This window comes from Clostridium sp. AM54-37XD (assembly GCF_003478225.1).
In the GTDB taxonomy this organism is placed as follows: Bacteria; Bacillota; Clostridia; order Lachnospirales; family Lachnospiraceae; genus Coprococcus; species Coprococcus ammoniilyticus.
Genome location: NZ_QUEV01000016.1, coordinates 1 through 46,984 on the forward strand (window position 1 = coordinate 1; position 46,984 = coordinate 46,984).

Annotated in this window: 39 protein-coding genes and 7 tRNA genes; 12 read left to right on the top strand and 34 right to left on the bottom strand. The window is 41.9% G+C overall.

Annotation, left to right across the window (positions count from 1 at the left end):
* The first annotated feature begins 366 nt into the window (after nt 1-366).
* The gene (gene rpsT, locus DXA07_RS12145; protein ID WP_021944824.1) at nt 367-630 is read left to right on the top strand and encodes a 30S ribosomal protein S20; all 264 of its coding nucleotides are present in this window, start codon (nt 367-369) and stop codon (nt 628-630) included.
* 179 nt (nt 631-809) lie between these two features.
* Here rpsT and holA read toward each other — a convergent pair whose 3' ends face one another.
* The 3 genes from holA to DXA07_RS12160 form a co-directional block, all read right to left on the bottom strand.
* Complete coding sequence (gene holA / locus DXA07_RS12150; RefSeq protein WP_117785130.1) at nt 810-1,823, bottom strand: DNA polymerase III subunit delta; 1,014 nt, start codon at nt 1,821-1,823, stop codon at nt 810-812.
* A gap of 68 nt (nt 1,824-1,891) precedes the next feature.
* Complete coding sequence (locus DXA07_RS12155; RefSeq protein WP_117808810.1) at nt 1,892-2,554, bottom strand: DUF6198 family protein; 663 nt, start codon at nt 2,552-2,554, stop codon at nt 1,892-1,894.
* Nucleotides 2,555-2,714: 160 nt separating this feature from the next.
* Nucleotides 2,715-3,098 carry a VOC family protein gene (locus tag DXA07_RS12160; RefSeq protein ID WP_118484777.1) on the bottom strand — a complete coding sequence of 128 codons (384 nt, stop codon included), beginning with the start codon at nt 3,096-3,098 and terminating at the stop codon, nt 2,715-2,717.
* Between the two features lie 386 nt (nt 3,099-3,484).
* Here DXA07_RS12160 and mgtE point away from each other — a divergent pair, with 386 nt between their 5' ends.
* Complete coding sequence (gene mgtE, locus DXA07_RS12165) at nt 3,485-4,876, top strand: magnesium transporter (RefSeq protein WP_117808809.1); 1,392 nt, start codon at nt 3,485-3,487, stop codon at nt 4,874-4,876.
* Nucleotides 4,877-4,929: 53 nt separating this feature from the next.
* Here the strand turns inward: mgtE and DXA07_RS12170 are convergent, their stop codons facing one another.
* The 14 genes from DXA07_RS12170 to DXA07_RS12235 all read right to left on the bottom strand — a co-directional run bounded on the left by DXA07_RS12170 (nt 4,930) and on the right by DXA07_RS12235 (nt 20,819).
* A complete protein-coding gene (locus tag DXA07_RS12170; RefSeq protein ID WP_242996209.1) occupies nt 4,930-5,547 on the bottom strand; it encodes a helix-turn-helix domain-containing protein in 618 nt (205 codons plus the stop codon).
* A gap of 220 nt (nt 5,548-5,767) precedes the next feature.
* Nucleotides 5,768-6,544, bottom strand: coding sequence for a hypothetical protein (locus tag DXA07_RS12175; RefSeq protein WP_117808807.1), 777 nt, complete (start codon nt 6,542-6,544; stop codon nt 5,768-5,770).
* 442 nt (nt 6,545-6,986) lie between these two features.
* Nucleotides 6,987-9,542, bottom strand: a complete 2,556-nt coding sequence (locus DXA07_RS12180) for a ComEC/Rec2 family competence protein (RefSeq protein ID WP_242996211.1) — start codon at nt 9,540-9,542, stop codon at nt 6,987-6,989.
* A gap of 122 nt (nt 9,543-9,664) precedes the next feature.
* A complete protein-coding gene (locus DXA07_RS12185; protein WP_118484779.1) occupies nt 9,665-10,153 on the bottom strand; it encodes a GerMN domain-containing protein in 489 nt (162 codons plus the stop codon).
* Between the two features lie 26 nt (nt 10,154-10,179).
* Complete coding sequence (locus DXA07_RS12190; protein WP_118484781.1) at nt 10,180-10,605, bottom strand: hypothetical protein; 426 nt, start codon at nt 10,603-10,605, stop codon at nt 10,180-10,182.
* Between the two features lie 11 nt (nt 10,606-10,616).
* The gene (locus tag DXA07_RS12195; RefSeq protein ID WP_118484783.1) at nt 10,617-12,077 is read right to left on the bottom strand and encodes an ATP-binding protein; all 1,461 of its coding nucleotides are present in this window, start codon (nt 12,075-12,077) and stop codon (nt 10,617-10,619) included.
* Nucleotides 12,078-12,126: 49 nt separating this feature from the next.
* Nucleotides 12,127-12,813, bottom strand: coding sequence for a response regulator transcription factor (locus DXA07_RS12200; RefSeq protein ID WP_117808803.1), 687 nt, complete (start codon nt 12,811-12,813; stop codon nt 12,127-12,129).
* 34 nt (nt 12,814-12,847) lie between these two features.
* Complete coding sequence (locus tag DXA07_RS12205; RefSeq protein WP_118484785.1) at nt 12,848-13,510, bottom strand: helix-hairpin-helix domain-containing protein; 663 nt, start codon at nt 13,508-13,510, stop codon at nt 12,848-12,850.
* 182 nt (nt 13,511-13,692) lie between these two features.
* Nucleotides 13,693-14,583 carry an acetylglutamate kinase gene (gene argB, locus DXA07_RS12210; protein WP_117808801.1) on the bottom strand — a complete coding sequence of 297 codons (891 nt, stop codon included), beginning with the start codon at nt 14,581-14,583 and terminating at the stop codon, nt 13,693-13,695.
* 13 nt (nt 14,584-14,596) lie between these two features.
* Nucleotides 14,597-15,823, bottom strand: coding sequence for a bifunctional glutamate N-acetyltransferase/amino-acid acetyltransferase ArgJ (gene argJ, locus DXA07_RS12215; RefSeq protein WP_118484787.1), 1,227 nt, complete (start codon nt 15,821-15,823; stop codon nt 14,597-14,599).
* Between the two features lie 55 nt (nt 15,824-15,878).
* A complete protein-coding gene (gene argC, locus DXA07_RS12220) occupies nt 15,879-16,919 on the bottom strand; it encodes an N-acetyl-gamma-glutamyl-phosphate reductase (RefSeq protein ID WP_008401314.1) in 1,041 nt (346 codons plus the stop codon).
* A gap of 399 nt (nt 16,920-17,318) precedes the next feature.
* The gene (locus tag DXA07_RS12225; RefSeq protein WP_118484789.1) at nt 17,319-18,860 is read right to left on the bottom strand and encodes a sodium:solute symporter family protein; all 1,542 of its coding nucleotides are present in this window, start codon (nt 18,858-18,860) and stop codon (nt 17,319-17,321) included.
* A 375-nt stretch (nt 18,861-19,235) separates the two neighbouring features.
* Nucleotides 19,236-19,748, bottom strand: a complete 513-nt coding sequence (locus DXA07_RS12230) for a shikimate kinase (protein WP_021943667.1) — start codon at nt 19,746-19,748, stop codon at nt 19,236-19,238.
* Nucleotides 19,749-19,874: 126 nt separating this feature from the next.
* Nucleotides 19,875-20,819 (bottom strand): AEC family transporter, encoded by a 945-nt coding sequence (locus tag DXA07_RS12235; protein WP_118484791.1) that lies wholly within the window; start codon nt 20,817-20,819, stop codon nt 19,875-19,877.
* Nucleotides 20,820-21,171: 352 nt separating this feature from the next.
* Between DXA07_RS12235 and DXA07_RS12240 the strand changes: the two genes are divergently transcribed.
* The 7 genes from DXA07_RS12240 to DXA07_RS12270 all read left to right on the top strand — a co-directional run bounded on the left by DXA07_RS12240 (nt 21,172) and on the right by DXA07_RS12270 (nt 21,961).
* Nucleotides 21,172-21,246, top strand: a tRNA-Pro gene (locus DXA07_RS12240).
* Nucleotides 21,247-21,284: 38 nt separating this feature from the next.
* Nucleotides 21,285-21,355 (top strand) — tRNA-Gly (locus DXA07_RS12245).
* A gap of 38 nt (nt 21,356-21,393) precedes the next feature.
* Nucleotides 21,394-21,467, top strand: a tRNA-Arg gene (locus tag DXA07_RS12250).
* 58 nt (nt 21,468-21,525) lie between these two features.
* A tRNA-His gene (locus tag DXA07_RS12255) sits at nt 21,526-21,599 on the top strand.
* Between the two features lie 31 nt (nt 21,600-21,630).
* Nucleotides 21,631-21,702 (top strand) — tRNA-Gln (locus DXA07_RS12260).
* 19 nt (nt 21,703-21,721) lie between these two features.
* Nucleotides 21,722-21,794, top strand: a tRNA-Lys gene (locus tag DXA07_RS12265).
* Between the two features lie 85 nt (nt 21,795-21,879).
* A tRNA-Leu gene (locus DXA07_RS12270) sits at nt 21,880-21,961 on the top strand.
* 54 nt (nt 21,962-22,015) lie between these two features.
* Here the strand turns inward: DXA07_RS12270 and DXA07_RS12275 are convergent.
* The 14 genes from DXA07_RS12275 to DXA07_RS12340 all read right to left on the bottom strand — a co-directional run bounded on the left by DXA07_RS12275 (nt 22,016) and on the right by DXA07_RS12340 (nt 39,353).
* Nucleotides 22,016-24,004: a TIM-barrel domain-containing protein gene (locus tag DXA07_RS12275; RefSeq protein ID WP_117823344.1), complete on the bottom strand. Its 1,989-nt coding sequence runs from the start codon at nt 24,002-24,004 to the stop codon at nt 22,016-22,018.
* Nucleotides 24,005-24,155: 151 nt separating this feature from the next.
* Nucleotides 24,156-24,704 carry a transcription repressor NadR gene (locus DXA07_RS12280; protein ID WP_044945249.1) on the bottom strand — a complete coding sequence of 183 codons (549 nt, stop codon included), beginning with the start codon at nt 24,702-24,704 and terminating at the stop codon, nt 24,156-24,158.
* A gap of 98 nt (nt 24,705-24,802) precedes the next feature.
* Nucleotides 24,803-25,657, bottom strand: a complete 855-nt coding sequence (gene nadC, locus DXA07_RS12285; RefSeq protein ID WP_021943998.1) for a carboxylating nicotinate-nucleotide diphosphorylase — start codon at nt 25,655-25,657, stop codon at nt 24,803-24,805.
* 22 nt (nt 25,658-25,679) lie between these two features.
* The gene (locus DXA07_RS12290) at nt 25,680-26,981 is read right to left on the bottom strand and encodes an L-aspartate oxidase (protein WP_118484793.1); all 1,302 of its coding nucleotides are present in this window, start codon (nt 26,979-26,981) and stop codon (nt 25,680-25,682) included.
* A 345-nt stretch (nt 26,982-27,326) separates the two neighbouring features.
* Complete coding sequence (locus tag DXA07_RS12295) at nt 27,327-27,623, bottom strand: hypothetical protein (RefSeq protein ID WP_021943996.1); 297 nt, start codon at nt 27,621-27,623, stop codon at nt 27,327-27,329.
* 96 nt (nt 27,624-27,719) lie between these two features.
* Nucleotides 27,720-30,065, bottom strand: a complete 2,346-nt coding sequence (locus DXA07_RS12300) for a UvrD-helicase domain-containing protein (RefSeq protein WP_117808794.1) — start codon at nt 30,063-30,065, stop codon at nt 27,720-27,722.
* Nucleotides 30,066-30,080: 15 nt separating this feature from the next.
* On the bottom strand, nt 30,081-31,067 hold the full coding sequence (locus DXA07_RS12305; protein ID WP_117785144.1) for an SPFH domain-containing protein: 987 nt from the start codon (nt 31,065-31,067) through the stop codon (nt 30,081-30,083).
* 10 nt (nt 31,068-31,077) lie between these two features.
* Nucleotides 31,078-31,758, bottom strand: coding sequence for a PspA/IM30 family protein (locus tag DXA07_RS12310; RefSeq protein WP_118484795.1), 681 nt, complete (start codon nt 31,756-31,758; stop codon nt 31,078-31,080).
* Between the two features lie 146 nt (nt 31,759-31,904).
* A complete protein-coding gene (locus DXA07_RS12315) occupies nt 31,905-32,867 on the bottom strand; it encodes a hypothetical protein (protein WP_118484797.1) in 963 nt (320 codons plus the stop codon).
* A 40-nt stretch (nt 32,868-32,907) separates the two neighbouring features.
* Nucleotides 32,908-33,588: a gamma-glutamyl-gamma-aminobutyrate hydrolase family protein gene (locus DXA07_RS12320; RefSeq protein WP_117808791.1), complete on the bottom strand. Its 681-nt coding sequence runs from the start codon at nt 33,586-33,588 to the stop codon at nt 32,908-32,910.
* A gap of 4 nt (nt 33,589-33,592) precedes the next feature.
* Complete coding sequence (locus DXA07_RS12325; protein ID WP_118484799.1) at nt 33,593-36,001, bottom strand: PEP-utilizing enzyme; 2,409 nt, start codon at nt 35,999-36,001, stop codon at nt 33,593-33,595.
* Nucleotides 36,002-36,179: 178 nt separating this feature from the next.
* The gene (locus DXA07_RS12330; protein ID WP_008401292.1) at nt 36,180-36,722 is read right to left on the bottom strand and encodes a nitroreductase family protein; all 543 of its coding nucleotides are present in this window, start codon (nt 36,720-36,722) and stop codon (nt 36,180-36,182) included.
* A 107-nt stretch (nt 36,723-36,829) separates the two neighbouring features.
* The gene (locus DXA07_RS12335) at nt 36,830-37,915 is read right to left on the bottom strand and encodes an N-acetylmuramoyl-L-alanine amidase (protein ID WP_118484801.1); all 1,086 of its coding nucleotides are present in this window, start codon (nt 37,913-37,915) and stop codon (nt 36,830-36,832) included.
* A gap of 58 nt (nt 37,916-37,973) precedes the next feature.
* Nucleotides 37,974-39,353 carry a M18 family aminopeptidase gene (locus DXA07_RS12340; RefSeq protein ID WP_118484803.1) on the bottom strand — a complete coding sequence of 460 codons (1,380 nt, stop codon included), beginning with the start codon at nt 39,351-39,353 and terminating at the stop codon, nt 37,974-37,976.
* Nucleotides 39,354-39,487: 134 nt separating this feature from the next.
* On the opposite strand from DXA07_RS12340, the gene DXA07_RS12345 reads away from it, so the two are divergent.
* A complete protein-coding gene (locus tag DXA07_RS12345; protein WP_117808787.1) occupies nt 39,488-40,582 on the top strand; it encodes a prephenate dehydrogenase in 1,095 nt (364 codons plus the stop codon).
* A gap of 51 nt (nt 40,583-40,633) precedes the next feature.
* Complete coding sequence (aroA, locus tag DXA07_RS12350; RefSeq protein ID WP_118484805.1) at nt 40,634-41,905, top strand: 3-phosphoshikimate 1-carboxyvinyltransferase; 1,272 nt, start codon at nt 40,634-40,636, stop codon at nt 41,903-41,905.
* 732 nt (nt 41,906-42,637) lie between these two features.
* Here aroA and queA read toward each other — a convergent pair.
* The 3 genes from queA to DXA07_RS12365 all read right to left on the bottom strand — a co-directional run bounded on the left by queA (nt 42,638) and on the right by DXA07_RS12365 (nt 45,998).
* Nucleotides 42,638-43,663: a tRNA preQ1(34) S-adenosylmethionine ribosyltransferase-isomerase QueA gene (gene queA, locus DXA07_RS12355; protein ID WP_117823326.1), complete on the bottom strand. Its 1,026-nt coding sequence runs from the start codon at nt 43,661-43,663 to the stop codon at nt 42,638-42,640.
* A gap of 210 nt (nt 43,664-43,873) precedes the next feature.
* Entirely contained in the window at nt 43,874-44,866 is a 993-nt protein-coding gene (locus tag DXA07_RS12360) for a hypothetical protein (protein WP_118484806.1), read from the bottom strand.
* Nucleotides 44,867-44,981: 115 nt separating this feature from the next.
* Nucleotides 44,982-45,998, bottom strand: coding sequence for a leucine-rich repeat domain-containing protein (locus tag DXA07_RS12365; RefSeq protein WP_118484808.1), 1,017 nt, complete (start codon nt 45,996-45,998; stop codon nt 44,982-44,984).
* 347 nt (nt 45,999-46,345) lie between these two features.
* On the opposite strand from DXA07_RS12365, the gene DXA07_RS12370 reads away from it, so the two are divergent.
* Nucleotides 46,346-46,984 (top strand): PD-(D/E)XK nuclease family transposase (locus DXA07_RS12370; RefSeq protein WP_182429593.1); only part of this gene is annotated, 639 nt, incomplete at its 3' end.

The window sequence follows — 46,984 nt, forward strand, 5'->3', positions numbered from 1 at the left end:
ATTTGATTAAGGATAGACGATACCGCATATCTTGTGTTATAGTAGCCATAGCAGAGAACTCCTTTTTTGTTTTTTTGTTGTGGTGACTAAAATATAACACAAAAGAAGCTTCTCTGCTTTTTTTATATTCAGTTGTAACACATGTATTGTAATCCTACAACAAGTAATAGAAATAGGATAGAAATAAAATTGATGGGAATAAGATCAGATCTTATTTTTCAGAAATGGAAATATTTTCACTTCGCCCCTTGACAAATAAATTTCTCTATACTAATATTGATGAGTATGTTTACATTGAATTGTCCGTGTCCGGTTTTAATGTAAAAACCTTATTATAATCTATAATTCAAATGGAGGTAGAGAATTTTGGCTAACATCAAATCTGCAAAGAAAAGAATTGAAGTAATTGACAAGAAGACTTTAAGAAACAAGATGATCAAGTCTAAGGTTAAGACAGTTATCAAAAAGGTAGAAGCTGCTATCGCTGCTGGTGACAAAGAAGCTGCTCAGGCAAATCTTCTGGTTGCTATCTCAGAGATTAACAAGGCTGCTTCAAAGGGCGTTTACCACAAGAACAATGCTTCTCGTAAAGTATCACGTCTTACAGCCGCTGTCAACAAGATGGCTTAATCTGACTCATATATATTTTTATAATTGATTACATATGTAAGGCTGCACATATATAATCAAAACCGTCAAAAAAACAGAACCTATTGAGGTTCTGTTTTTTTGTGTAATAATTCCGGCATCCAAATCGCAATACCTACGGTATGTTTTGACTCACTGCATTCCTGCGCGTCACATACCATCTACCGACTCAATGATATTAACAACACTTCCACTGCCACTACATCCGATGCCTGACTCGTCTTTAATTTATAGTCAGTATCCTGACAGGCTTCCATGATCTTCTTCAGTTCCTGTTCTGAATAATTCCGGCACTGTTCCGCATATTTCTTCACCGACCATGACGGAATGCCTAGCACCGATGCCGTATCTGCATAATTTTTATTCTCGGCAAGACACATCTTTGTTTTTAATAACAGATCATACTGTCTGGCGATCAAAAACAAAATCCGCATCGCAGGCTCCCTGTTTTCAAGCAGCTCATGATACAGGTGAAGTGCACGATCCTGCTGCTTTCTGGATATGGCATCGATCATCTCAAATATATGTCCCTCCGAATTGCCAACACAGAGAGCTTCCACATCGGATACCGTTACATCCTCCCTGTCTACCGTATAGCTTATCAGCTTATCAATCTCATTCTTGATCGAATTCATATCTGATCCGGTATGCTCGATCAGGGAACGGATCGCATCATCGGTTATCCGTTTTCCTTCTCCCTTGAACATTCCTTTAACCCATACAGCAAGCGTCTTCTCATTTGGTGTTTCAAAGCACAGAGCTTCTCCCAGCTTATCAACGGTTTTATATAATTTATTTCTCTTATCAACTTCTGACTCAACAAACAGGATCAGCGAAGTATCCGGCAGCTCTTTGATCCGCTCCGCAAATTCCTCACAGCTCTTTTTAAACAATCCGGTTCCTTCTGCCAGCACCACACGCCGGTCAGCGAAGAATGGCATTGTCTCACAGAAGCCTATGATCTCCATCGGGTCGATCTTCTCTCCTGCAAACTTTGCAAAGTTCATATTGTCCTCACGGTCTGTTACCGCCGAAAGCAATTTGTCTCTGTACTGGTTCACAAGATATGTTTCATCTCCGTATAACAGATATACCGGAGCATAGCTTTCATTCTTTATATGCTCGTTGATAACCGCCATTGCATCCTTACCGCTCTGTTTTTTTCCTGCTGCCATAGCTATGTCTCCTTTCTTTCCTGTTCCAGTCCATTATGCCAAATACCGATTTGATTTTCAACACCTGTCTATGATATTCTTCCGTAATACAGATGGTCACGCCATGTTCCAAATGCTTTTGTTACCAGTCCCAGTGCAAAGCCTACCAGAACCGCTGCCATGACTGTTCCGATTCCCACACTGCCAACACTATGTATTGCGATCAAACATGTAACTAACGATATGATAACCATACTGCAGTCAAATCCGATCTTAACCTTTGGAAATGCAATACCGGTGATCGCTGATACTGCCTGCATCGCTCCCTCTCCTGCAAGCGGCATAATATTTGCCGGCAGATAGAAGAAGATTCCGACAGCGATCAGAACAACACTGATCAGCATCATTCCCAGTCGTATCAACATATTATCGGTAGATGGCAGCAACGCCACAAGTGAATTACATAAAGTTGTAAATTTTCCAAATATAATTCCAACTACAATCTGACACAGATTGATCCATTTAAAATTTTTCCGTAATAACAGGATCTGCAGCAAAACCAGCACAACATGAAACAGGATAGTTGCGTTTCCCATCTCCATACCAAATACACAGGTAATCGTATATGGGATCGAGCTTACCGGCGATACCCCAAGGTTTGATTTTACCGATACGGCTATTCCTGCCGTCATGATAAATAAGCCTCCCAGATATGCCACCAGCCGGATTCCCAATCGATCTTTCCACTTCATTTTCTCTCACCTTTCTCTTTCTGACTTTAAACCACAAAAAAAATCTGGTATCATACATCTACCAGACTTTTATCTACTGATCTATTGTAAGAAATGGCACTGGCGAAGTCAAGCGGCTTTGCGTATAGTTTGTGAGATATTACCAAATCCAGACCGAAATTCAGACCGTGATTTCGATCTGATTATCCTCGATACATAGAACACAGCTCTCATAATATCCATCACCTGTCACCCGTGGTCCGCTGACAACTTTATATCCGTCCTCCTGAAGTCTCCTGGTAAGCTCATCTACTTTCTCTCTGCTTCCAACCGAAAACGCGATATGAATATACCCTGTTCGTGCCAGCTCTTTTCTCACATTGGATACTCGTGGTTTCTGCATGATCTCCAGTCTTGCTCCATCGTCAAAGCTTAAGAAATACGACTGAAGCTCCGTTTTCGGATTATAATACCGCTCGCCCGCGTTTGCCCCAAAATATTTTATAAAAAAATCTTTTGTCTTTTCCAAATCTTCTACATACATTGCCACATGTTCTATCTGCATATCTGATATTCTCCTGTTTTCTATGTACTTAAAAAATATAACCGAAATATAAAATTTATCCAATCCGGATTATCCGGGTTGTCAATTCAACTCTTTTCTGTTATAGTAGCAAAGATTTTTGAGAATATCAAATACAAAAATCTAAAATTCAATTTTCAAATGGAGGTGAATTTTCATGGATAGTTGCGATCGTATTGGACGAAGTAAAATATGCGATGTTAGGATAAGGAAGCATAAATGGATGTGGCTGTCTATGAAGCTCCGATAACCCCATCTTATATTGTTGTGTGCCTTTTCATACATCGCATCAGACGATCCTGACCATCCGGTCTTCACACTGAGACGATGTATTTTTATGTCTGAAAACAGGCAGGAAGGAGGTCACAATGACAAAAATCACAGTATTTAAAAAAGATTATGTAACAGAACTCGTAAAAATCATTCGTAATGCAAAGAACGCACAGGTATTGCAGAAGCATTTGGCAAACTATCACGACAAAGATGTCGCAGAAGCAATCACACGGCTAAACGAAACAGAACGAATCCGCCTGTACACTATGATCGGCACCCCACGGCTTGCAGAAATTTTCTCCTATCTGGATGATGCCAAGCCATATCTGGATGAACTGTCACTCGATAAAGCCGCAAGAGTCATATCTGATATGGATGCAGATGATGCTCTGGATATTCTGGATGAATTCTCTGACGAACAACAGCAGGAAATGGTTGCCCGGCTGGACGACGACTCCCGGAGAGATGTAAAGAAACTGCTTTCTTATGAGGATGACGAGATCGGAAGCTGTATGACGAACAATTATATCTGTATTCCTGACACGCTGTCTATCCGTGAAGCTATGAGCGCACTGGTTCGGCAGGCAGGAGAACATGATAATATCTCGACGATCTATACCACCGACCGGGCTGGTCAGTTTTCCGGTGCTATCGATCTGAAAGATCTGATCATCGCACGAGAAAATGACCATTTGTCAAATATTATCAGCCACTCCTATCCATCTGTCTATGAGCATGTGAAGATTGCTGACTGTATCGAAGATCTTACCGATTATGAAGAAGATTCCATCCCTGTTTTATCCGAAAATGGAACCATCGCCGGTATCCTGACTGCAAATGACATCGTAGAACTGGTTGATAATGCCATGGGTGATGACTATGCCAAACTCGCCGGTCTTACATCTGAAGAAGATCTGAACGAGCCTACCTTTACCAGCATGAAAAAACGTCTGCCATGGCTCATCATCCTTCTGTTCCTTGGCATGGCGGTATCCTCTGTGGTCGGAATGTTTGAATCCGTTGTTGCGGTACTTCCAATCGTAATATGCTTCCAGTCCCTTGTCCTTGATATGGCTGGAAATGTCGGCACACAGTCCCTCGCTGTTACGATCCGTGTACTTATGGACGAAGACCTGAGTACTAAAAAGAAGCTTTCCCTTCTTATCAAAGAAATGAAGATCGGCTTCTTAAATGGTGCAAGCCTTGGAATCATGGCACTCCTGTTTTTAGGAATCTATATCCACTATTTTAAGAAATATATATGGGCATCTGCATTCCTGATCTCTGGCTGTGTCGGCATCTCGCTGATCGTTGCAATGGTGATCTCAAGCTTTGTCGGAACTATCATTCCTATGTTCTTCCACAAGATCCATATTGATCCTGCGGTTGCTTCCGGTCCACTCATTACAACGGTCAATGATCTGGTTGCCGTGATCACCTACTACGGACTGGCAATGGTATTTTTGATCAATATTTTTCATATTTAGGTTTTGAATCTTCATCGTTCCGGCAAAAGACAGGTTGTTTTCTATAACAGAAATCACTTCTCTTTTGCCAGAACTTTTTTACACCAGGTTTTTGTTCCACATTTTGGACATTTCAAATATCTTGTTGAAATCATATGCATTCCCATTGTATATGCACCAAAGGTCGGAACAAACAGCTCATTGCAATGACGGCATTTGTAATAACCGATGGTGCGCTCACCTTCCATCGCAACCATAAGTCCACAACCAAATATAACACATGCGATCACTATCAGTAATATCTTAACCAGTACTGCGATCACCTCTGTATACACTGCAACAACCATGATCAATGTAATAAATGATATCGTTGCAATTAAACCCGTTATAATTGTAGGAATTAATTTCTTCTTGTTTTCTTCTCTTTCTTTAATCATATTCACCATATTTTCCTCCGCTTTCTTTTGATATTCTTCCTCAGACACTCTTGCACCGGACAACAGTTCATTTACCGTAATGTCCAGTTCCTTACATAAAGGTAATAACAGAGACACTTCCGGGAATCCCTTTCCACATTCCCATTTAGAAACTGTTTTATCACTGATATTCAGTTTTTCTGCAAGCTGCTTCTGTGTACAACCTTTTCTTTTTCTTTCTGCTGCAATAAACCTGCCTATACTGATCTGATCCATATCTGCCTCCTTTCTGACCAGATTATTACATACCTGCATCCGGCATCATACCCATAAAGCGTAGAAAATGGTGAATTTCTGCGGATTCTACGCACTGTAGAGTGTAGTTTGCCGTTTCTTTATACTAATTATATCATGTGCTTCGCACATTCTATGCATTCCGCAAAATCAGCATCCTTGCGAGCAAATAATTTTGCGTTCATTATATCAAATGTGTCATTTATCCGAAATAATATTCTGCCACTTGCTCTATTCTTTCCATTCCGATAGGACAAGCACTGGTTTCATATGTCATAATTAAATTAATAGATGGTATTATTCCATTATCACAATATGTTTTTATTTTCCTGCAGGCATGACTCGCATATTCTGGATTGTCCATCATACCGAAATGTTCCCAATAATAATACTCTCCTGTTTTTGGATGTCGAATCGTAAAATCCGGATACATTACTATCCCATCCAGCACCAACTGATTTTCATATCGAAATGGTATTCTTTCCCGAAATAAAACATTATCGATCATTGCTTCTGATTTAGAACGAAGATACTTGCCCTGCGTCCCTTTTATATTCAAATTCTCCGGATATTTCTTATTTGTTTCATATTCTTCTGTCATCCATGCTTCTAAATTTTCTGAATGCGGTCCAAATGCCTTTCCCAGCAATTCAATGTAACCATCATTTTCCAATAACATATCAGATGCATTATTTTCCTTTTGCACTTTTCTTATATATGCATTACATGCTTCAAGCTCGCACATTAAATCCTGTTTTCTTAACATATAATACTTTTTCATAGCAAGTTTTTCAGCCAAGAGTCTCTCTTTCTTTGGCAGATATATCGGCTTTCCTGCACTCTTCAAATACCACTTATATCCTTTTCCATTTTTGGCACATATTAATTCTTCTTTCGGAAATGTTTTCTCTAATATCTCTATCTTCTGTATTTCTTTTTTCAATTTGACGATTCTCTTTATTATTATATCTTTAATCATACGCATTCTCCTCGTTTCTTTTATGTTCTTTTTCTGCAATATTTTTATTGGTATAATTTCCATTTTTATTTGTTAATACCCCCTGAAAACACTTCTCCCATGGTATCAGGCTATTTCCCCACTTTGCATACCCTTCTGCTCATCCTGTTTGTGGTATATTGTCTAATTTTCTTTATCCATACCCTTGTTCAATCCGCTGTAGCGGGTATTATATTAGCTTGCTTTCTTCCATACCCCTTGCACCGCCATTAGCCTTGGTATAACAGTCCATTTTCTTGAATAATACCCAAAATTCTTCTTTCATCGATGGTATTATCCAAATCTTTTCTCTCATATACCCATTATTTCATTTGGGGCTTGGTATCAATCCTTAATTTTATCCTCCGTACCCTGAAATCTTCATGAACCGTTCCAGATGTGCGTTTGGTATCAATGCTTAATTTTATCCTCCGTACCCATGAAGCATAATTTTCCCTGCCCGTATCTGCAAAATTACAGCGCCACTGCTGTCAGTACGGTAAACCTCTGCACCGGCAGCCTGCAGTCTCTCCAGCGTTTCTTTATGTGGGTGACCATACCGGTTCTTTTTTCCACAACTGATCACCGCATACTGCGGCTTTATATCTTGAAGAAACGGCTCCGAGGTTGCATATCTGGAGCCATGATGCCCTGTTTTTAAAACATCAACCGCACCCAATCTTCCAGTCTCTGTCATCTGCTGTTCTGCTTTTTCCCCTGCATCGCCTGTAAACAGAAGATGAAAGGAATCGATACTTGCCTGCAGCACAAGAGAGGCTTCATTTGCATCTGCGTGAACATCCGATTCTCCCGGATATATGCATGCGATCCGAAATATCCCGGAAGCTCCGGCTTCCGGTTCAGAAAATATGCTACCCGCATCCATATATAAAACCTCAGTTCCATGCTGTTCTGCCTGATTGATCAGTTCCAGTAGCCCCTCCCGGTCGCCATATTCCGCCACAACAAGATTCCGGATCCGAATCCCGGTATGCTCCAGCTCATATAATTCCTGAAGCCCGGATATATGATCTTTATCCCCATGTGTTATAAAAACATAATCCAGTTCTGCCATCCCATAATACCGAAGAGCAGGAAGCAAAACATATTCTCCTACCTTCTTATTATCCGATGAACCACAATCGATCATAATATTCGTTCCCTGTTCCGTCCGGATCAGTATACCATCCCCCTGCCCGACATCCAGAAAAGCAACCGTAAATGGACGGTCGAGCACGCTTCCTGCATATATACAGAATATCAGCACGACAAAAATCTCTGCGATCCCATACCGGATTTTTCTGTGTTTCCGTTCCTTTATCGTCTGCTGATCACACTTTTCTTCCACTGCCTGATTTCTACGGACCTGCCATTTTGACTTTTTTACGATTTTTCGAGTCTGTTTGCCTTCCGTTCTGTTTCCTCTATCTGCTCTCATCCTGGTCATAAAATATAAGGATATTAGTAACGCAATATAATAACCCACCACCAGCTTCACCGGAATATGTCCGATATTGATACAGGCTCCGGGAAGCTGTTCCATCCCCTGACACAACATTTCATATAACCACAAAATCCCCTTCACCGGAATCGTAAGCCATCCGGCCGCCTGAAGTGACATGCAGCCACAGATAACCGTTCCGATCCCACCGGTCAGGACGACCGATACACATGGCACAACGATCAGATTTAATAAAATACCATACAATGGAAACTGGTAATAATAGTAGACGATCACCGGCAAGGTCGCCAGAAAGGTTGCCATGCTGACAGTAAGCGACTGCCGGATTTTCTCCCCTGCACCAAATATGTGTTGTAACACCGTCCCTGCACCAAGCTTATTGATTAGGTCGGCACTTCCCCTTTTGCTAAATACCCGTTGTAACACCGGCACGATCACAGCTATCCCGATTATCGCTGCAAATGAAAGCTGAAATCCGGCATCTAATACAACATAAGGATTTATCACCGACATCCATACCCCGGCAATTCCTGTTGAGGTCAGAAGATCCACCGAACGCCCAATGGCTTTCCCAAATAACAGGAGCCCCATCATAATGATTGCCCGCATCGTTGATCCTGCAAGTCCGGTCATCTGTCCATACAGAATAACCAGAATACTGCATCCAATTCCCGCACTCCAGTAGGAAACTCCCCATTTTCGCATACGCCGATACAAGGTCATACCAATGATCGCAATATGTAATGCCGATATTGCAAGAATATGTGCAATACCATTCAACTGATACATCCGTTTCACATCACCGTCCATCCCCTGCCGTTCACCCAGAAGCATCGCCCGAATCACAGATGCATCCTCCTCGCCGTATAAGTTACCAATTACATCTGATATCCGTTTTCGGAGCTTCCGAAGCCCCGCCCGTATATGCGAGTACTGTTTTCCTGTTTTCTGCAGCTCTGCATCTGAAAGTATAAGAAAGATCCCCTGGCTCCTGTAGTATCGATATGCATCAAAGGCTCCCGGATTTCCCGCATGCTCCGGCTGTTCAAATCTGCCGGCAAATACTGCCTCCTGTCCCGGATACAAGGTTATACCTTTCTCCACATACACAAGCAGCTTCATATTTTCATGAAACCCAGTCCATTCTTCACCGGACATTCCTCTTGCATCCACGATCTTAATAAAGACCTGCTGCCTGTTTTCCGTTTCCTTTATCTCGTATATCGTTCCGGAAATTGTTCCGGAACAACCGTTCAGCCGGGAAGCATATTGTTCCTGCTCATGCAATATGTTGATATTCATATACCCCATTCCGGCAAACAGCACATATATGAGAATTCCGACAGTTACTCTTACTGTTCGTTTTACATCCACACTCTGCTTTGTCTGTCTTCGCCTGTCCGACATCCGTATTTTTTCATCCCAGCCGGACTCTTCTTTCTGTTTTTGCTGTTTTTGCCTTTTTCCCTGTTTTTGCCCTTTTTCTCCCGTAAACAGAAAAAAGGCTGCAACTATCATTGCAGCCAAAGTAAACCACCTGCTGCCAGCAATCGCCTCCGCCTCTCCAAGCATAAATGCACATGCGGCCCAAAATAGTGGTCTTTTTATTTTCTTTTCCTCCGCTATCTGTCAGTACCTGTCTAATTACACATTGAATAATTCGCTGTGTATGTCTCTGAGAAATCCAAATTCTCTCCATATACTAGATCCTGACTGCCTTCTACCTCAAATACAACACCATCCACATCTGACAGCTCTGTCAGAGAATCAACCAGCGAATAAATGATCACTTTGTCATCATAATCACCGACATGATCCAAAAAGGTCTTGCTGAAATTAACATAACACACCCGATCCAACACATAGATATCAAGAATATCTACATCTTTATCGATCGGACTCTTCCATTCCTGGGAATTCCGAAGTGCTTCCATGATCTGTTCCTCCGGTGCTTTGTAAGACAACGCATCAATCTCCGTCGTCTGCTTATCCAGCCGTTTTCCGGTATTATCCGGCGTATAGATCGTCACAGAATAAGAAGCCTCCATAAAATTATCACCGATCGTTGAAAATGATTCCGCATTGTAAACACTTGTATCTACCTTCTTCTCTCCAATCAGATCCGACAATTCAAATGAAACCCCTGAAATACCATTTACCTGACACAGGTTTTTGTAAATGCCATTTTACACAACAGGATCTGATAATTCTCTGCGGTATCATAATCCAGATTGAACATGATCGTTACCAGTCCTTTTCCATCATAAGAATATCGCTGATAGGTCATTCCATCTGCAACCGGAATCTTATAAAGCTGCTCGTCTTCTGTTGATATCAACAGATTCATCAGCTTATCTATCACATTTTCCGTTGATTCCAACTGATCGATCTTCGTATCATAGACAGAAAACTCTGTCCATTTCTGATTCATATAATATACGGAATATGTCTGCATCCCGGCATCCGTACCGGTATCTGTTCTCTGACTCTCCGCATGTCCACTTTTCCCACATCCGGTCATAGACAGCAGCGCCACAACTAACAGCATCCCGCTTATAATATGCATGATCCGTTTCTCCATCTTCTGCTCCTTTATTTCACATAGTTCATCGGAACACGTACTGTAAATGTAGTTCCCTTTCCAGGCTCACTGTACACATTTATAATACCCTTATGCATAACGATAATATTCTTTGAGATTGCAAGTCCAAGACCGGTCCCTCCGGTATCCCTGCTTCTCGCCTTATCTACTCTGTAGAAACGTTCGAATATATGCTCTACACAATCCTCCGGAATACCAACACCGGAATCGGCAACCTTAATATACAGATTCTTATGATCGGCATTCAGGGATACGCGGATCCATCCGCCATCCACATTATATTTGATTCCATTTTCGATCAGATTGGAGATTGCCAGCGTAAACTTCACCTTATCAATATCAGCTTCCACTTCCCGGAAGCTTTCAAATGTGATCTCAATGCTTCTCTTTTCTGCCAGAGGCGTCAACCGTTTCAGAATAACCTCCATCAGCTCATTGATATCCACCCGCTCGATATTCAGGCTGTCTGATCCCTTATCTGTCTTGACCAGCGTCAGCAGATCACTGATGATCTGCGCTTCACGGTCAATCTCTAAAACAATATCGTTCATGAATTCCCGGTACATCTCAACCGGAACATTATCCTGCATCAAGATCGATTCTGATAAAACCTTCATTGAAGTAATCGGTGTTTTCAGCTCATGTGATACATTTGATACAAATTCCTGCCGGGATTCCTCCAACAACTGCGATTTGGCAAATATCCCATTCATATTGTCAACAACGCTCCCAGCTTCTCGCCATAAACCATCCGATGAAATCTGTCCCAGAAATCCATCCTTCATATTTACAAGTTGACTCTTGATCTTTCTGGTATCACGAACCGCCATATAAGAAATGAAAAATGCTGTCAGCACCCCGATCACCATAAAAATACAGATCAAGATATTGGCACGGTATGACAAATATCCTCTTTCGTTTTTCATGCTTTCCAGACTGACTGCGATCACAGCTACATCATCAATATAACCTTCCCGGTTCACCACAGGAAACATATACTCAATGTAGGACTGTTCCCGTACCAGCCGTTCGTCTCTGTCTCCCTTCATGATCTCATAGATATCATTATTCATGATATAGGTATCCTTCAACAGACGAAAGCTGTCATAGGCTACCCTGTAATCAGTATCTACGATCATAACTCTGGCAGACAGGCTGTACGCCAGAGTGTTCATACCATGAAAAGTCTTGCTTGTACCTTCTGTTTCCGAATTAATATCATTGATCAGATATTCCAGATTTTTTGCGTTTTCCTGCAACAGTGTTTCACAATCACTATATCTCTGATTCCACATCAACTGTAGCAGAACCGTTTTCATACTGATTGAGATCAGATAAAAACCTGCCATGATCATTACAAAGATAACAACCTGAAGACTGATCCTCCGCCTACTGTTTTTCCAGATATTTTTATTCTTATTTTCTACATTTTCATCTTTACTTTTTTCCATTCCAAAAAAATCCAGTAAGATAGGAATGCTTTACGCATTCCCTGTCTCATCATCCTTTAAAATAGTAGCCAACGCCCCATTTTGTATGAATATACACCGGCTCACCCGGATTCTCCTCAATCTTCTCACGAAGTCTTCTTACATGAACATCCACAGTTCTGGCATCTCCCGGATATGTACTGCCCCAGATCGTATCTAACAGTTCATTTCTGGAATAAACCTTATTCGGATGCGCCATCAGAAGCTCCAGCAAATCGAATTCTTTTGCTGTCAGATTCAGTTCCTTTCCATGAACAAATACACGGCGGCTATCCAATTCTACTTTCATGCCATTGATTTCTAAAATATTTACCGGTTTTACAGGCTCTGCCTTTTTTCCGCTTCTTCTTAAGATAGCTTTGATCCTTGCCTTTACCTCCAGTATGTTAAATGGTTTGGTGATATAATCATCTGCACCATATTCAAGACCCATGATCTTATCCATATCCTCACCCTTGGCCGTCAGCATAATGATCGGAACATTGGAAAATTCACGCACCATCTGGCATACTTCAATTCCGGTATAAACCGGGATCATGATGTCTAACAGAACGATATCATAATCATTGTTTTTGATCTTCTCAAACGCCTCTCCGCCATCATATGCCACGTCTACTTCCATATCATCCTGTTCCAGACTGAATTTCAGACCTTTCACGATCAGTTTCTCATCATCTACGACCAATACCTTTTTCATACCAGATTTCCACCTTTCCTTTGTTTCTATATCTCTACCGACCCACGCAAATATCGTTTTTTATCTTCTGAAATAAATTCTCTCCGATACCATTCACATTCATAATATCTTCTGTTTTTTCAAATGCACCCTGTGTCTCTCTGTAAGTTATGATATTCTCCGCCTTTGCTTCACCAATCCCGGACAATGACATCAGTTCCTCTTTCCCGGCAGTATTGATATTCACTACTCCCGCTTCCATTGTCTGTCCGTTCGTTTCTGTTTCCGGATCCTGCCAGCGTTCCGGCTGCTCCTGCACCTCTTCCTCTGTCGGAAAATAAATCCTCTGTCCATCCTCGATAAAGTCTGCAAGATTTACCACCTGCTCCGCAGCATTCTCTGCAAATCCGCCTGCTGCAAGAAGTGCATCATTGATCCTTGCACCTATCGGGAGTTCATATACCCCTTCTTGTTTTACTGCCCCACAGACAAATACACAGACTCCTGTGTCTTTTATGGCTTCTGTGTCTTCCTGATCTCTTTCTGTAACAGTACCTGCCACGGCGTCTTCGGCATATGCCGTATCATTCTGTGAACCGGTATTCTGCTCTGTCGTCTCAAGTATCATGCCATTTTTCCGGCATCCGACCAGAGTAATCCCGGACAACAACATCCATCCGGCAAGTCCTGCATATAACAGTTTTTTCTTTATTATCATACCTGCATACCTCCTTGATATGCCGGTACACTCATGCACACCCCCATTTTAACGAACTTCGATTCCTTTTACAATAGCAAAATAGAAAAAGACCAGTCATGCGGCATCCGATTTTTCTCGTTATCGGTGCACAGCTCCGGTCTTTTTCTGTTTTACTTTTAACTTTTCATTGAATGTGCTTCTTAGAATAATGGCTCTTTTAAGATTGCAGTACCAATACCCTTCTGAGTAAAGAACTCAAGAAGCAGGCAATGCTTCAGGCGGCCATCCAAAATATGGACTCTTGATACACCATTTTCCATGGCTGTGATACAGTTATTAAGCTTTGGAAGCATACCACCGCCGACAACACCTTTCTCAATGATATCCTTTGCCTCGTGGATGTCCATTTCTGAGATCAGGGTAGACTTATCTGTCGGATCGATAAATACACCTTCAATATCTGTTAAGAATACCAGCTTTTCCGCCTTTAATGCTGTTGCAACAGCACATGCAGCATCATCAGCATTAATATTATAATCCTCATATTCTTCACTGACACCGATAGGAGCGATAACAGGTATAAAATCCTGATCGACCAGTGCATCGATCACCTCTGTATCAACCTTTGTGATCTCGCCTACATAACCGATATCTTTTCCGCCCGGCAGACGCTTCTTAACGGTGAACAGTCCACCATCCTTTCCACTGATACCCACAGCCTTTAAACCAACCTTCTGCATCATGCTGACAAGACTCTTATTTACCTTGGATAATACCATCTCAGCAAGCTCCATTGTCTCACCGTCTGTTACACGAAGTCCATTGATAAATTCAGGCTCTTTTCCAATCTTCTCTACCCATTTGCTGATCTCCTTACCGCCACCATGCACGATAACCGGTTTCAGTCCAACCAGCTTTAATAATGCAACATCTTCGATCACATTGTATTTCAGATTCTCATCCAACATAGCACTTCCGCCATATTTTACAACAATTGTTTTCCCCTGAAATTTCTTAATATAAGGCAAAGCCTCGATCAGTGTCTGTGCTTTTGATATTACCTGATCTACTGTATAATCTCCCTTTACCATCTTATTTACTTCCTCACTTTCTATACTCTGCATTTATCTTGATATATTCATATGTAAGGTCACAGCCCCACGCAGAAGCTGTCTCTGTACCTGCATGCATATCCGCATAAAAACATACCTGATCCGGCGACAGGATCTCCGTCGCTCTTTCTTCATCATAATCGGTACAAACCCCATTTTCAACTATTTTTAAGGAACCGGCTTCGCTGGATATTATGATATCTACCTTATATGGATCAAATGCGATCCCGCTCTGTCCCATCGCGCACACCAGACGTCCCCAGTTCGCATCCGAGCCGTATACGGCGCATTTTACAAGGTTTGAGGTCACCACGGATTTTGCAAGCTTTCTTGCGCCCTCCTTGGATTCCGCCCCTGCTACCTGTACCTGAAACATCCTCGTCGTTCCCTCTCCATCCGCCGCGATCAGCTTCACGAAGTAGGTGTTGATATATCGAAGCGCCTCCACAAATGCCGGATAATCCGCATCCGTTTCAAGCAGCTCATCATTTCCTGCCATGCCATTTGCAAATATCATAACGGTGTCATTCGTTGAAGTATCCCCATCGACAGATAACATATTATAAGTGTCTATGACATCATTTCTCAGTGTTTTCTGCAATAACTCCTGACTGATATTCAGATCCGTTGTCAGGAATCCAAGCACCGTTCCAAGATTCGGATTGATCATACCGGAACCTTTGCACATACCTCCGACGGTAATTGTCTTCCCTTTGATCTGCAGCTTTACCGCGATCTCTTTCTTATATACATCAGTCGTCATAATGGCTTCCGCTGCATGACTTCCACTTTCCAAATCATCGGAAAGCATCCCTGAAAGTTCGCGGATTCCATGCGCGATCGTCTCCATCGGAAGCCTTATACCTATTACTCCGGTCGAAGCAACCGCAACCTGATCAGCCGGTACCTGAAGTTCTGCTGCCGCAAGCTCTGCCATATGCACCACATCAACATCTCCTGCTTCTCCGGTACATGCATTTGCCACTCCACTGTTTACAACCAGTGCCTGACATAATCCTTTATTGTCACATAATGCTTTGTCCCACATAACAGGTGCCGCCTTGACTACATTCTGTGTAAATACTCCAGCTGTCCTCGCCGGACACTTGCTGACAAGCAATGCCATGTCTTTTTTCTTTTTATTTTTTCTTACTCCGGCGTGCATACCTGCTGCCAGAAATCCGATTGGAGCTGTCACTCCGCCGGAAATGATCTCCATACCGATCACCGCCTTATATCATCTGTTCTTCCACGATATCCGATGCTGTTACTCTTTATGGGAATACCGGAGCCATCAGCAGTCCTTCTTCTTCCGGAAGTCCAAACATAATATTCATATTCTGAACTGCCTGACCGGCTGCTCCCTTTACCAGATTATCAAGTGCTCCCATTGCAATGATACGTCCGGTTCTTTCATCAATCTTAAAGTTGACATCTACATAATTGCTGCCCTCTACCCAACGTGTCTCCGGACATACATCCTTGTCAAGAACACGGACAAATCTCTCGTTTGCATAATATTTGTCATATGCAGCACGAACAGTATCGTAATCTACCTTTTCTTTTAATGAAGCATAGGCCGTAACCAGAATACCACGATTCATCGGAACCAGATGTGGTGTGAAATTGATCATGATCGGACTGCCGTATGCATATCCAAGCTGTTCTTCGATCTCCGGTGTATGGCGATGAGTCGTTACTCCATATGCCTTAATGCTTTCATTTACCTCACAGAACAGGTTCGGGATCTTTGCTCCTCGTCCTGCTCCTGATGTACCGGACTTAGCATCTACAATGATCGTATTCGGATCGATCAGCTTCTCTTTTACCAGCGGATATAAGGAAAGAATGGAGCAGGTTGTATAACAGCCCGGATTTGCCAGAAGTCTGCATCCCTTTACCTTATCTCTGTTGATCTCACACAGACCATATACGGCCTCGTCGATAAATTCCGGACTCTTATGCTCGATCTTGTACCACTTCTCGTAAGTAGCAACATCCTTAATTCTGAAATCCGCACTCAGATCAATGATCTTAACCTTTGATAAGATATCCTCATTTACAAGAGAAGAACATAAGCCCTGTGGAGTTGCCGTGAAAATAACATCTACCTTCTCAGCCAGCTCATCCATATTCTCGCCCAGACAGGTTGCATCCACGATCTGAAACATATTTCCAAATACTTCGTAATATTTCTTATCTATAAAACTTCTGGAACCATACCAGACAATTTCCACATCCTTATGTCCAAGAAGAATTCTTACTATTTCCTGACCGGCATATCCGGTTGAACCAATAATTCCTGCTTTTATCATATCTTACTCCAATCTGCTGCAAACGGTCATTTTCCGTTACAGCCATCGTCCTATTTGTATTTCTACACATTCATTTATCTTACTCTCTGCATTTTCTTCCGTCAACCGCTTTCATAGGAAAATACAGTTCGTATAATCTTCCATGATTATACAGTTATTATGCATAATATTCAAGCATTAATTAATAAATATGCAAAAATATTTTTTATTTTTATATCCCAGCATCGCATTCTTAATTTGATCATACATGTTTTATATATTTTCCAAATTATTATATTATGCAGAAAATGTTATATTTAAAGCAGCATTATTGCATTTCTCATAAAAATCAAAGCCAGCAGAACAGGATATCTTCCTTCTGCCGGCTTTATGCATGTTATGTATATTTTGTGTATAATATTAATCCAGTGCTTCTTTCTGAGGTACGGTTACTGTCGCTTCATAGCAGGAGAAGATCTCCTCTACGCGCTCCTGATCCGGTTTCTTTGTGATCAGACTGACGATCGGAACAAGGATCAATCCACCGATCATCGCTGCTGCACCACAGTTTACAGGTGACTGTAATGCCTGTGGAAAACTAAATAACTGCCATGTATTACTGATAAAGTTCAGTGTCATGATGCCTACGCCCCAGATAAAACTAACAAGGCAGGCTGCCACTGTCGTGCGTTTCCAGTACAGACCATATAAAAACGGAGCCAGACAGGCACCTGCGATCGCACCCCATGAAATACCCATAAGCTGTGCGATAAATGCCACCTTGCTGGAATACTGAATGACTGCAATGACCGCCGATAATGCGATAAATACTACCAGCATGATCCGCATTGTAAGGACCTGCTTCTTCTCTGACATTTTCGGTGCGATCGATGCTTTGATAAAGTCGATCGTAAGTGTGGAGCTTGAGGTCAGAACCAATGAAGATAAGGTAGACATCGAAGCAGATAATACAAGGATAACCACCAGTCCCATCAATACTTCCGGAAGATTCTCAAGCAGGTGTGGAATGATCGCATCAAATCCTTCTGTTGCTACATCCGTCTCGGTCAGACGTCCAAAACCACCAAGGAAATAACATCCTCCGGCTACGATCGTTGCAAATAAAGTAGATACGATCGTTCCAGTCTTGATTGATTTCTCATCTTTGATCGCATAAAATTTTTGGATCATCTGAGGAAGGCCCCATGTTCCAAGTGAGGTTAATATGACAACACATACCAGATTGAAGATATCCGGTCCAAGGAAGGATGCAAATACACCCGGTGTATCCGAAACCGCCGGATCATTTACACGAGCCAGCTTGTCTAACGCACCTGTAAGTCCGCCTCTCTCGTTTAATACTGCATAGATAACTGCTACTATACCAACCAGCATGATCAGTCCCTGAATAAAGTCATTGATCGCTGTCGCCATATACCCGCCAACAATTACATAGATACCGGTAAGAACTGCCATAGCAACAACACAGATCTTGTAATCAATGTCGAACGCCATTCCAAACAATCTGGAAAGACCGTTATACAATGAAGCCGTATATGGGATCAAGAATATGAATATGATCCAGGAAGAAATGATCTTCATGGATTTGCTGTTATATCTTCTCTCAAAGAATTCCGGCATTGTTCTGGAATCCAGCTTCTGCGTGATCAGTCTGGTTCTTCTGCCAAGCACTACCCATGCAAGCAGAGACCCAAGGATTGCATTTCCAATTCCGATCCATGTGGATGCAATTCCGTATTTCCATCCAAACTGTCCTGCATATCCAATAAAAATAACTGCCGAAAAGTAGGACGTACCATATGCAAATGCTGTAAGCCATGGGCCTACGCTTCTTCCTCCCAGTACAAATCCGTTCACATCTGTGGCCTGTTTTCTTGCATAAAATCCTACACCGATCATTATGCCAAAGAATACAACAAGCATAATCACTTTAATAACCATGTCGACCTCCCGTCACTTCTCATTTTTGTATTCGCAGAATTTTACAGTCAACTTTCCACCAACAATAGCGCATCTTATAATTTCTGATTTTCGAATTCTGACATAATCCGGCTAATTTTGCTTTATTGCGTTGAAGTCAAGTGACTTTAAAGTTCTACGTTTTAAACCACAAAATAGATTATATTGGATACATCCATTTTCGTCAATATAAAAAACGACTTCCTTGCAGATATTTTTTCAGCTTTCGCCAAATATTTCATTCTGCTGTTCAGAAGTCGTTTTTCCAATCTGTTTTTAGCACTTCATAAACCCGCTGCATAGATCCAAATTCATATCATTACTTTGGATCTATGCTGTTTGAGCTCGATCTTCACATTAATGTGTCTTCTCATATGCCAACACTTTTTCTGCAATCGTATCCATGAGTTCTTCTACGGAAAGTCCCTCGGCTTTTACCGTGATCTGTGCATATTTTTCATACAATAAGATTCTCTCGTTATAAAGATCCTTTAAAGTCTGACCATCCTTCAACACTACGCCACGCCGTTTTACATTTTCCAGTCTGGAAGCGATCACTCCATATGGGAGCTCGATATATACTACAATATCATTTTTTACATAATGCTGCATGGCTTCATCACAGTATACGACACTTCCTCCGGTTGCAATAACCGTATTCTTTAAGTCAATTTCTTTGTTTACATCATTTTCTATCTGAAGGAACCCATCATCTCCATATTCTGCGATCAGCTCACGAAGCAGCTTACCATGCTTCTTCTGGATCAACACATCTGCATCTACAAAATCAAATCCAAGAACCTTGGCAAGTACCACACCGATCGTACTCTTTCCACAACCAGGCATTCCGATCAAAACTATATTTTTCATCTTCTTTCTCCATTCTCTGTATTTTAATTTTCTATATTATCCTAATCTTTTCATTTGTTCTCTGTATTCATTACTTCTAATTTAATCCCATTTCTGTTTATTCAAGGATTTTTATTATTACTTGTGTCATATACATCCCATAACGCGAAGGACATATACCCATACCGTTATCGTGACCGATGAAAACAGGGTTGTCAGCACGATCGTATTTGATGACAGGACTTCATCATTATTCATATTCTTAGCCATGATATAACAGGTTACCGTGGACGGTGAGCCTGTCATGATCAGGATTGCTGCCAATTCACTCGGTGCAAACCCAAGCTTAACCGCAATCGGCATATAGATCAAAGGAAATACGACTAGCTTCATAAGAGCTGCTGTAACCGCAGGCTTCATTTTCTCCAGTGCTGCTTTTGTATTAAAACCTGCTCCTATGGCGATCAATGCGATCGGAGTCGCCGTCTGTGCGATATAATTGATCGTCTTCATCGGTATCGCAGGAATCGGAATATTCAATAATGAAAACGGAACTCCGAGCACGATGCCGATTATGATCGGATTCTTTAAAATATTAATGCATGCCGTTTTGATTCCGTCTGCACCATGGATATTATCTCTGCCCCCAAAGGTCAGCATAATAACGGACAGGATATTGAACAATGGTACCGCCGCAACGATCATAAGCGGAGCCATCCCTGAGCTTCCACAGATATTTTCTACAAAGGCAATTCCAAGCACCGCCGCGCTTCCTCTTGCCGATGCCTGCGCAAACGCTCCGACCATCGTCTTATCCCGGCAATATATCTTTGCAAAGCACCATGCACATGCAAACATAATAAAAGTTCCGAAGAAACAAAACGCCACAAATTTCATATTTACGTCTTTTAATACCGAGGTTGTTGCGATATCCCGAAACAAAAGCACCGGAAGGGATACCTTAAACACATATTTATTTGCTATATTTGCAAATTCATCATTGATCAGCCCAATCCGTTTCAGAAACCACCCCAACAGAATCACCAGAAAGATCGGCACTGTCGCATTTATACTAAATAAAAAATCACTCATTCCATTCTCTCTTTTCTTAATTAAACTGTCGCAGCCCTTACTATAGCACAGCTTGTTACCCGATTCAATTTTTATCCGATTTTTTTAAAAGATCTATATGCAACAGATACATACCTGCCAGATCTCGAAAACTTTAAATTAATGCTAAAATGTATGAGATTATCATCAGTCCATATATAATATTCAAAAAAATAAATACTGGAAAGTGGCTTAAAACCTAAGGAAATCCGCTTTGCCAAAAAAAAATGCAAAAAAAAATAAAATTTATTGTTGACATCAAAGGGGTGTTTATGTATAATATGTCTTGCGTCAGAGATATGACGAACATAAAAAAACGACAAACACTTTGTTCCGGGGTGTGGCTCAGCTTGGCTAGAGCGCTTGATTTGGGATCAAGAGGTCGCAGGTTCGAATCCTGTCACCCCGACTTAGATAATCATAAATCTAACACTGTTAAGCAATCATGCGGGTGTAGTTCAATGGTAGAACACTAGCCTTCCAAGCTAGATACGTGGGTTCGATTCCCATCACCCGCTCTTTATTTTCGCTAATATTTATAGCGGGAATTTAAAATGTGTCCGTAGCTCAGCTGGATAGAGCAACGGCCTTCTAAGCCGTGGGTCGGGGGTTCGAATCCCTTCGGGCACATTTATTTGTTTCATTCTGTGGCACTACTGCTGTTCCATATGGATGTTTCACTTATATGGTGGGTATGGCGCAGTTGGCTAGCGCGCCAGATTGTGGCTCTGGAGGCCGAGGGTTCGAGTCCCTCTATCCACCCTTTTCTTTATCGCATATTAAGCGATGCTTTTGGGTTATCGCCAAGCGGTAAGGCACAGGACTTTGACTCCTGCATTCGCTGGTTCGAATCCAGCTAGCCCAGTCAAAAACTTAATTTATATGGGCCATTAGCTCAGGCGGTAGAGCACTTGACTTTTAATCAAGTTGTCCGGGGTTCGAGTCCCCGATGGCTCATTAAAATTTCAGATATAATTTTATATCTGATTTTTTTATATCTACTCTTCTATTCTTTTATTCTATTATATATAGAAGAAACTCTGCGGATATGGCGGAATTGGCAGACGCGCTAGATTTAGGTTCTAGTGTCAACAGACGTGCAGGTTCAACTCCTGTTATCCGCATCAAAAAAGGCAATCATAATCGATTGCCTTTTTCTTTTATCTGATATTCTGTTACTAATTATTCAAAATTACACAGGACATCTCCATATTATACTCTCTTGTAAATCCATCATCATCATACAACTGATAACTGCTTCCCGCATACCCAAGTAACTGTAGCTTCTTCGTATCAATATCCGCAACGCACTCGGCAAAGTCAGCAAGAGGAATGCATTTTCCTTTCCGAATAAATAAAATCACTTCATTCAACGGCACTTCTACAAAATGATGTCCTTTTTTCATCTCGGTCTGTTCAATATCACCCTCAGCCTTGAAACGGACAAGCATCATATCCTCCGGCAGATAAACATATCTTCCGATTGCATTCTGTGTATATACCGGTGCGATCATGATCTCATTACCAAGCATAAGCTGGTCTTCTACATTTACCGCCATACGATCTTCCGGATATTCAAATGCAAGCGGTTTGAACATCATTTCATCATTTAAAGCAGCCTTCATATATTCACTGTAAATATATGGAAGCAACCGATAACGAACACCTATGATATGTCTGAAATCTTCAATCTGCTCAAACTGATAGCACTCCTGCTCTCTTGTGCCAAGGCATGCATGATTACGCATCAGCGGTGTAAATACACCAAGCGCGAGCCATCTGAGCAAAAGATCTCTGGTCGTATTACAGCCAAATCCACCCAGATCTGCCCCTGTATATAAGAAACCACACATATTTAATGATGGAAGCATTTTCAGATTTAACAGGATATGGGACCACCAGGATTTATTATCTCCGGTCCAGATACCGCCATAACGATGCATTCCGATATAAGATGATCTGGAAAACAACAGGCATCTTTTCTCCGGACAGATCTCTCGAAGTGCTTCACCTGCTGCCCGTGTCATATTATAACCGAAAAGGTTATGTACCTGATCATGACGCACCATCTTTCCATTCACATTATGATACATCGAAGCATAGTCTTTGGCATTATTAGCCAGATCTACTACCATATCCCGGATTCCCCAGACATCATCCACGGATTCATCTTTATCAATAAATTCCCGCATTGCCTCTTTCACATCACAAACGCCTTCCGGTGTATAAAAAATTGCCGGTTCATTCATATCATTCCAGAAGCCTTCAATTCCTGCATCTGTAAGAAGCTTATATTTTCCGCCAAACCATTTTCTTGCTTCCGGATTCAATACATCCGGAAAATGTGTGTATCCCGGCCATACAGCTGCAACAAAATCACTTCCGTCCTCTCTTTTACAGAAATAATTGTTTGCTACGCCTTCTTCATACACATCATATCCTTCTTCAATCTTCACTCCCGCATCAATAATCGGGATCAAGCGTATATTTTCTTTTTTCAACTCTTCTACATATTCAGAAAAATCACCAAATGCTTCATTTATCGTAAAGTCTTTATAATGATCCATATAATCGATATCCATGTATACCATATCGATCGGTATATGATTTTCTCTGTATTTCTTCACAACATAAGCAAAATCTTCCGGTGTCTTATAACCCCAACGGCTCTGTCCAAAACCGAAAGCAAACTTTGGAGCAATATAACTTTTTCCTATCATTTGTCTGAATTGTTTTACAATATCATATATACTTTCGCCTGTGATCACATAAAGATCCAAATCTGCTTTATCGCAGAAAATATGAAGTTCATCCATCTTAGTATATCCGATATCAAATACCAGCGAAGACGGATAATCTATGTACAATCCAAATGTTCTCTCGCCGGATATAATAACAAAATTATGAGATGCATATAAAGAATAAACATCCTCATGATGATTCGGAATATCTGTATTATTGCTTATATATTTATATCCTCTTTTGTTGATTCCACGATTTGCTTCACCAAGTCCATATACTGCATCCTCTGCTTTCATATCATAAAGAAATGAAAAGCCATCATCCAGATTTACTGTTCCAACTTCAGGCATACCTTCCGATGCCTCAAATGACGCAACAACCGATTCTGTAAAAAACGGATTACCATATGTGTATTTTTTTATCATTCTCATTTCCTCTTTTTCTTTTTATTTGGTATATAATTTATTATACCTGATAATGTTATTATATTATCTTTCCATTCGTTTTTCTTACATTATTTTTATAAATTTGTTGCACAATATTGACTTATTAATTTCTTCCCCTCGTCATCCTATGTCATTCACTTTTTTCCCAAAAATCAACCGGTTCGAAATCCAGCAGTTTCGCAAGAAAACCACATTCCTCCAGATCCTTCTGAATATTATCCAGGATATCTTCTGAATCTGCCTGTACCGTGTGATAATGGTAATTGTCGGTTATCTTAAGAAGCGGCGATGATTTTCCACTGCTCAAGGTCTTTACATATTCATAAATATCTTTTCTGGTTTTTATGTTCATCGGAGCTTTTACAACTCCATAAATCTTATGATATACAAATACATCCAGAATCCTGCCGCCATTATCTACGATGATCTGTAATTCTTTCTCTATCTCTTCCGCAGTATGACGCACCTTGAATATTCGTTCACATTTTCCCGGCTTTAATAACACATATCCCCGGTTTGTTGAAACAATATTATTGTCAGCCGCACGAAGCAGGGCAATATCCTGTACGATCACCTGCCTACTCACACTGAGCCTCTTTGCCATCTCCGCCCCCGCAATCGGCTCTTTACTCTTCGCAAGCATCGACAACAGTTTTTCCCGTCTTTCAACTCCTGTCATGTTCTTCCTCCCAATCTTATCATCCATTAGCCCATTCTATTTCTCATGTAAACCTTCCCTGCACCCAAAGGCACCAGAAATTTTGTTACAATATTCAGTTAGATTCTATGAAGATTTTTCAGAGAAATATCCATGATCGGAGCGGAATGTGTCAGTGCTCCACTTGATATATAATCAACACCAAGGTTCTTCAAGCGCTCGATATTTTCTGCTGTTACATTACCTGATACCTCGATCTCTGCCTTGCCATCAATGATGCCGATCGCTTCTTTTAACATTTCATCTGACATATTATCCAGCATGATAATATCCGCTCCGGCTTCAACAGCCTCCTTTACCATATCCAGATTCTCAACCTCGACTTCGATCTTTCTGACAAACGGTGCATATTCCTTTGCCATACGGATTGCCTCTTTCACTCCGCCTGCTGCGCCTATATGGTTATCCTTCAGAAGGACTCCGTCCGAAAGATTATATCTGTGATTATGCCCACCGCCGACACGAACTGCATATTTTTCAAAAATACGATTATTCGGGGTTGTCTTTCTGGTATCAAGCAACTGGATCTTGCTTCCTGCAAGAAGTCCTGCAACCTTATATGTGTACGTAGCAATACCGCTCATCCTCTGCAGATAATTCAGTGCTGTCCGTTCTCCCGATAACAATACACGGATATCCCCGGTTACAACTCCCATCAACTGTCCTGCCTTTACCTCATCGCCATCCTTGCAGTAGAGTTCTGTCACGGTTGTATCATCTAATAATTCAAATACTCTCTTAAACACCTGTAAACCACAGATGATTCCATCCTGCTTGCAGATTAACTCTACCTTTCCCATGCATGCCTCCGGCATAACGGAATTTGTTGATACATCCTCACTTGTAATATCTTCTTTTAATGCTCCAAGAATAAATGGATCTACATTTAATTTTAAAGTAATCTGATCGTACATAATATCCTCCTGAATGATTTTTCTATGCTTCCTGTCTGTGCAGGTCTTCTTCGTTTTCCCTTGCAATCTCAGCCTTAAGCAGTGCTTTATATTCTGTTGCCAGCTTCTTCTTGTCTGTATAATCGTCTTCTCTGTAAGAGATTTCTTCTATCTTTGTCCGGTCGAACTGCTCAGTCATTTCCTTTGCGGCCCGCTTGGCAAATACCAAGCTCTCAAGAAGCGAATTACTTGCCAGTCGATTCTTGCCATGAACTCCGTTACATGCAGTCTCTCCGATCGCATACAACTGATCCATCGATGTCTTACTGAACAAATCCACCTTGATACCGCCCATGAAATAATGCTGTGCCGGCACAACCGGTATGCATTCTGTATACACATCATATCCCATTTCTTTGCAATGCTCAACGATATTCGGGAAATGTTCTTCTAATTCTTTTCTATCAATCACAGTCATATCTTCCCAGACATAATCTGTCCCGTCCTTCTCCATCTGTTTGCGAATCTCGATTGTCAGCAGATCCCTCGGAAGAAGTTCATTTACAAACCGCTCATGATTCTTGTTATAGAGCAGCGCCCCCTCGCCACGAACCGATTCCGAGATCAGAAAACTCCTGTCTTCCGGCTCTTTGCTATATAAGGTTGTCGGATGAATCTGGACATAGTTCACATGCTCTGTCTCAATCCCATGCTTTAATGCGATCGCAACGGCATCTCCGGTCAGGTGTCTGAAATTAGTCGAATGTCTGTAAATACCACCAATTCCCCCACAAGCAAGCATGGTATAGTTTGCCATGATCGGGAAAATCTTATTCTCCGCATCCCTTGCCACCACACCGTAACAGCAATTATCCTTACACAGGATATCCACCATGGTTACATGTTCGTAGATCGTCACATTCGAAAGCTTCTCTACATTGCGGAGCAGGGTACTTGTGATCTCTTTTCCTGTTACATCCTCATGAAAAATGATACGATGATGGCTATGTGCTCCTTCCTTTGTATAGCTAAGACTGCCATCCGGCTCCCGATGGAAATCCGCTCCATACTTTACAAGATCATTTACAACATCGACCGATGAACGTATCATAACTTCTACACTCTTTGGATTATTCTCATAATGTCCCGCCTTCATGGTGTCTTCAAAATAACTGTCATAGTCATCTTCTGATTTCAACATACACATGCCACCCTGTGCCAGGAAGGAATCACTGTGTTCTACGATATCCTTTGTTATGATCGTTATCTGTTTATCACTGGGGAGATTCAATGCAGCATATAAACCTGCGCATCCACTTCCCACAATTAAAATATCTGTCTTCATATTGTTTCTCCAACTATATTTATTCGTTTTTCTTCTTGTATAAAAAAGCGTTGCCTTAGTATACCACGTTCTGTTGTACATGACAATATAGTATTTTACACCACTTTACAGGTGTCTTGTCAGTTATAAAACAAAAATAAGAAGTAAGATTTGGCATCGAAGCACATGTACCTTTATTCCGCAAGACGCTTCCGCTCTATTTCTCCCTTTTCCACAAAATTTCCACTAACTATAAATGAATACTTTTCATATATCTTTTTAGATAAAAATAACCGAATTAGCTCTTTATAATTCAAAAAACTAATCCGGTTATTTTACTCACTTTGATTCAGCTCAAATTTTTGATTATTCAGCGTCTGCTACAGGCTCTGCTGCCGGTGCTTCTGCTGTCTCGGCAGGCTGCTCTGCCGGTGCTTCTTCCTCGTCATCATCGTCATCATCGAAGAAGTCGTCATCAAAATCATCATCAAAATCATCATCAAAATCATCAAGAAAATCAGGTGTCAGGTATGAATATACTGCATATGCAATACCTGCGATCGCTGCTACTGCACCGATGATCGCAAGGATCACAAATACAACACCTTTTGCCTTTTCTTCTGTTGGTTCGCTTTTTACTAAGATTACATCATTATTTTTCATTATAAACTACCACCCTTTCATTTAGTTTCTGTATGCCGTCATTATAGCATACTCTTTTTTCTATTTCTATATTATCTTGGAATTATTATAATTTCTTTATTCTTCCAGACGCTTTAATTTTGCAAAGGAAGCAAACATTTTTCTTGTACCGCCACGATCGAAATCTACCGTCACCTCATAATCTCTGCCGCCCTTTACAAGCTGCGTTACAGTTCCATTTCCAAATTTCATATGACGCACCCGATCACCTTCTCCATAGTCGAGAACCAGTTCCCGGTTCACGGTAAATTCTTTGCCAAATGATGGTTTGGTCGATGGTGTTATACTGATCGGCTCTTTCTTTGCCTTACTGTAGCTGCTGTATGGATTCGATGAAGAATATCCGGAACCTGTTTGCGACGATTTTCCATGATATGAGCCTTTTCCATATCCTGACTGTCCGCTGCTACCATACCTATTTCCGGTATATCCGGTGTCTGCAAACTGCCGTTCTTCCATCCGTTTTACATGCCTTGTAATATCACCGGAATCCTGGAACAGCAGCGGCGGAATCTCTTTAATAAATCTGGAGATGTCATTGCAGTTTCTACTTCCATGCAGCATACGGTTTCTTGCACAGGACAGATATAGCTTCTTCATCGCTCTTGTAATTCCTACATAGCAAAGTCTGCGTTCTTCTTCCAGCGCATCTTCATCATCCGAATTGATCGCCATCGCACTTGGGAAGATTCGCTCTTCCATGCCACATAAGAATACATATGGGAACTCCAGTCCCTTTGAACCATGGATCGTCATTAATTTAACCATATTATCATCATCGGACATTTTATCGGTCTCCGAAACCAGCGCGATATCCTCCAGAAAATCTGCCAATGTCGCTTCCTCATAATCGGTTTCAAACTGAACCACACGGTTTCTTAACTCATCGATATTCTCAAGTCTCGCCATCGATTCATCCGTGTGCTCCGCTATCAGTTCATCTTCATATCCGGTATCCTCCAGAATGCGGTCAAATAATGTACTGAGTGGTTCCTGCTCCTCTATTATCCCCCGAAATCCATCGATCAATTCCACAAAGCTGGAAATTTTTGCAACCGAACGCTGTAATCCCGGAACTTGCTCTATGATCTGCATGGCTTCCATCAGTGTCATATCATTTGCTGCGGCAAATGCGGCCACCTTATCAACGGTAGCATCACCGATTCCACGCTTTGGTACATTGATGATTCGTCTGAGATAGGTATCGTCTGTAGAGTTATTTACAACCTTCAGATATGCCATTATATCTTTAATTTCTTTTCGTTCATAGAAATTCTGACCACCGTAGACCCGATGTGGTATTCCTCGCATAACCAGCTTCTCACCAAGGATACGAGACTGTGCATTCGTACGATATAGTAAAGCAATGTCTTTATACTGTGCACCATTTGCTGTCAGACGGATGATCTCATTTACGACACGATCCGCCTCCATGTATTCATCCTCACTCTGATTAAATACAAGCTTCTCGCCATCTCCCTGATCTGTCCAGAGGGCTTTATCCTTTCTTCCTTCGTTATGCTTGATCACCGCATTTGCAGCCGCCAGAATATTTCCACAGGAACGATAATTCTGTTCCAGCTTCACGACCTTCGCATCCGGATATTCCTTTTCAAAATTCAAAATATTCGTAATATTGGCACCACGGAATTTGTAGATTGACTGGTCATCATCACCAACGACACAAAGGTTTCTGTATTTGGAAGCAAGCTGCTTCACCATCAGAAACTGTATGTGGTTTGTATCCTGATACTCATCCACCATAATATAACGAAATCTGTCCTGATATAATTCCAGTACATCCGGATTATGTTCAAAAAGCTCAACCACCTTGTAGATCAGATCATCAAAATCAAATGCATTGAATTTACGGAGTCGCTTCATATACTCGGAATATACGGTTGCCGTCTGTGTCTTCACAAAATCTGTCGCATTCATCTTCGCATACTGATCCGGTGAAATATACCGTTCCTTTGCATTTGATATCTCTGCCAGGAACATCTTCTCCGGATACTTCTTCGGATCGATCTTCAATTCCTTCAGAATATTCTTGACCGCAGATTTCTGGTCATCCGAATCATAGATATTAAAATTTGTTGCATAACCGAGCCTGTCTGAAAACCGTCGCAGAATCCGTACACATAACGAATGAAAGGTGCTGACCCATACTCGTTCAGCACCCTCTCCAACAATGTTATTTACTCTGTCTCTCATTTCGGCTGCGGCTTTATTTGTAAATGTTATCGCAAGGATATTATATGGATTCACTCCGATCTCATCCATCAGATACGCTACCCGGTGGGTGATTACTCTGGTCTTTCCTGATCCGGCACCTGCCAATATCAGAAGCGGTCCATCGACATGTCTGCATGCCAGATCCTGCATGTCATTTAATCCAGCCATCGCTTTTGTACTCCTTTATATCAGCTTTGTTCCGCAGTTACCACAGAACTTTGCTCCATTTGTAGGGGTTCCGCAGTTCGGACAGAACTTAGGAGCCGTACCATTTCCGGTTGGAGCTGCCTGCTGATTCATCTGTCCGTTCATGTTGTTCTGCAGATTACCGGTCATCTGATTTGCCATCATCATACCCATCTGCATTCCCATCATACCGCTGGCAACATCTGCCATATTGGTTCCACCTTTTCCGTTGGAATTTGCAAGTGCATCTACCATCTTCACCTGCTGGAACCGTCCCATGTCACCAAGCATCGTATACTCAGCAGCCTGATCTGCACGTTTTGATATATTCTCAGGATATGTAAATTCGCTGATTCTGAAATCTGTCATGGTCAGACCGATCTTGATCAGTTCCATATCCAGATCTTCTAAAATACCCTTTGCAATATCCGTTGCATTTGCCATCAGATTGAATACGTCACCGCCGACCTTTGTGATCCATTTGATCAACAGTCCATCTAAGATTCCCTTAATACGGTCTCTGACATCATCCACTGTAAAGATTGCCTTTACCCCGGCGATTCTCTCGATCAACACATTGTAATCATCAATCTTAAATGAAAACTTACCATTTGACCGTACAGGAAGTCCGCCCGGAAGTCCCGGTGCCTGTAAACGGATTGGGGAACTGGTTCCCCAGTTACAGGTAAACTCTTTCGTATTGATGAACAGAACCTCTGCACGAAGTCCTGAGTTGAAACCAAACTTAAATCCCTTTAATGTAGAAAGGAATGGAATGATATCCGAATCAATCGTATAACTTCCTGATTCTGTGAAGATACCTTCTACCGCACCGTTATACAGGAAAATCGCATCCTGTCCCGGTTTAATGATAAGTCTGGAATCTTTCTTTATCTCTCGATTTGTCCATTTCCAGAAGAGCAGGTCATCTCTGTATTCTTCCCACTCAACTACATTGGCAAACTGATTTGAAAATAATCCCATCTGTTTCCTCCTATGAAAGTCCCATCTTTGCCTTTAATGCTGCAAGTTCGTCTGAAACTGCTGATGATGGTTCTGCATCGTATTTGCTCATCAGATCATCTGTCTCATCCTTGCCGCTGGCATTTAATTCTGCCATTGCATTTGCCTTGTCAAGCATCGCATCAGCCTTTGCTTCCATTCTGTCAAATGCTGAGATCGTTCCGGCTGTATCCGTTACGTTTCCCATCATCTTATTCATCTTCTCCTGCGTCTTTGCAACCTGAACCTTCGCCTTGATGGCGTCCTTTCTGTTGTTCAGATCCATGATATCCTTTGTCAGCTTATCATGCATCTCTTTCATCTTTGCTGCATTTCCGGCTGCCATATCATATGACTGCTGTAAAGACGTTCTCTTGGATGCTAACTGGTTCTTCTTCTCTAAGAACTTCATGGCATCTGCTTCATTTCCTGCAAGGAGTGCCTTCTCTGCATAGCTCTGCATCTTTGCGATATCTGCATCACAGTCATCGAGTGCACGTTTGCATCTGGTCTCATCTGCCATAACGGTTGCTGTCTCTGATTTTACGTTTCTAAGATCTTCCTGTAAGTCTCTGAGATACTGGTCGATCATCTTCTCCGGATCCTCTGCCTTATCAAGCATAGCGTTGATGTTTGCTGACATAATGTCTTTAAATCTTTTTAAAATCCCCATAAATAATTACCTCCTGTATATATTTACACTTTATGGTTTCTTGTTTTTCGAGCTCACAAACCCATAATATCATAACAGGCGTACGCTCCGCAACGCCTGAATCATGAATTAAATGTAAAGTATCACGCTTCTGTTCTTAGGTGGCTTTAAAGTTCATCGTCAAGGCTCTTATGGATGTTTCCACCGATCCGGAACTCCGGAATCTTCTTAGAAGATCCTTCTGCTGCCTTTCCTGCAACCCCTGCATCCGTAATTGATTCCTCTAACGGCACAGGTGTCCGATCCTCAAATAATGACTTTTTCTTTTCTTCCTTTAATTCATCCGCAATCTCAAATGCTGAATCCACAACCTCATCATGCAAAATATCATCATGAAGCTTCACCGGCTGTCTGGATGGTTTTACCTTGATCGGGTCTTCCTTCTTATCCTCGAAATCAAATTCCCACTGAACCATCTCATTTTCTTCTGCCTGCTTCTTCGCCTTCTGTTCTTCTTCTTCAAACCGATTCTTCTCATAGTACAGTTCATTTGCAAGGAGCTGGCTGATCTCTAAAATATCAGCATACCGTTCCTGCTTCTTCATATCCAGAAGTCCATCCATCAGCTCGCGTTTATTCTGCTCAATGACATCGGATTTCTGTCTGAGCGAATCCAATACACGGTCAGTTTCTTCACTAATCATATTATATGCCTGACGTACCGATTCATTGATCTCCATAAGCATCTCATTCGTATAAATGATCGATGCCGCATAGATCTCATTTGCTGTCCGAAGTGCCATCTTATCTTTCTTGTTCAGATCCTTTACCTGCCTCTGGACATAGAGTGGATTCGGCTTGCTCATACGGATCCGGCTTGCAGATTCTTCTGCCTCCACGATGATATCCTCAGCTTCTTTATTCGCATCCTTTATGATCTTGCCACGCTTATCCGTGATCTCATGATACGCTTTTAATTCTATATCTATCGTCTTTTTCAGATCTTCTATCATTTCCAGCATTTCTTCTTTATTTACAAGAACCTTTCCTGCTGCAAATGGAACATTCTGTCCGTCCTCAATCAATACCTGCATCTTATCAAGCAGTTGTTTTGCTTTTCCTTTTTCCATGTCTATTACTTCCTCCAACTATGGCTTTATAGGATTTTATTTACAGATCCGGTTTCTTATCATCTCTTGGAATACCTAAGAAATCCTGGATCAGATGTCTGCTGAAAAGCCTTCCTTCTTCACTTTCAAAATACCGCTCCGGGTGCCACTGAAACGCAAGAATACTCATGGTTGGTGACACAAATGCCTCAACCGATCCATTTTCTTCATCTACAACCAACGGATAAAACATTGTTGAAAGGTTTTCCAGATATACACAATCACTGTGAAAATTATTTATCTTTATATATCGATCCGATTTACAGATTTTTGCCATATGGTCAACACCTCGCGGTCTTGGCACTACAAACGGTGCAGAATATGAGATCTTTCCTCCAAAAAGAGCATTCAGATGCTGCATACCTCTGCATACCCCGATGATCGGTATCTCATTCTCCACACAGTACATAATGAGCCGTTCCTCCATCGCATCCCGATGCGGCTGCAGCTCTGCCTTATGCGGTTCTACATAATATTTCGGGTGAAGCGTACCGCCACCCGTTACGATCAGTACGTCAATCGGATCTTCAAATAAGGCTTCAAAATCTCTGGTGAAATTCGACACCGGATGAAGTCTTATTCCCATGCTTTCATAAAATTCCGTATAGGCAGCTTCCAGAACATCCGTGGATTTTCCATACATATTCTGACCTTCGCGTTGTGTTATCAGTGCGTGAAGCATACGCCTATTCCTCCTTCAGTATCTTTCCATTTTTACAATCAAGTGTCAGTTTGTCAAGTCCTGTTACATAATTATAAATAACGTCGCCACATCCAATAGCCGCCGGAATATTGAATTCCGCACATCGAATCGCCATATGGGATGCAACACCACCATACTTCGTAATAAAGCCCCGGATTCCTTTTGCAAAGATCCAGTCATAGCCGGGGTCTGCTTTCGGGATCACTACGATCTTATCTGCAACATCAACCGCTCCGGCATCATCACGCTTCGATTCCTCATCCTCCAATACGACAACTGCTCCGGTCACGATCTCCGAGGTAATAAAATTCGGTCTAGCCTCTACCATCTCGATATATTCCAACTGTTGCTTATTGCAGATCACATCCGGCAGGATCAGGTCAGAAGCATCTGTATATGCTTTCCGGTTCTCTGTGATCACCTGTTCCCATATCCTTCGGATCTCCGTTTCTGGTTTATGATACACTGCAATTATATCATCTACTGTGAGATATGCCATATCTTCTTTTGAAAAATTCAACATTTCTCCAATATTGATCAGAATATCGATTGCCAAGCTTAAGGATTTTGTAAATTCAAATTTAAAATATTCCCGTTCTTCCATGGAATCCTTTAAGAATTCCACAAATTTCTTTGCATCAACATCAAAGCCGATATCGGAAAGTGCCTGTTCTACCTTCTCCGGATCAAGCGGTGTATGCTTTAACCGTTCAATCCTCTGTCTCTGCTTCTTTGCTGTCTCACTTGCCTTGGAGCTGTCAAAATCCTGTTCCGCATACGTCTCACAGGTGATATCGTAAGTGCCGGAACGAAGATGCCCGTATTTCTCATCAAAGGCTGCCCTGGTAATCCGTCCTTCTGCAAAATCCTGAAAATCCGAATCGTACTCCGATGCTACTGTGTAGATTGACATCATAAAGTCATCAATCTCACGGCTCGTAAAATATCCCTTTGCACTAAGCGACCTGCAAAGAGCCTTTGAGATAAATGCAAGTCTTGCCTGTCTTGCAAATTTCGGTGTTCCGTACTGTTTGATACTCTCGATCAATTCTATAAAATAACGGATGGAAGTATTCACATCTTTTGCTGCCATCAGCCAGTTATTCCTGATATTCTCCCGATGCACCTTCAGCCCATTTAATGAACGGATATCCTGCATCCGATTCTGCCTGAAATTACAGATTACATGATCCGTCAGACGAAACAGACTGCCCGACAGATCCTGAATCTCTCCCTTCGTAAATCCATACTCTAATAATTCCTGTAACCGATCCTCCGTTGTAAAATCATAATTGGAAAATACTACCTCAAATTCAATCTTATCATGTGCTGTTATATCCGATAAAATCTTCCGGTCGTAAAATGCCAAAAGTTTTTTCACCATGTCCTCATCTAAATCCGCAGGCATCAGACACAGAAATGACTTCCGCAAGGATATATATGGTTTATTTCCGACCCTGTACATCAGATCACCGTCCACCACACGATATCCTATAGTGGTAAGTCCTTGATTCCACGCAGCCTTCGTTATGATCTCTCTGTAAAGGGAGAAATCAAGCGGATGCGGATTTACCCCTATGATCTCTGCCGGATTCCAGAATGCCATATCGGATAAGATTGCCTGTTTCTCATACAACAGATCACTGAGTTTTTGATACTGCTGTTTTGTCTCGTTTATCAATTCTCCAAATATACGATCATTCTTTGCTCTGTCTTCTTTGTAGTCAGATGGATTTTCCAGCTTCTTAATACAGGCCGCAAGCGGACGCACCTGAAAGATCGTAACTATCAGATCTGCTCCAACTGCAAATTCCACATCGAGTGGATACTCCGGAAAGATGTCTTCTAATTCCCTCATGGCTGTGACCAGAACACCCCAGTGCTCCGGGAGAGATGAACTCTCTGCTGTCCTTGCAATATAGATCGTCTTTCCTCCGCTTCCACTGGTTACCGCATCGGTCGAATCTTCATCATATGAGATTGCATAATACAGTCTTCCTGATTTGATCTCTCTGGAGAAGATAACTCCGCTGCTGATGATAGATTTCGTCTGCGTCTGGATCAACACCTGTTCATTCCTGATATCTGGCAGATCTTTTTTATAGGAATCAAATACTGTCTCAACCGCATGACATACAGCATCGCGATCATCAGCATCGACATCCAATATACTGTCATAATGACCCGCATTTGATGTCTCGGAGGAATCTTCATTGGAACAGGAGCTTCGAACAACAATCGTCTGTCCCTTAAACTGTGATTGAATATCGGCAAGGATCTGTTTCCGGTTCTCACCATACATTTTCCCGGTTACGATCATAAGGTCTTCTATTCTCGATTTTGTTATTCTGTTTTTCAAATAATCTAATGTATCTGCTTTTGTCAAAACCATGAAAAAATCACCTTCTACAACAAAACTGCACCTTAGCAGACCATATCATCTATACTAAAGTGCAGTATATTTTTTCTCTTTCGAGACACTATTCGTTTTGTTGGCTATTCCGACAGACTTTTGTTTCTTCCAAATCTATCTTCTGTCAGTATTCATTATATAATGAATAAAATAGCTCTTACTGGATCGTTAATAGATCATCAACTGATTTTCTTGGCGGCATCTCCGGTGCAAATACCGGATATCCCATTGCGATAACAGTGGCAACTGTCTGTCCTTCCGGCACACCTACGATCTCTCCAACTTTCTTATCATCAAATACTCCAAGGATAACCGTTCCGATTCCCTTCTCATGTGCTGCAAGACAGAATGTCTGGGCTGCGATACCGGCATCGAACATCTCCCATCCGGCACCTTTGCTTGTACTGAAGCTTCCATCTCTCTCATATCCACAAATACCGTTCTTCTGTGTCACAACCATCAACTGATGTGCTCTGGAAACTGTCTTCTCATTTAATGCAAATCCCATCACGCCTTCTTCTGCGATCTTCTTGATCTTCTCCGGATCAGAAACACTGATGTAACGGATCGTCTGTGTATTCTTCCAGGATGGTGAATAGGATGCGAGTTCTACCAACTCACGGATCACTTCATCCGGAATGATATCCTCTTTGAATTTTCTTACCGACCTTCTTGTCTTAATACATTCTAATGCTTCCATGTTATATCCTCCTGTATTTTTATAAATATCTTTTGTATCTTCTTACATATATCGCAAGTATAACTCACTCAATGTATTCGATAAATCATCTCATTATCTGTTACAGATCACTTACCTGCAAAATATGCATCTATACCATCTGCAATTCCCTTTGCAAGCAGGTTCTGATAATCTGATGTTACAAGTTTCTGGTCTTCTTCTGAATTCGTCATATAACCAATCTCAACGATCGTAACCGGAACCTTACACCAGTTAATTCCACTCATGGAATCTGTCTCCCAGACACCCTCGCTGTTTGCCCCTGTTGCTGCTGCCATTCCGCTTAATACATCGGCAGACAACCGTTTACAGGAATCATAGATATCTGCATTGTATGGATTGTCCTTTGTCTGGCATACCGTCATGACACCACTTGCATTTGTATCTGTGGAACCATTGGCATGGATCCTTATAAATGCATCTGCATTGTCACTATTTGCAAGTTCGGCTCTTGCCGCATTACTGATATCGACATCATTGGATGTACGGATCATCTTCACAGTATAGCCTCTTGCCTCTAATGCACTCTGAAGCTTTAACGCTACCTCAAGATTCAGTTCATATTCCTCTGTACCGGTTGTAACACCTGTATTACCGGCTGAAACTTTTGCTTTCTTATCTTCCGCACCGGGACCTACCGGCTCTGTATCCGTATTCGGCGTTGCCTGATGACCTGCATCAATACAGATCAGCTTGCCTTCGCCAACATTGCTTGTCTCCTGTGTTGATTCTTCTGTGCTGCTGTCATCACCACTGGATGCTGCTCCTTCTGCCTTAACAAATTCCGAATAAACATAATAGGTTTCACCTGTAATGGATACCTTGCTCCATTCATCGTTATACCCGATCCGGTCAAGTTCTACACCATCTGCAAGCTGCATTGCAGGATCTCCATCCGTGGATGGTGCTGTTCTGACATTTACATAATCAGTCGTTGTCACCTTGTCATTTACGATCGTAAATCCTTCTTCATCCACCTGTGCTTCCGTCGTCGCTTCTGTTGTATCCTCTGTGGATGCTACATCTTCAGAAGCTTCTGTTGAACTCTCGGTGGTCGTCTTTTTTCCTGCATCCTTTTTCCCACAGGCTGCAAGTACAAATACTGAAAGAATGATCATCATACATACAAGTAGTGTTCTGTAAACCTTCTTCATAAGTAACCTCCGTCCATATTTCTATATACTTACTGTTTATTATCGCATAAATACAGCTCTATTTCAACCAAAAAGCGACAAGCAGACGCTTCATGGACTCATAGTCTGACAAATGTGCCATTTCACATGCGGAATGCATAGCAAGTACCGGCATTCCCATATCGACTGCCTTTGCCGGAAGATAGGATGAAACGATCGGACCGAGCGTGGTTCCACCCGGCATTCCTGTCTTATTGACCGTACGCTGAAACGGAACTCCTACATCCTCACAGAGCACCTGAATTACTGCAGCAGCCTCGCTGTCTGTCACATATCGCTGAGATGCGCTGCTCTTTAAGACAACCCCATTTCCAAGCAGTACCCGGTTGACCGGATCGGATTTCTCCTGATAATTCGGATGTGTTCCATGTGCCACATCAAGAGAGATCAAAAATATCTCCGGAAGCAGCTCCTGTATGGTGCGTCTCTCTCCGCTGTCTTTTAAGATACGTTCCGTTATCATCCGAAGCAGTCCGGAATCTGCTCCCTGTTTGGACAGACTTCCGATCTCCTCGTTATCGAAGAATACTCCAATACTGAGATTCGTATCAGATCCATCTGCTTCCGAAATTCTTTCATCTGGCGATGCAGCTTCTGTTCCCTTACCTTTTTCTTCTTGCCACTTATTGCCGGTCTGTGTAAGAGATTCCAGAATAGCACTAACGGAAGATACATTATCAATTCTCGGTGATGTAAATAAGCCACTGTCTCCGATCATTTGGCAGGAATCACAATTATATAAATACAGATCATAGTCTAATATATCCGCCTTATCGATCTGAAGTTTTTCTGCAACCTCATCTAAAAAGCTATGCGGCTCATCCTTCTTCCAAAGCCCAAATACCGGGATCAGTTCTTTCTGAGGATCTAATTTTGTCTCTGAATCTCCTCGTTTCAGATGCGGTGCAAGACTCGGTATGATCGCAACCGGCTTCTCCGAATCATATAATCGTACCTCCGGATGAAATGCATCACTGCCTTTTACCACTACCTTGCCGGCAAGTCCCAGTGGACGGTCAAACCATGTCTTCATTAACAGTCCGCCATAGGTCTCTATATTCAACATATGATATCCGCCTTTTTCCATATCGGCTGACGGCTTTAACTTCAGCATCGGAAAATCCGTATGGCTGGTTGCTATCCGGATATGCTGCAGCTGCTTTGGCAGATGAAATGCGATCATTACAGAACTGTATGGTCTGACGTAATAATCTGCTCCTGCCTGAAGCTTCCATTTATCCTCTAACTTAAGCTCGGAAAATCCGTGTTCTTTCAGATATTCTTCTCCGTGCTTTACAACATGGAACTGGGTCATTCCGTTTTCTAACATATATTTTAATAAACCTTCCTGTTCCGGTTTTCCTGATGTGCGGTCAACTTCTGTTTTTCTTTTTTCCATATGCTCTGTTCTCCTGTCTTTTTACTCTGTTTTTCATTGTACACCTTTTTAGTTTTTCTTGCTATTTTGTTTTTATGTGTATATAATGTTGTTACACACTTTAACGCGTTAAATCTCAAAAAGGAGAAACAGCTATGAATGCATTTAAAATTGGTTTTATCGGTCTTGGTCTGATCGGTGGATCGGTGGCAAAATCTATTCACCGTATTTTCCCAAACTATACGATCATCGGCTATGATGTCAACACTGCGACCTTAAAAGAAGCGCAGGAGGATGGCACCTTAGATCATTATACAACAAATATCAGTGACATCGCAGACTGTGATTATATCTTTCTGTGTGCGCCGGTTCATTATAATATTGAATATCTGAAAACTTTAAAACCACTGATCTCTGATTCCTGTATCCTATCTGATGTCGGCAGTGTCAAATCCGATATCTACGATGCTGTAAAGGAACTGGAACTTGGTTCTCATTTCATCGGTGGTCATCCAATGGTCGGATCGGAACGCTCCGGCTACGATGCAGCAACCGACCGTCTGATTGAGAATGCTTATTATTTCATTACTCCATCTCCGGATGCTCCGGCAGACCGCGTGGAGGAATTTATGACATTTATCGGCGATCTGGGTGCTATCCCGATCCGGTATTCCCCGGACGAGCATGATAAGATCACTTCCTATATCAGCCATGTACCGCATGTGATCGCAGCGTCTCTGGTCAATCTGGTACGGCATGCCGATTCTCCGGACGGAATCTTTAAATCTCTGGCAGCCGGAGGTTTTAAAGATATCACACGAATCGCATCCTCAAATCCGGTGGTTTGGGAGCACATTCTCCTCAGCAATCCGAAGAACATCGTGAATGGATTGAAGGAATATATTGAGCTTCTAAATAAAATGATTTATGATATTGAAAGAAATGACGCAAAGGACATCAATGCTTTCTTTGAGTCATCCAGAGAATACCGAGATTCAATCCCGAACAATACAAGCGGTGTTATCCGTATGCAGTATGAACTCTTTGTCGATATCCCGGATGAACCGGGCGCTCTGGCAAAGGTTACGGTACTGCTTGCTGATGCAGGCATCAATCTGAAGAACTTCGGAATCTCCCATAATCGTGAAGACGAGGAAGGCGTTCTACGTTTATCCTTCTACGATACGGATGCATGCCGGAAAGCATTTGACCTTCTTGCAGATGCCGGATACCGTTTATACAACAGATAAGACTACATAAAAAGGAAATGGACGATATAGCGTCCAGACAGGTAACACATTATGATATTTTCCAAAAGAACAGGATTAAAAGGAACCCTTACGATCCCCGGAGATAAATCCATCTCCCACCGTTCGATCATGCTTGGATCACTGGCAGATGGTATAACCGAAGTACATGGATTCTTAAACGGTGCCGACTGCATTTCTTCTATGAACTGCTTCCGCGAAATGGGTGTAACGATCGACCACAATGGGGATACCGTTATCATTCACGGTAAAGGGCTTCATGGTTTGCAGGCTCCGAAAGAAACTCTCGATGTTGGCAACAGCGGAACAACTACCAGACTGATGTCCGGAATTCTTGCGGCACAGAATTTCAAGAGCCGCGTGATCGGTGATGCATCGATCTGCCGCCGCCCAATGAAACGAATCATGACCCCGCTCTCTCTGATGGGCGCTGATATCGTCAGTGAAAATGGAAATGACTGTGCGCCGCTTCTGATCACCGGAAAGCCATTACATGGCATCCACTACGATTCACCGGTTGCTTCGGCACAAGTCAAATCTTGTATTCTTCTTGCCGGTCTGTATGCCGACGGCGAAACCAGTGTAACCGAACCATATGTATCCAGAAATCATACGGAGCTGATGTTCGATGCTTTCGGTGTCGATATCAAGACCTCCGGCACAACCGCAATTGTAAAACCTGCGGATAAATTATACGGTCAGAAGATCATGATCCCGGGAGACATCTCCTCGGCGGCTTACTTTATCGCAGCCGGACTTATCACACCGGATTCCTGTATCACGATCAAGAATGTGGGTATCAACAATACCCGTGATGGAATATTAGAAGTTGTAAAAATGATGGGCGGTACGATCACCTACGACCGACTGGATCAGCCGGGTGAACCTGCTGCAGACATCACAGTACAGACCTCAGATTTAAAAGGCTGTGTGATCGAAGGCTCCCTGATTCCGAAGCTGATCGACGAGATTCCGATCATCGCCATCATGGCATGCTTTGCAAAGGGACAAACCGTTATCAAAGATGCACAGGAACTGAAAGTGAAGGAATCAAACCGGATCGATGTTATGGTGAAGAACCTTTCCGCTATGGGCGCAGATATTAGCGCTACCGATGATGGCATGATCATCCATGGCGGCAAGCCGCTTCACGGCGCTGTCATCGACAGCCACCTCGACCACCGCATCGCCATGAGCTTTGCCATTGCCGGACTTAACGCCGACGGCGACACAGAGATTCTTGGCAGCGACTGCGTAAACATCTCCTACCCGACCTTCTATCAGGATCTCGCCGGATTGAAGTAAACAGGAATAAGCGAATCATTATTAAGCAGGATATGGTTTTTATAAATAAAAAAGCCCTGGCACTGTTATTACACAAGACACTTCCGTTCTAGTCCTTGTGCAGTGGTACATAAGGCTGCACAATACGCAGCCTAAGTACCAGCCTCGGACAAGGCTTGTTTCATAACAGTGCCAGGGCTTTCTTATTTTCTTCTCTTTGTTCCAGCTTAATAATAATTCGCTCATTCAATTTGACTATCAGCATCTCTTAGCTTTGCAAGTTCAAACATGGGCTTGGTGCTGACAATTCGTGCAAACCTCATAACGAAAACTTCGCTTATGTCTTTTGTACATAGCAGGGCAGCAGGATTTTTAATGTAATTTTCTTATATAAAATATCAATTTAACTCATCCCAGCGTCCGACGGTTTCAAATCGCTGCAATACAGAAGTTCTGTAAAATACATTGTGACTCATCTGATTGGCGAATTAATTTTGACCTGAAGCTGTGCATAAAAATATTGCCGGGTTGTTATATACACAAGACATTAGTTGTATTTTCGTTATGAGGTTTGCACTAGCTGTCAGCATCAAGCCCATGTCTGAACCCATAAGGGTGAGTTTGGGCGACTGCTGACAAATCAGCGTGCGAACCGAATAGAAAATATACTTGTCTTTGTATATAACAATCTTGGCAGTATTTATGTGCAGCTCAGGTCATAACTAAATATCAACCAGATGAGCGCAAGGTATTTTACAGAATCAACATGGCATCGCCGAAGGAGAAGAAACGATAGCGTTCTTCCACTGCTACCTTGTAGGCTTCAAGAATCTTCTCACGGCTGTAAAGTGCTGATACCAGCATCAACAACGTGGATTCCGGCAGATGGAAGTTCGTGATCAATCCATCGATGGCTTTGAACTTATAACCCGGATAAATGAAGATATCTGTCCAACCGCTACAGGCACGAAGCATACCATTCTCATCGGCTACTGTTTCCAGCGTTCTCGTACTGGTCGTTCCAACTGCAATGATTCGACCGCCATTTTTCTTTGTCTCATTGATCGTCTCTGCTGCTTTCTCATCGATCACATAGAATTCCGAATGCATATGATGATCCAGAATGTTATCTTCTTTTACCGGACGGAATGTTCCAAGTCCGACATGAAGCGTCACATGTGCGATCTTGATACCTTTTCCCTTAATCTCCTCTAAAAGCTCCTTTGTAAAATGAAGTCCGGCTGTCGGTGCTGCCGCAGAACCTTCATGCTCTGCATAGACCGTCTGATAACGGTTCTTGTCTTCCAGTTTATGTGTGATATATGGCGGAAGCGGCATCTGTCCAAGTTCATCCAAAATCTCCTCAAAGATTCCCTCATATTCAAACCGAACGATACGATTTCCTTCTTCCACAATATCAATGACTTCACCAACCAGTTTACCACCACCAAAGATGATCCTTGCACCAACTCTGGCTTTCTTTCCCGGTTTTACAAGTGTCTCCCAGGTACAGTCATCCAAGCGCTTCAATAACAGTACCTCGATAGCTGCCCCGGTTCCTTCTTTCTCGCCGATCAGTCTGGCAGGAATAACCTTTGTATCATTAATAACCAGACAGTCGCCTTCTTTCAGATATGATATTACATCATAAAAATGTTTATGTTCGATGGTTCCTTCTTCTCTGTTTAAAACCATTAATCTCGAATTATCACGCTTTAAGAGTGGGTCCTGTGCGATCAACTCCTGAGGCAGATCATAGTAAAAATCTGATAACTGCATTTTCTTATCCTCCTTAAAACTCAACTATGATAATGCCACGTTTTATGTCTAAATGCAAGGAAGAAAAACAAAGAATAAAGCAGGCAGCAGATAACTAAACAAGTGCCAGGTACAAATAAACAAAATTCTATTTATACCTGACACCCATCTTTTCAAATGCAGCATTATCCTTCTACTAAAATATACATGTTACCTGTTCTGCCTATGTCTTTATCCTATAATTGCCTTAATTTCAGCTTCGCTCATATCGGTTACATCCATGATCTGCTCTAAGGAGTAGCCTTTCTTATGCATTTTCAGGATAATATCGGCTCTTTCTTCCGTTCTTCCAATAACCTTGCCTTGTGCTTCACCCTTGACTATTCCAGCGGCTTCGCCCTTGGCATATCCCATCTCTTCTACGCCTTCACTCAGATTACACATAACGCTCACCTCTTCCTTTATACCATTTCTGTCTACCGGTATGTCATACTCCTGTTTCATAAGCTTTAATTTTTGTTCTGCCGTCATTGTCTGTGACAATAGCGTTCCAAGCAATCGATGCAATTCATATTGTTCTTCCTTTGGCGGAATCTCCTTTGCCAGCCCGATCATCACAATGTTAGGGATATCCAGATTGCCTTTCCAGTCCTGTTCGCCAAGTAAATCATCCTTTACCATATGAATATGACTCAGACTGTTCTCTTTCATATTCATACAGATCCAGATGGAATACACCTGTTTGATCTCGTTATAATCAGAACCCGTAAATTCCCGCTCTTTCTGGGATGACACCAGTCTTGCAGTGTAAAAGATTGCCCGATTTAAGATATGATATTTTGTCGGTTCATTTTTCTGGGCCTCCAGATTGATGATCATTTTTGCCAGTCCATCCCGCATCCGTACATAGAAGATAATATCAAAATATACCTTTCCTTCATCAATCTCAGAATTCTCAGTATTCAACCCGACAATTCGTTCACCGGTTCTGGCATCCACCGTATCTTTGTTCGTTAATCCGGGTTCAACCGGAATCTGGCTGATATACGGTTCCCCTTCGATCAATGATGCAACCGTATCTGCATCCATACCTTTAAATTCATCTACTACCCTGATCAGTATATGCGCCAGTATGATCTTCTGTCCAAGCAGCCGCTTGGCACTAGCATCATACTGTGCTTTCTGATCAGTAGCCTTGGAGGAATATACAATTTCGTTATTCATGTTCCCTCTCCTTTCCCGATAGAACAGAATAACATGCATATTTTAGCTTTGTATATTGCCTCCGTCTCTCCAAGTTTGATTGTAACGGATATCAGAAAGGAAAACAAGTTTATAATTATTTAATCTTCCATGTCTTTACATATCCGATGGATTTCTTTTTCAACTGTTTCTTTAAAGCTGTCTTTGCTTTCTTTGTGCCTTTCACAGTAATGGTTGCTTTCTTATTAATGCCCTTGAACGCATTCTTACTGATGGTCTTAAGCTTTCCTGCTGTAACTGTGATCTTCTTCAGATTCTTACAACCGGAGAATGCTTCTTTACCGATCTTCGTTACATTACTTCCGATCGTGACCGTTGTCAGCTTCTTGCTACCCTTGAATGCTTTATCGGAAACCGCAGTTACTTTATAAGTAACACCTTTCACTTTTACCGTTGCAGGAATGGTCAGCTTCTTGGCTTTCTTATCAGTAAACTTCGTAATTGTAACAGTCGGATTCTTCTTCGAAGATGAAGTTACCTTTACCTGGAGCTTCTTAGATGAAATGGTAAGAGTTGTGCCTTTCTTCGCCGGAGTTCCAGACGCGGGTGTTGCGTTTTTTCCAATTAATTTGACTGGTATATTATTCTCTATGGCATATTTATGCACTGCGGAATTCTTATAACAGGAGATTGCAAGACTATCGCAGCCACGAAACACATCATAGTCTATGCTTGTTACACTTTTTGGAATCGTTATACTCTTTAAACCGCTACAGTCCCCAAATGCACCCAATCCTATACTGGTCACACTTTTCGGAAGCGTTATACTCTTTAAACCGCTACAACCCACAAATGCATACGCCTCTATACTGGTCACACCTTCCGGTAGCGTTATACTTTTTAAGCCTCTACAACCTGAAAATGCATTCCATCCTATACTTGTTACCTTCTTGCCTCCAATCTTTCCCGGAATCACAAGCTTTGTCTTATTCCCTGTATACCTGGTAATAGTAATTCCACTTTCATTTTCTTCATATGTTAGATTGCCATATGATTCTGCTTGCGATGTCATACCGATTCCTCCACACAGCAATACACACAGAACCAGTCCCAAGCCTGCATAGATCAGGCTTTTTATCTTCTTTTGTATCATTTTTCTTTCATCCTCCTTGCTCATTCCTTGCAAATTTCTACAGTATCTTTACTTATTATCGGTCGACCCGTCCTTTTACCTCTCACCTCTCATTGCGCTTCATATTTATTCATCAATATCCCTGCTCTATTTTTTCTAACCGGTACAGGCTGAAAAAACGGCATAAATATTATAAAAAAAAAAAAGTCGTCAATATGCCAGGGGAAATTAATAAAAATATTCTGCAAATATGCAAGTTATTACATCCAGACATGCTGTTTGTTACATCAACCGTTTTTTCATTCCTTTTTCTGGTATGGTTATGTTGTCGACAAAACAGGCGCCGGATATTACGAGGAATTAAATTTATGTACAATGAAAATGAAAAAAGAAACATTGCTGTCTCACAGAAAGGCAATGCTATACAGCCTGCCGCATTAAACATCCATCAGCTTTTCCCATTCCGGACCAAAGATGAATGTCTATTAGAATTAAAGAAGAATCCATCCGTTTACCGGACATATCTGAACTGGCCTGACAAATGGAAAAACCGTTTTCTGGAATTCATGGAAGGCAAGAAAAGTCTGCCATTGACCTATGATCCATTTTTCAAGAAACTGTTCAACCCAGATGTATACCCGGAACGGTTATCACGACTGATCAGCAGTATCATCGGCACAAAAGTAACCGTAAAATGTATCCTGTCAAATGAGGACAGCATGCTGCCATCAACCTCTCTCCTGCTTCTGGATATCATTGTTCAGTTAGAAGATGGTTCGATCGCAAATGTGGAGATCCAGAAGATCCCATACACCTTTCCGGGTGAGCGGATGTCCTGCTACTCTGCTGATCTTCTACTTCGCCAGTACACCAGAGTAAAAGGGGAAAGAGGAAGTATATTCACCTATCAGGATCTGAAAACCGTTTATACGATCGTGATGTTTGAAAACAGTCCAAAAGAATGTAAAGATCCCGAATTATCCGATATCTATCTGCATCATGGAAAG

Excerpts from the sequence above, each read along its gene's own strand:
- holA (WP_117785130.1), bottom strand. The coding sequence starts at position 1,823 with ATGGCAGCAGGAAAAAAACAGAGCGGTAAGGATGCAATGGCGGTTATC.
- DXA07_RS12155 (WP_117808810.1), bottom strand. The coding sequence starts at position 2,554 with ATGAAGTGGAAAGATCGATTGGGAATCCGGCTGGTGGCATATCTGGGA.
- DXA07_RS12160 (WP_118484777.1), bottom strand. The coding sequence starts at position 3,098 with ATGCAGATAGAACATGTGGCAATGTATGTAGAAGATTTGGAAAAGACA.
- mgtE (WP_117808809.1), top strand. The coding sequence starts at position 3,485 with ATGACAAAAATCACAGTATTTAAAAAAGATTATGTAACAGAACTCGTA.
- DXA07_RS12170 (WP_242996209.1), bottom strand. The coding sequence starts at position 5,547 with ATGGATCAGATCAGTATAGGCAGGTTTATTGCAGCAGAAAGAAAAAGA.
- DXA07_RS12175 (WP_117808807.1), bottom strand. The coding sequence starts at position 6,544 with ATGATTAAAGATATAATAATAAAGAGAATCGTCAAATTGAAAAAAGAA.
- DXA07_RS12180 (WP_242996211.1), bottom strand. The coding sequence starts at position 9,542 with ATGATAGTTGCAGCCTTTTTTCTGTTTACGGGAGAAAAAGGGCAAAAA.
- DXA07_RS12190 (WP_118484781.1), bottom strand. The coding sequence starts at position 10,605 with ATGGAGAAACGGATCATGCATATTATAAGCGGGATGCTGTTAGTTGTG.
- DXA07_RS12195 (WP_118484783.1), bottom strand. The coding sequence starts at position 12,077 with ATGGAAAAAAGTAAAGATGAAAATGTAGAAAATAAGAATAAAAATATC.
- DXA07_RS12200 (WP_117808803.1), bottom strand. The coding sequence starts at position 12,813 with ATGAAAAAGGTATTGGTCGTAGATGATGAGAAACTGATCGTGAAAGGT.
- DXA07_RS12205 (WP_118484785.1), bottom strand. The coding sequence starts at position 13,510 with ATGATAATAAAGAAAAAACTGTTATATGCAGGACTTGCCGGATGGATG.
- argB (WP_117808801.1), bottom strand. The coding sequence starts at position 14,583 with ATGGTAAAGGGAGATTATACAGTAGATCAGGTAATATCAAAAGCACAG.
- argJ (WP_118484787.1), bottom strand. The coding sequence starts at position 15,823 with ATGGAGATCATTTCCGGCGGAGTGACAGCTCCAATCGGATTTCTGGCA.
- argC (WP_008401314.1), bottom strand. The coding sequence starts at position 16,919 with ATGATAAAAGCAGGAATTATTGGTTCAACCGGATATGCCGGTCAGGAA.
- DXA07_RS12225 (WP_118484789.1), bottom strand. The coding sequence starts at position 18,860 with ATGGTTATTAAAGTGATTATGCTTGTTGTATTCTTTGGCATAATGATC.
- DXA07_RS12230 (WP_021943667.1), bottom strand. The coding sequence starts at position 19,748 with ATGAAAAATATAGTTTTGATCGGAATGCCTGGTTGTGGAAAGAGTACG.
- DXA07_RS12235 (WP_118484791.1), bottom strand. The coding sequence starts at position 20,819 with ATGAGTGATTTTTTATTTAGTATAAATGCGACAGTGCCGATCTTTCTG.
- DXA07_RS12275 (WP_117823344.1), bottom strand. The coding sequence starts at position 24,004 with ATGATAAAAAAATACACATATGGTAATCCGTTTTTTACAGAATCGGTT.
- DXA07_RS12280 (WP_044945249.1), bottom strand. The coding sequence starts at position 24,704 with ATGACAGGAGTTGAAAGACGGGAAAAACTGTTGTCGATGCTTGCGAAG.
- nadC (WP_021943998.1), bottom strand. The coding sequence starts at position 25,657 with ATGTACGATCAGATTACTTTAAAATTAAATGTAGATCCATTTATTCTT.
- DXA07_RS12290 (WP_118484793.1), bottom strand. The coding sequence starts at position 26,981 with ATGAAGACAGATATTTTAATTGTGGGAAGTGGATGCGCAGGTTTATAT.
- DXA07_RS12295 (WP_021943996.1), bottom strand. The coding sequence starts at position 27,623 with ATGAAAAATAATGATGTAATCTTAGTAAAAAGCGAACCAACAGAAGAA.
- DXA07_RS12300 (WP_117808794.1), bottom strand. The coding sequence starts at position 30,065 with ATGGCTGGATTAAATGACATGCAGGATCTGGCATGCAGACATGTCGAT.
- DXA07_RS12305 (WP_117785144.1), bottom strand. The coding sequence starts at position 31,067 with ATGGGATTATTTTCAAATCAGTTTGCCAATGTAGTTGAGTGGGAAGAA.
- DXA07_RS12310 (WP_118484795.1), bottom strand. The coding sequence starts at position 31,758 with ATGGGGATTTTAAAAAGATTTAAAGACATTATGTCAGCAAACATCAAC.
- DXA07_RS12315 (WP_118484797.1), bottom strand. The coding sequence starts at position 32,867 with ATGGAAAAAGGAAAAGCAAAACAACTGCTTGATAAGATGCAGGTATTG.
- DXA07_RS12320 (WP_117808791.1), bottom strand. The coding sequence starts at position 33,588 with ATGCTTCACGCACTGATAACACAACGCGAAGGTCAGAATATGTATGGA.
- DXA07_RS12325 (WP_118484799.1), bottom strand. The coding sequence starts at position 36,001 with ATGGTTTTGACAAAAGCAGATACATTAGATTATTTGAAAAACAGAATA.
- DXA07_RS12330 (WP_008401292.1), bottom strand. The coding sequence starts at position 36,722 with ATGGAAGCATTAGAATGTATTAAGACAAGAAGGTCGGTAAGAAAATTC.
- DXA07_RS12335 (WP_118484801.1), bottom strand. The coding sequence starts at position 37,915 with ATGAAGAAGGTTTACAGAACACTACTTGTATGTATGATGATCATTCTT.
- DXA07_RS12340 (WP_118484803.1), bottom strand. The coding sequence starts at position 39,353 with ATGGAAAAAAGAAAAACAGAAGTTGACCGCACATCAGGAAAACCGGAA.
- DXA07_RS12345 (WP_117808787.1), top strand. The coding sequence starts at position 39,488 with ATGAATGCATTTAAAATTGGTTTTATCGGTCTTGGTCTGATCGGTGGA.
- aroA (WP_118484805.1), top strand. The coding sequence starts at position 40,634 with ATGATATTTTCCAAAAGAACAGGATTAAAAGGAACCCTTACGATCCCC.
- queA (WP_117823326.1), bottom strand. The coding sequence starts at position 43,663 with ATGCAGTTATCAGATTTTTACTATGATCTGCCTCAGGAGTTGATCGCA.
- DXA07_RS12360 (WP_118484806.1), bottom strand. The coding sequence starts at position 44,866 with ATGAATAACGAAATTGTATATTCCTCCAAGGCTACTGATCAGAAAGCA.
- DXA07_RS12365 (WP_118484808.1), bottom strand. The coding sequence starts at position 45,998 with ATGATACAAAAGAAGATAAAAAGCCTGATCTATGCAGGCTTGGGACTG.